The sequence below is a fragment of the Hephaestia caeni genome (assembly GCF_003550065.1).
Classification (GTDB): Bacteria; Pseudomonadota; Alphaproteobacteria; order Sphingomonadales; family Sphingomonadaceae; genus Sphingomonas; species Sphingomonas caeni_A.
The window spans coordinates 226,024-282,992 of record NZ_QXDC01000002.1 but is presented as its reverse complement, the minus strand read 5'-3'; the positions used below and the strand labels follow the sequence as shown (position 1 = coordinate 282,992).

Annotated in this window: 50 protein-coding genes, 1 tRNA gene and 1 riboswitch (1 of these 52 running past the window's edge); of the genes, 26 read left to right on the top strand and 25 right to left on the bottom strand. The window is 66.0% G+C overall.

Features of this window, described 5'->3' with window-relative positions:
• The 3 genes from sufB to DFR49_RS01280 all read right to left on the bottom strand — a co-directional run.
• Window positions 1–897 carry the 5' portion of a Fe-S cluster assembly protein SufB gene (gene sufB, locus DFR49_RS01290; RefSeq protein ID WP_119034243.1) on the bottom strand. Its footprint begins 567 nt before the window's first position, so 897 of the gene's 1,464 nt are visible here — the first part of the coding sequence; it begins with the start codon at window positions 895–897; the stop codon falls past the left edge of the window.
• A gap of 3 nt (window positions 898–900) precedes the next feature.
• On the bottom strand, window positions 901–1,425 hold the full coding sequence (locus tag DFR49_RS01285) for an SUF system Fe-S cluster assembly regulator (RefSeq protein ID WP_119034242.1): 525 nt from the start codon (window positions 1,423–1,425) through the stop codon (window positions 901–903).
• A gap of 102 nt (window positions 1,426–1,527) precedes the next feature.
• Window positions 1,528–2,385 (bottom strand): helix-turn-helix transcriptional regulator, encoded by an 858-nt coding sequence (locus DFR49_RS01280; RefSeq protein ID WP_119034241.1) that lies wholly within the window; start codon window positions 2,383–2,385, stop codon window positions 1,528–1,530.
• A gap of 222 nt (window positions 2,386–2,607) precedes the next feature.
• Between DFR49_RS01280 and DFR49_RS01275 the strand changes: the two genes are divergently transcribed.
• Window positions 2,608–3,645, top strand: a complete 1,038-nt coding sequence (locus DFR49_RS01275; protein ID WP_119034240.1) for a quinone-dependent dihydroorotate dehydrogenase — start codon at window positions 2,608–2,610, stop codon at window positions 3,643–3,645.
• 83 nt (window positions 3,646–3,728) lie between these two features.
• On the top strand, window positions 3,729–5,519 hold the full coding sequence (locus DFR49_RS01270; protein WP_119034239.1) for an AMP-dependent synthetase/ligase: 1,791 nt from the start codon (window positions 3,729–3,731) through the stop codon (window positions 5,517–5,519).
• 39 nt (window positions 5,520–5,558) lie between these two features.
• On the opposite strand, the gene metE is transcribed toward DFR49_RS01270, so the two are convergent.
• Window positions 5,559–7,847 (bottom strand): 5-methyltetrahydropteroyltriglutamate--homocysteine S-methyltransferase, encoded by a 2,289-nt coding sequence (gene metE, locus DFR49_RS01265; protein ID WP_119034238.1) that lies wholly within the window; start codon window positions 7,845–7,847, stop codon window positions 5,559–5,561.
• A gap of 114 nt (window positions 7,848–7,961) precedes the next feature.
• Window positions 7,962–8,164, bottom strand: a riboswitch (cobalamin riboswitch).
• Window positions 8,165–8,222: 58 nt separating this feature from the next.
• On the bottom strand, window positions 8,223–11,138 hold the full coding sequence (locus DFR49_RS01260) for a M16 family metallopeptidase (protein WP_119035210.1): 2,916 nt from the start codon (window positions 11,136–11,138) through the stop codon (window positions 8,223–8,225).
• A gap of 160 nt (window positions 11,139–11,298) precedes the next feature.
• Here DFR49_RS01260 and DFR49_RS01255 point away from each other — a divergent pair, with 160 nt between their 5' ends.
• The gene (locus DFR49_RS01255; RefSeq protein ID WP_245968186.1) at window positions 11,299–12,168 is read left to right on the top strand and encodes an aspartyl/asparaginyl beta-hydroxylase domain-containing protein; all 870 of its coding nucleotides are present in this window, start codon (window positions 11,299–11,301) and stop codon (window positions 12,166–12,168) included.
• A 233-nt stretch (window positions 12,169–12,401) separates the two neighbouring features.
• Here the strand turns inward: DFR49_RS01255 and DFR49_RS01250 are convergent, their stop codons facing one another.
• The gene (locus DFR49_RS01250) at window positions 12,402–14,159 is read right to left on the bottom strand and encodes a DUF885 domain-containing protein (RefSeq protein WP_119034237.1); all 1,758 of its coding nucleotides are present in this window, start codon (window positions 14,157–14,159) and stop codon (window positions 12,402–12,404) included.
• A 142-nt stretch (window positions 14,160–14,301) separates the two neighbouring features.
• On the opposite strand from DFR49_RS01250, the gene DFR49_RS01245 reads away from it, so the two are divergent.
• The 3 genes from DFR49_RS01245 (at window position 14,302) to DFR49_RS01235 (ending at window position 17,955) form a co-directional block, all read left to right on the top strand.
• A complete protein-coding gene (locus DFR49_RS01245) occupies window positions 14,302–15,582 on the top strand; it encodes an MFS transporter (protein WP_119034236.1) in 1,281 nt (426 codons plus the stop codon).
• Window positions 15,579–16,499 (top strand): cysteine synthase A, encoded by a 921-nt coding sequence (cysK, locus tag DFR49_RS01240; protein WP_119034235.1) that lies wholly within the window; start codon window positions 15,579–15,581, stop codon window positions 16,497–16,499. The genes DFR49_RS01245 and cysK overlap by 4 nt, the downstream gene beginning before the upstream one ends.
• Window positions 16,500–16,590: 91 nt before the next feature.
• Complete coding sequence (locus DFR49_RS01235) at window positions 16,591–17,955, top strand: cell wall hydrolase (RefSeq protein ID WP_211325786.1); 1,365 nt, start codon at window positions 16,591–16,593, stop codon at window positions 17,953–17,955.
• Window positions 17,956–18,071: 116 nt separating this feature from the next.
• Here DFR49_RS01235 and DFR49_RS01230 read toward each other — a convergent pair whose 3' ends face one another.
• The 6 genes from DFR49_RS01230 to DFR49_RS01205 all read right to left on the bottom strand — a co-directional run bounded on the left by DFR49_RS01230 (window position 18,072) and on the right by DFR49_RS01205 (window position 21,925).
• Window positions 18,072–19,874: an acyl-CoA dehydrogenase C-terminal domain-containing protein gene (locus tag DFR49_RS01230; protein WP_119034234.1), complete on the bottom strand. Its 1,803-nt coding sequence runs from the start codon at window positions 19,872–19,874 to the stop codon at window positions 18,072–18,074.
• A 10-nt stretch (window positions 19,875–19,884) separates the two neighbouring features.
• A complete protein-coding gene (locus DFR49_RS01225) occupies window positions 19,885–20,307 on the bottom strand; it encodes a MerR family transcriptional regulator (protein ID WP_119034233.1) in 423 nt (140 codons plus the stop codon).
• Window positions 20,308–20,372: 65 nt separating this feature from the next.
• Complete coding sequence (locus DFR49_RS01220; protein WP_119034232.1) at window positions 20,373–20,558, bottom strand: hypothetical protein; 186 nt, start codon at window positions 20,556–20,558, stop codon at window positions 20,373–20,375.
• Between the two features lie 16 nt (window positions 20,559–20,574).
• On the bottom strand, window positions 20,575–21,132 hold the full coding sequence (locus DFR49_RS01215; protein WP_245968185.1) for a hypothetical protein: 558 nt from the start codon (window positions 21,130–21,132) through the stop codon (window positions 20,575–20,577).
• Between the two features lie 101 nt (window positions 21,133–21,233).
• Window positions 21,234–21,596: a phosphoribosyl-AMP cyclohydrolase gene (gene hisI / locus DFR49_RS01210; protein ID WP_119034231.1), complete on the bottom strand. Its 363-nt coding sequence runs from the start codon at window positions 21,594–21,596 to the stop codon at window positions 21,234–21,236.
• 80 nt (window positions 21,597–21,676) lie between these two features.
• On the bottom strand, window positions 21,677–21,925 hold the full coding sequence (locus DFR49_RS01205) for a DUF7218 family protein (protein WP_119034230.1): 249 nt from the start codon (window positions 21,923–21,925) through the stop codon (window positions 21,677–21,679).
• 140 nt (window positions 21,926–22,065) lie between these two features.
• On the opposite strand from DFR49_RS01205, the gene purF reads away from it, so the two are divergent.
• Both purF and DFR49_RS01195 read left to right on the top strand, forming a co-directional pair.
• Window positions 22,066–23,526: an amidophosphoribosyltransferase gene (gene purF / locus DFR49_RS01200; RefSeq protein ID WP_119034229.1), complete on the top strand. Its 1,461-nt coding sequence runs from the start codon at window positions 22,066–22,068 to the stop codon at window positions 23,524–23,526.
• A gap of 13 nt (window positions 23,527–23,539) precedes the next feature.
• Window positions 23,540–24,253, top strand: a complete 714-nt coding sequence (locus DFR49_RS01195) for an SDR family NAD(P)-dependent oxidoreductase (RefSeq protein ID WP_119034228.1) — start codon at window positions 23,540–23,542, stop codon at window positions 24,251–24,253.
• 316 nt (window positions 24,254–24,569) lie between these two features.
• Here the strand turns inward: DFR49_RS01195 and DFR49_RS01190 are convergent, their stop codons facing one another.
• Complete coding sequence (locus tag DFR49_RS01190; protein WP_119034227.1) at window positions 24,570–25,601, bottom strand: 2-oxoacid:ferredoxin oxidoreductase subunit beta; 1,032 nt, start codon at window positions 25,599–25,601, stop codon at window positions 24,570–24,572.
• Between the two features lie 74 nt (window positions 25,602–25,675).
• Window positions 25,676–27,547, bottom strand: coding sequence for a 2-oxoacid:acceptor oxidoreductase subunit alpha (locus tag DFR49_RS01185; RefSeq protein ID WP_119034226.1), 1,872 nt, complete (start codon window positions 27,545–27,547; stop codon window positions 25,676–25,678).
• Between the two features lie 186 nt (window positions 27,548–27,733).
• Here DFR49_RS01185 and DFR49_RS01180 point away from each other — a divergent pair, with 186 nt between their 5' ends.
• Window positions 27,734–28,717 (top strand): sugar phosphate isomerase/epimerase family protein, encoded by a 984-nt coding sequence (locus tag DFR49_RS01180; RefSeq protein WP_119034225.1) that lies wholly within the window; start codon window positions 27,734–27,736, stop codon window positions 28,715–28,717.
• 20 nt (window positions 28,718–28,737) lie between these two features.
• On the opposite strand, the gene DFR49_RS01175 is transcribed toward DFR49_RS01180, so the two are convergent.
• The 3 genes from DFR49_RS01175 to DFR49_RS01165 form a co-directional block, all read right to left on the bottom strand.
• Entirely contained in the window at window positions 28,738–30,444 is a 1,707-nt protein-coding gene (locus tag DFR49_RS01175) for a GMC oxidoreductase (RefSeq protein ID WP_119034224.1), read from the bottom strand.
• On the bottom strand, window positions 30,441–30,986 hold the full coding sequence (locus DFR49_RS01170) for a gluconate 2-dehydrogenase subunit 3 family protein (protein ID WP_170150889.1): 546 nt from the start codon (window positions 30,984–30,986) through the stop codon (window positions 30,441–30,443). The genes DFR49_RS01175 and DFR49_RS01170 overlap by 4 nt, the downstream gene beginning before the upstream one ends.
• Window positions 30,987–31,107: 121 nt before the next feature.
• The gene (locus DFR49_RS01165) at window positions 31,108–33,939 is read right to left on the bottom strand and encodes a TonB-dependent receptor (RefSeq protein WP_119034222.1); all 2,832 of its coding nucleotides are present in this window, start codon (window positions 33,937–33,939) and stop codon (window positions 31,108–31,110) included.
• Between the two features lie 342 nt (window positions 33,940–34,281).
• Between DFR49_RS01165 and DFR49_RS01160 the strand changes: the two genes are divergently transcribed.
• A complete protein-coding gene (locus tag DFR49_RS01160; protein WP_245968184.1) occupies window positions 34,282–35,940 on the top strand; it encodes an alpha-amylase family glycosyl hydrolase in 1,659 nt (552 codons plus the stop codon).
• Window positions 35,941–35,950: 10 nt separating this feature from the next.
• On the opposite strand, the gene DFR49_RS01155 is transcribed toward DFR49_RS01160, so the two are convergent.
• Window positions 35,951–36,967 (bottom strand): LacI family DNA-binding transcriptional regulator, encoded by a 1,017-nt coding sequence (locus DFR49_RS01155; protein WP_119035205.1) that lies wholly within the window; start codon window positions 36,965–36,967, stop codon window positions 35,951–35,953.
• A 64-nt stretch (window positions 36,968–37,031) separates the two neighbouring features.
• Between DFR49_RS01155 and DFR49_RS01150 the strand changes: the two genes are divergently transcribed.
• Complete coding sequence (locus tag DFR49_RS01150) at window positions 37,032–37,964, top strand: alpha/beta hydrolase (RefSeq protein ID WP_119034221.1); 933 nt, start codon at window positions 37,032–37,034, stop codon at window positions 37,962–37,964.
• On the opposite strand, the gene DFR49_RS01145 is transcribed toward DFR49_RS01150, so the two are convergent.
• Both DFR49_RS01145 and DFR49_RS01140 read right to left on the bottom strand, forming a co-directional pair.
• Complete coding sequence (locus tag DFR49_RS01145; protein ID WP_119034220.1) at window positions 37,961–39,457, bottom strand: MFS transporter; 1,497 nt, start codon at window positions 39,455–39,457, stop codon at window positions 37,961–37,963. The genes DFR49_RS01150 and DFR49_RS01145 overlap by 4 nt on opposite strands.
• Before the next feature lie 16 nt (window positions 39,458–39,473).
• The gene (locus DFR49_RS01140) at window positions 39,474–40,328 is read right to left on the bottom strand and encodes a helix-turn-helix transcriptional regulator (RefSeq protein WP_119034219.1); all 855 of its coding nucleotides are present in this window, start codon (window positions 40,326–40,328) and stop codon (window positions 39,474–39,476) included.
• Between the two features lie 84 nt (window positions 40,329–40,412).
• Between DFR49_RS01140 and DFR49_RS01135 the strand changes: the two genes are divergently transcribed.
• From DFR49_RS01135 to DFR49_RS01115, 5 genes are all read left to right on the top strand, one after another.
• Window positions 40,413–41,816 (top strand): MFS transporter, encoded by a 1,404-nt coding sequence (locus DFR49_RS01135; protein WP_119034218.1) that lies wholly within the window; start codon window positions 40,413–40,415, stop codon window positions 41,814–41,816.
• Window positions 41,817–41,987: 171 nt separating this feature from the next.
• Window positions 41,988–42,890, top strand: a complete 903-nt coding sequence (locus tag DFR49_RS01130) for a phytanoyl-CoA dioxygenase family protein (protein WP_119034217.1) — start codon at window positions 41,988–41,990, stop codon at window positions 42,888–42,890.
• The gene (locus DFR49_RS01125; RefSeq protein ID WP_119034216.1) at window positions 42,887–44,455 is read left to right on the top strand and encodes an alpha-amylase family glycosyl hydrolase; all 1,569 of its coding nucleotides are present in this window, start codon (window positions 42,887–42,889) and stop codon (window positions 44,453–44,455) included. Before DFR49_RS01130 ends, DFR49_RS01125 begins: the two co-directional genes overlap by 4 nt.
• Window positions 44,455–45,567: an alcohol dehydrogenase catalytic domain-containing protein gene (locus DFR49_RS01120; RefSeq protein ID WP_211325785.1), complete on the top strand. Its 1,113-nt coding sequence runs from the start codon at window positions 44,455–44,457 to the stop codon at window positions 45,565–45,567. Before DFR49_RS01125 ends, DFR49_RS01120 begins: the two co-directional genes overlap by 1 nt.
• Window positions 45,564–46,379 carry an alpha/beta hydrolase gene (locus tag DFR49_RS01115; protein ID WP_119034214.1) on the top strand — a complete coding sequence of 272 codons (816 nt, stop codon included), beginning with the start codon at window positions 45,564–45,566 and terminating at the stop codon, window positions 46,377–46,379. The genes DFR49_RS01120 and DFR49_RS01115 overlap by 4 nt, the downstream gene beginning before the upstream one ends.
• A 6-nt stretch (window positions 46,380–46,385) precedes the next feature.
• Here the strand turns inward: DFR49_RS01115 and DFR49_RS01110 are convergent, their stop codons facing one another.
• A complete protein-coding gene (locus DFR49_RS01110; RefSeq protein ID WP_119034213.1) occupies window positions 46,386–46,970 on the bottom strand; it encodes an FKBP-type peptidyl-prolyl cis-trans isomerase in 585 nt (194 codons plus the stop codon).
• A gap of 74 nt (window positions 46,971–47,044) precedes the next feature.
• A complete protein-coding gene (rpsU, locus tag DFR49_RS01105) occupies window positions 47,045–47,251 on the bottom strand; it encodes a 30S ribosomal protein S21 (RefSeq protein WP_106640311.1) in 207 nt (68 codons plus the stop codon).
• A 157-nt stretch (window positions 47,252–47,408) separates the two neighbouring features.
• Between rpsU and cysS the strand changes: the two genes are divergently transcribed.
• The 3 genes from cysS to DFR49_RS01090 all read left to right on the top strand — a co-directional run bounded on the left by cysS (window position 47,409) and on the right by DFR49_RS01090 (window position 50,373).
• Window positions 47,409–48,872, top strand: a complete 1,464-nt coding sequence (cysS, locus tag DFR49_RS01100; RefSeq protein WP_245968183.1) for a cysteine--tRNA ligase — start codon at window positions 47,409–47,411, stop codon at window positions 48,870–48,872.
• A 122-nt stretch (window positions 48,873–48,994) separates the two neighbouring features.
• A complete protein-coding gene (locus DFR49_RS01095; protein ID WP_119034211.1) occupies window positions 48,995–49,441 on the top strand; it encodes a TM2 domain-containing protein in 447 nt (148 codons plus the stop codon).
• Window positions 49,438–50,373, top strand: a complete 936-nt coding sequence (locus DFR49_RS01090; RefSeq protein ID WP_119034210.1) for an NAD(P)-dependent oxidoreductase — start codon at window positions 49,438–49,440, stop codon at window positions 50,371–50,373. The genes DFR49_RS01095 and DFR49_RS01090 overlap by 4 nt, the downstream gene beginning before the upstream one ends.
• 4 nt (window positions 50,374–50,377) lie before the next feature.
• On the opposite strand, the gene DFR49_RS01085 is transcribed toward DFR49_RS01090, so the two are convergent.
• Window positions 50,378–50,749 carry a hypothetical protein gene (locus tag DFR49_RS01085; RefSeq protein ID WP_119034209.1) on the bottom strand — a complete coding sequence of 124 codons (372 nt, stop codon included), beginning with the start codon at window positions 50,747–50,749 and terminating at the stop codon, window positions 50,378–50,380.
• Between the two features lie 173 nt (window positions 50,750–50,922).
• On the opposite strand from DFR49_RS01085, the gene DFR49_RS01080 reads away from it, so the two are divergent.
• The 3 genes from DFR49_RS01080 to DFR49_RS01070 all read left to right on the top strand — a co-directional run bounded on the left by DFR49_RS01080 (window position 50,923) and on the right by DFR49_RS01070 (window position 53,868).
• Entirely contained in the window at window positions 50,923–52,296 is a 1,374-nt protein-coding gene (locus tag DFR49_RS01080; RefSeq protein WP_119035204.1) for a class II 3-deoxy-7-phosphoheptulonate synthase, read from the top strand.
• Window positions 52,297–52,396: 100 nt separating this feature from the next.
• A tRNA-Glu gene (locus tag DFR49_RS01075) sits at window positions 52,397–52,472 on the top strand.
• Between the two features lie 163 nt (window positions 52,473–52,635).
• Window positions 52,636–53,868 carry a tyrosine-type recombinase/integrase gene (locus DFR49_RS01070; protein WP_119034208.1) on the top strand — a complete coding sequence of 411 codons (1,233 nt, stop codon included), beginning with the start codon at window positions 52,636–52,638 and terminating at the stop codon, window positions 53,866–53,868.
• Between the two features lie 12 nt (window positions 53,869–53,880).
• On the opposite strand, the gene DFR49_RS01065 is transcribed toward DFR49_RS01070, so the two are convergent.
• Window positions 53,881–54,084 (bottom strand): helix-turn-helix transcriptional regulator, encoded by a 204-nt coding sequence (locus DFR49_RS01065; RefSeq protein WP_119034207.1) that lies wholly within the window; start codon window positions 54,082–54,084, stop codon window positions 53,881–53,883.
• A 495-nt stretch (window positions 54,085–54,579) separates the two neighbouring features.
• Here DFR49_RS01065 and DFR49_RS01060 point away from each other — a divergent pair, with 495 nt between their 5' ends.
• A complete protein-coding gene (locus DFR49_RS01060; protein ID WP_342768463.1) occupies window positions 54,580–55,008 on the top strand; it encodes a type II toxin-antitoxin system RelE/ParE family toxin in 429 nt (142 codons plus the stop codon).
• Window positions 54,992–55,324 (top strand): helix-turn-helix domain-containing protein, encoded by a 333-nt coding sequence (locus tag DFR49_RS01055; RefSeq protein WP_119034205.1) that lies wholly within the window; start codon window positions 54,992–54,994, stop codon window positions 55,322–55,324. The genes DFR49_RS01060 and DFR49_RS01055 overlap by 17 nt, the downstream gene beginning before the upstream one ends.
• A gap of 7 nt (window positions 55,325–55,331) precedes the next feature.
• Here DFR49_RS01055 and DFR49_RS01050 read toward each other — a convergent pair whose 3' ends face one another.
• Complete coding sequence (locus tag DFR49_RS01050; RefSeq protein ID WP_245968182.1) at window positions 55,332–55,520, bottom strand: hypothetical protein; 189 nt, start codon at window positions 55,518–55,520, stop codon at window positions 55,332–55,334.
• Between the two features lie 215 nt (window positions 55,521–55,735).
• Here DFR49_RS01050 and DFR49_RS01045 point away from each other — a divergent pair, with 215 nt between their 5' ends.
• Together DFR49_RS01045 and DFR49_RS01040 are read left to right on the top strand one after the other, a co-directional pair.
• Window positions 55,736–56,326, top strand: a complete 591-nt coding sequence (locus DFR49_RS01045) for a hypothetical protein (protein ID WP_119034203.1) — start codon at window positions 55,736–55,738, stop codon at window positions 56,324–56,326.
• A 10-nt stretch (window positions 56,327–56,336) separates the two neighbouring features.
• Entirely contained in the window at window positions 56,337–56,924 is a 588-nt protein-coding gene (locus DFR49_RS01040) for a hypothetical protein (protein WP_119034202.1), read from the top strand.
• The last annotated feature ends 45 nt before the right edge of the window (window positions 56,925–56,969 follow it).

Sequence of the window (56,969 nt, the reverse complement as noted above, 5' to 3'; positions counted from 1 at the left end):
GCACAGCGCGCGCTTGGTGACGAAATTGTAGATACCGCCCTTGCCGTTCTCGTCACCGGGATACCAGTTCTGGACGGTCGAATATTTGATCTCGGCATCGTCGAGCGCGACCAGTTCGACCACCGCGGCGTGAAGCTGGTTCTCGTCGCGCATCGGCGCGGTGCAGCCTTCGAGATAGCTGACATAGGCGCCCTTGTCGGCGATGATCAGCGTGCGCTCGAACTGGCCGGTATTCTCGGCGTTGATGCGGAAATAGGTGGAAAGCTCCATCGGGCAGCGCACGCCCTCGGGCACGTAGACGAAGGTGCCGTCGGAAAAGACCGCGCTGTTGAGCGTCGCGAAATAATTGTCGCGCTGCGGCACGACCTTGCCGAGCCACTTCCTCACCAACTCGGGATATTCGCGCACCGCCTCGCTGATCGACAGGAAGATCACCCCCGCCGCGGCGAGTTCCTTGCGGAAAGTGGTCGCCACCGAGACGCTGTCGAACACCGCGTCGACCGCGACCTTGCGCGCGCCCTCGACACCGGCGAGCACCTTCTGCTCCTCGATCGGAATGCCGAGCTTCTCATAGGTGCGCTTGATCTCGGGATCGAGATCGTCGAGCGACTTGAGCGTCGGCTTTACCTTGGGCTCGGCGTAATAATAAGCGTCCTGGTAATCGATCTGCGGGATCGAGAGCCTGGCCCAATCGGGCGCCTCCATCTCCAGCCACATCCGGTACGCTTTGAGCCGCCAGTCGAGCATCCATTCGGGCTCGCCCTTCTTCGCGGAGATGAAGCGGACGGTATCCTCGCTCAGCCCCTTGGGCGCGAATTCCTGTTCGAGGTCGGACGAAAAGCCCCACTCGTACTTCTTGCTGACGGCGGCGAGCGCCTCTGCGTTGCGGGTGGCCATGATCTAGGCGACTCCTACAGTGCCGCCCCGGCGCAGACCGGGGTTCAGTCGGGAAAGCGTCGAAGGGGGCGCGGCGCGATCCGCCAATGGCGGCTTCGCAGCCAAATGCCGCCCGGCGCCGGGAAAGGAAGACAGCGAAGCCAGCGACACTTCCGCGAGCGCGCCCCGCACCGCCTCGTTGACGATGCCCCAATGCGGCTTCACGCGGCAATTCTCCTCGATGCAGCAATCGGCGCGACCCTGTTCGAGGCACGTCGTCATCGCGATCGGGCCTTCGACGGCTTCGATGATGTCGGCGAGGTTGATCGTCGCCGGCGGCCGCGCGAGCCGGAGGCCGCCGCCGGTGCCGCGCAGCGTCTCGATCAATCCCGCGGCCGAGAGTTTGCTGACCAGCTTCTGCACCGTCGGCAGCGGCACGCCCGTCTCCTCGGCGAGTAGCGTCGCGTTCAGCCGCCCGCGCGCACCGCACCGGCGCGCGGCGGCGCTGAGGATAACGATCGCATAATCGGCGAGGCTCGAAAGGCGCATAGTGTCTCTGCTGACCAAATCAGACTGATTCGTTCCGATTGGACAGATGGGGACGGCCACGCGTTACGTCAACCGCGGATTTCCTTGAGAATCACTCGCAATTCAGGTGTCGCTGATCAGCGGATCGACGAGCCCGCCCAGCGCGCGCCGCTGCGCGAAGGTCAGCCGTGCGAGCACCGACGGCTCGGCCTTGATCTGGCGCGGCGTCAGCCCGGTGAACTGCTTGATCTCACGGATCAGGTGCGATTGATCGTAAAAGCCGCGTTCGAGCACGTCGTCGAGCGACGCATCGTCGGAGATCAGCGCCACCGCCGCGCGCAATGCCCGATATTTGCGCGCAAGCAGCTTGGGCGGGGCGCCATAGAGCGCGTTGCACTTGCGCTCGACCTGGCGGCGCGACAGCCGCGTCACCGCCACCAGATCCTCGATCCGGGGCGAGACGCTGCCCGCCAGCCAGGCATCGACATGACGAACGAAGGCGCGGGCGCCGCCATCGCGCCGATCGACCAGGGTGCCGATCAGGCCCTCCCCGATTGTCGCCATCGCGGCCATGTCCGGCGCGGCGATGAGCGCGCGCGTGGCGCGGCGCAGCACGTCGCGGCCGAACACGTCGTGCGCATCGACGACGCGGTTGATCATGCCGGAAGCGTCCACCCCCAGCAGCGCCGCCCATCCTGTCGGCGTGATGCCGCATCCAAACGCATGAACCGGCCCGTCCACCGAAACCTTCATCGCCCCGGTCGTCGGCCCGATGATGTGGATCGGCGCCGCATCCTGAACGCTGCCGTCGGGCATCCGATAAGTCGCGACCCCGCCCGACAGCCGAAAGCGAAGCTGCGCATGGTCGGCGCGCTCGGTATCCTCGAAGCATCGGATATCGGCGCGAAAGCGGTAGAACAGGGTTACGAAGTCGCTGACCTCGGCCGAGGGGATGGCATATTCCAATTCGATGTCAGGCATGACCCGTTTTCACTCGACGACGCAGCGCCGAGTTTAGGCCGATACGGCCACAAAGAAAAGCGGCCCGGTCGGCTGAAACCGCCGGGCCGGCTAGGTGAGGATTCCCAAATCGGGAAACCTTCGGGTCGCACGTCGTCTCTGATCGCTATCACGCGCGTTGTATTGGAAGAATCCGACACGCCGCGCTTTGACGTGCGGCCGCGCCGGTGTCATGGGCGGGCGATGACCGGTGGGCTTTCCCGTGCCTTGTTCGCTCTCGACGCCGAACGCGCGCACGGCCTTGCGATCGATGCGCTCGCGGGCTGGGGCGCGCTGGGGGCGCCGTTCGCCGCGCGCGCCTCCGCACCGTCGCTCGCAACCGAACTGGCGGGCTTGCGCTTCGCCAATCCGATCGGCCTCGCCGCCGGGCTCGACAAGGACGGCCGCGCGATCGACGGCCTGTTCGGGCTCGGCTTCGGCGCGGTCGAGATCGGCACGCTCACCCCGTTGGCGCAGCCGGGCAATCCCCGCCCCCGCCTGTTCCGCCTCACCGCGGACCGCGCCGTCATCAACCGGATGGGGTTCAACAATGGCGGGATCGACGCCGCGCTGGCCCGCGTCGCCAAGGCCAGACGGCGCGGCATCCTCGGCATCAACGTCGGCGCCAACAAGGAATCGACCGATCGCATCGGCGATTATCGCATCGGCGTCGCGCGCGCCGCCCCGCTCGCCGATTATGTGACGATCAACATCAGCTCGCCCAACACGCCGGGCCTGCGCGATCTGCAACACGGTGACGCGCTCGACGAATTGCTCGCAGCCGCGCAGGAGGCACGCGGGGCCACGCCCCTGTTCCTCAAGGTCGCCCCCGATCTCGATCCACAAGCGATCGACGCCGTCGCCCGCGCCGCGATCGCGCACGAAATCGACGCGCTGATCGTCGCCAATACGACCATCTCGCGTCCCGATCTGGCGTCGCGACATCGGGCGGAGACCGGCGGTCTCTCGGGCGCGCCGCTGGCGTCGCTGGCACGCACACGGCTCGCGGACTTCCGCCGCGCGACCGGCGGCGCGCTGCCGCTGATCTCGGCGGGCGGAATCGGCGACGCGGATGATGCTTATGCCCGGATTCGCGCGGGTGCGAGCCTCATCCAGCTTTACTCGGCGCTCGTCTACGAAGGGCCGGGGCTGCCGCGCCGGATCGCGCGCGGGCTCACCGAGTTGCTGCAACGCGACGGCTTCGCGCGCGTTTCGGAGGCGGTGGGAACCGGCACGATATAGGGACAGGACCTAACGTCTTGCCAGTGCGGCGAAGCGCGCTAGGCTCCTGATCGAAAGGCGGCGACGGCCGGCCAGGAGAGACGATGCGGACGCTCGAGCATTTCCCCAATCTCGTCACGATGTTCTTCACCCGCGCCCGCGAGGGCGGCGACAAACCGTTCCTGTGGCGCAAGCAGGACGGCCGCTGGGTTGCGACGAGCTGGGCCGAGGCGGCGCGTCAGGCGGCGGGCCTCGCCGCCGCGCTCAAGGCGCTGGGGCTGCAACGCGGCGACCGCGTGATGCTCGTCTCCGAAAATCGCCCCGAATGGTGCATCAGCGATATCGCGATCATGGCCGCGGGCTGCGTGACGGTGCCGACCTACACCACCAATACCGAGCGCGATCACACCCATATCATCGAGAATTCGGGCGCCGCGGCGGTAATCGTCTCGAACGCGAAGCTGGCCAAAACCGTGCTCCCGGCCGTTATCCGATCGTCGCACGCCCGGATCGTAATCGGGATGGAGGATCTGCGCGCCGCGCAGTCGGGCGCCTATGCCGCCTATTCATGGCACGATCTGATCGCGACGCGCCCCGTCGATCCTGAAACCGCCACCGCCGAGGCCGATTTCGCGCGCGAGGATCTCGCCTGCATCATCTACACCAGCGGCACCGGCGGCGCGCCGCGCGGGGTGATGCAGCATCACGGCGCGATCCTGCACAACGTCAACGGCTGCGCGCGTGTCATCGCCGAGGATTTCGGGTGGGACGATGAGGTGTTCCTCTCCTTCCTCCCGCTCTCCCACGCCTATGAACACACCGGCGGCCAGCATTTCCCGATCGGGCTCGGCGCGCAGATCTATTATGCCGAGGGGCTGGAAAAGCTCGCCTCGAACATCGAGGAAGTCCGCCCGACGATCATGGTCGTCGTGCCGCGGCTGTTCGAGGTGCTGCGCACGCGGATCGCCAAGGCGATCGAGAAGCAGGGCAAGCTGCCCGCCTGGCTGCTCGACCGCGCGCAGGCGGTGGGCGCGCGCGATTACGAGCGCAAGGCCCGGCTCACCGACATGCCGATGAAACTGCTCCTCGGCCGCACGCTCAAGCCCAAGATCGCCAGGCGCTTCGGCGGCCGGATGAAAGCGATGGTCTCGGGCGGCGCACCGCTCAACCCCGAGATCGGCATCTTCTTCCAGTCGCTCGGCCTCACCTTCCTCCAGGGCTACGGCCAGACCGAGGCGGCGCCCGTCATCTCCTGCAACCGCCCCTCGGCGGGCTTGCGGATGGATACCGTCGGCCCCCCGCTCGCCGATACCGAGGTGCGGATCGCCGACGACGGTGAAATCCTCGTGCGCGGTGAACTGGTGATGCACGGTTATTGGCGCAACGAGGCCGAAACCGCACGCGTGCTCAAGGACGGCTGGCTTCACACCGGCGACATCGGCGAGATCGACGCCAAGGGCCGGATCAAGATCACCGATCGCAAGAAGGACCTGATCATCAACGACAAGGGCGACAACATCGCCCCGCAAAAGGTGGAGGGAATGCTCACTCTCCAGCCCGAGATCATGCAGGCGATGATCGCGGGCGACCGCAAACCCTATATGGTCGCCGCACTGGTGCCCGATCCCGAATGGACCGCTGAATGGTGCGCGCGAAGCGGCGATCCCTGCAATTTCGCCAATCTCGCGCACGATCACGATTATCGCGCCGCGCTCGGCGCCGCGGTCGAGCGGGTCAACAAGGACTTGTCACAGATCGAGCGCATCCGCCGCTTCATCATCGCCGACGAACCGTTTACGATCGAGAACGAACAACTTACGCCCTCGATGAAGATCCGGCGCCATATCCTGAAGCAAGTGTACGGCGATCGGCTCGACGCGCTGTATCGGGGGTGAGCGGCGTCGCCTCGACGACGCCGTCGCCGCGCTCCCCGTTCAAACCACCGCGCGCAGCGTCCGCGCGGCCGACACCATCGCCTCGATCGACGGGCGCACTTCCTCCCATCGGCGCGTCTTGAGCCCGCAATCGGGATTCACCCAGAGCTGATCGGGCCGCAGGTGCTGCTGCGCGAGTCGCATCAGCGTGACCATCTCCGCCTCGTCGGGCACGCGCGGCGCGTGGATATCGTACACCCCCGGTCCGATCGCGGCCGGATAGCGATAGCGCGCGAAACCTTCGAGCAATTCCATCTGCGAGCGTGCGGTCTCGATCGAAATCACGTCGGCATCCATCGCCCCGATCGAGGGCAGGATGTGGTTGAACTCCGAATAGCACATATGCGTGTGGATCTGCGTCGCGTCGCCGACGCCGGCGGCGGTCAGCCGGAAGCAATCGACCGCCCAGTCGAGATACTGCTGCCAATCGCGCTGCCTCAGCGGCAAACCTTCGCGTAACGCCGCCTCGTCGATCTGGATCGCCTTGGCGCCGGCGGCTTCGAGATCGATCACCTCGTCGCGGATCGCGAGCGCGATCTGGCGGCACGATGCCGCGCGCGGCTGATCGTCGCGCACGAACGACCAGTTGAGGATCGTGACCGGGCCGGTCAGCATCCCCTTGACCGGCTTGTCCGTCAGCGATTGGGCATAGCGCCACCAATCGACCGTCATCGGCGCGGGCCGCGATACGTCGCCATAGAGGATCGGCGGCCGCACGCAGCGCGATCCGTAACTCTGCACCCAGCCGTTCACGGTGAAGACGAAGCCGGCAAGCTGCTCGCCGAAATACTGGACCATGTCGTTGCGCTCGAACTCGCCGTGGACGAGCATGTCGAGCCCTACCCGCTCCTGCCAGCGGATCGCGCGTTCGGTCTCCTCGCGCAGGAAAGCGTCGTACGCCGCCCCCTCCAGTTCACCGCGATTGAACGCGGCGCGCGCCTTGCGCACCTCGCTCGTCTGCGGGAACGAGCCGATCGTCGTCGTCGGAAAGGCGGGCAGCCCCAGCGCAGCGGCCTGCGCGCGGTCGCGCGCCGCCCGGCTGCCCCGCTCGCGCATCGCGGGCGTCACCGCGGCGATGCGTGCGGCCACCGCGGGGTCATGGATACGCGGCGAGGTCTTGCGCGCCGCAACCGCACGCGCCGCCGCCGCGAGATCGTCGGCGACGCTCGCGCGGCCTTCATTGAGCGCGCGCTTGAGCAGCGCCAGTTCCTCGATCTTCTGGACCGCGAACGCGAGCCACTGCGTCACCTCGCCGTCGAGCTTCGTTTCGAGCGCGAGATCGACGGGCACGTGGAGCAGCGAGCATGACGGCGCGAGCACGAGATCGCGGCGCGTGGCGATCGGCTCGATCCGGTCGAGCAACGCCTCCAGATCGCTGCGCCAGACATTGCGGCCGTCGATCACGCCGAGCGACAGCAACATCGCGTCGGGCACCGCGCGCAGCACCGCCTCAAGCTGCTCGGGCGCGCGGACCAGATCGACATGCAGCCCGGCGACCGGCAGCGACGCGGCAAGCGACAGATTGTCGTCGAGCGCTCCGAAATAGGTCGTCAGCATCAGCTTCGGCCCCGAGCGCGCGAGCTTGGCATAAGCGCGCGTGAGCGCCCGGCGCTGGCGGTCGTCGAGATCGGTGACGAGGATCGGTTCGTCGATCTGCACCCAATCGACCCCTGCCTCACCGAGATGGCCGAGGATCGCCGCGTAAAGCCCCAGCACCTCGTCGAGGAAGTCGAAGGGATCGGCCCCCTGCCCCTTGGCGAGGCTCAGCCAGGTGACGGGGCCGACGATCACCGGACGCGTCGCGAACCCCTGCGCCTTGGCCTCGCGCCAGGCGTCGAGCACGCTCAGCCGACCGAGCGCCAGCTTCTGCCCCGCCGCCAGTTCGGGCACGATATAATGATAATTAGTGTCGAACCATTTGGTCATTTCGCACGCCGTCAGGCTGGCGTGGCCGTGCCCGCAGCCGTCCTCGCCGCCGGTGGTGCCGCGCGCCATCGCGAAATAGGTCACCAGATCGGCCGCGCCGGGTGCGGCGCCGTACCGGGCCGGGACCGCACCCAGCATCATGCTCATGTCGAGCATGTGATCGTAGAGCGAGAAATCGCCCGCGGGCAGCCAATCGGCGCCGAGCGCGTTCTGTCGCGCCCAGGCAGCGGTACGCAGCCCGGCCGCGGCGGTGGCGAGCGCGGCCTCGTCGGTCTTGCCCGACCAGAATTTCTCGAGTGCGAATTTCAGCTCACGGCGCGGGCCGATACGTGGAAAGCCAAGCGTGGCGACGGTGACGGTCATGGTCTTCAACCCCGAAGATGGGGCGGAGCGCTTCAGACCGGACACGAGCACGCGACGACGCCGGAAACCCGGCCGTGGACCGCACAAGCGACCAGACCGGGCACCCCGCCGGTGGACGTTATCGCGTCGGAGGCAGGTCTCCTGGCTCGCGGGTCAATGCGGACGGCCCGTCTTCCCAAGGCACATCGGCCTCAGTGACATGGATGGGCCGCCGCTCGCCGCTCACAGTTGCGGGGGCAGCGCCGGTATCGCACCGGCTTCCCTTCTTAGCTCCGATGGGGACAGCCCCACCGGAGAACCTCGACACCCCTTCATCGCGCGCTGCTGCGCCGGCGTCAAGCGTGATATAAAGATTTCTTTATATGACCCCCAGCGCTATCCGGCGTCGGCCGTCCGAGCCCCCTTCATCGCCGCCGCCACCTTCTCGGGCACGACCTCCATCGTCCAGTCCTTGTCAGGGCGCAGATATCTGGCCGCGGTGGCCTGGAGCGTCGCGGGGGTCACCGCTTTCAGATCGCCCACGATCGCACGCGCGGCGGCGATGCGGCGCGGATCATTGGTCGCGCCGCCCAGTTGCTGCATCCAGAACTGGTTGCCGGTCGAGGCGCGCAGCACATATTGCGCGAGCGGGCCGACGGTGCGCTGCAATTCGTCCTCGCTGATCGGCGTCGCGGCGAGATCGGCGGCGATCTTGCGCGCAAGCTCGAAGAAAAAGGCGGTCTTGTCGGGCGGCACCTGCCCCACCGCCATCAGCCGCCCGCCCGATGCGAGCCCAACCGGCCAGTTGCTCACCACCTGCGGGCTGTAGCTGACCCCCGCCTGCGAGCGGAGTTGGTCGATCAGCCGATCGCTGAACACCGCCGCGAGCACATCGAGCCGGCGCGACTCGGCGATCTGTTCCACCCCGCCGCCGGTCGGCCAGGCGATCACCGCCGCCGCCTGATTCTCGGGGCCGCTGTGCGTGCGCACGACAGGAGACATATCGTGCTTTGGGAAGGCGATCGGCGCGGCCGGCGCCTTGCTCGCGGTGCGCGGCTTGAGCGCGCCGATCGTCGCCGCCACTTCGGCGATCGCCTGGTCGGCGGGAATATCGCCGAACACCTGCACCTCGATCGGCCCCTGCCGCAGCAGCGGTTCCCACAAGGCGCGGAAACTTGCCGGGGTGAGCGCCGAGATCGTCTTGGGATCGGGCGTGGTCCAGCGCGGATCGCCGTTGTGGAGCAGCCCTTCGAGGTCTCGCGCGAGCACGCCGGCGGGTGAACCGCCGAGGCTCGGATAACCCGCGAGCATCACCGCGCGCGCACGCGTCACCGGGTTCGGGTCCCATCCCGGTGCGGCGAGCTTGCCCGCGATCAGCTTGAGCTGATCGGCGAGATCGTCGGGCGAGGTCATCGCCGCAAGCGAGAAGGCGTCGTCATCGATCCCGAAGTCCATGCCGATGCGGCGTCCGGCGGTCAGCGCGTCGAGATCGTCCTGCCCCAGCTTGCCGATCCCGCTCGATACCAGCGCGAGGTCGGCGGCCCAGGCGGGCGTCTGCCTGTCGGCGGGCAACGCGTTGTACCCACCCCCGAAACGCACGTTGACGTAGACGCGGTTGGCCTCCGCATCGTTGGGGAACAGCAGCAGCCGGGTGCCGTTCGCAAACGTCACCTGCTCCATGTCGAGCCCGGCAATCGCCGTCCGGCTGACGACCTTGCCCGGCGCACCGAGCGCGGGGAGCTGCGAAAAAGCGGTCGCGGCGAGCGCCTTGCGCTTGCCCGCGAGGCCCGACACATCCTCCTTCATCACCGCGGCGAGCTTGGCGGCGGCATTGGCGTCGGGCGCGCGCGTCGAGACCACCGCCCGCTGGATGCCGTCGAAAATCTTCGCCGTCGACGCCAGCACCGAGGCGGGCGTGAACATCTTCTTGTCCTCGGCCCCGGTCAGGATCGCGTAGCTTGTCGCCGCCGAGGTCGTGGTCTCACGGATATCGAGCGCGCCGACCATCATGTCGGCAAGGTCGGTGCCCTGCTCGGCAGCGGCGGTCTGTACGCCCTGCTTCATGATCGAATCGAACTCGGCCACCGCGCGATCGATCTCGGCCTGGTCGGGCGGGTTCGCCATCGCGTCGGCGATCACCGCGCGCACGTCGCGCACCGCGGCTTCCCAATCGTCGCCGATCGGCATGATGTTGACGAAGGTGCCGTTCACCGATCGCGACACGTCGTCGAGATCGACCTGCGCCTGGATATAGCTGCCGCCCGCACGCGCCCGCGTCTCCAGCCGCCGGTTGATTATCCGCGCCGCCAGCATGTCGATCATGCGCTTCTGGTTGAAGATCACCGTATCCTGGTTGAAATGCCACGGCCTGACGGTCGCCAGCGCCACCAGCGTCGGCAAGCCGGGCTCGGCGAGCGCCGCGCCTGCGGGCTGCGTCTTGTCGGGTGTGCCGAAATCGGGGTCGGCGGGATCGGGGCCGGCGCCTTTCCAGCCGCCGAAATGCTGCATGATCAGCTTGCCGCCAAGCGCCGGATCGATATCGCCGACGAGCACGACGACGGTCCGGCTCGGACGATACCAGCGATCGTGGAACGCCTGAACGGCGGCCGGGGTCGCGGCTTCGAGCGTCTTGATATTGCCGATCGGCGAGCGATCGGCGAGCGGCTGCCCGGCGAAGAAGGTGGTGCGAATCAGGTCGCTGAACTTGACCTGCGGGCCGGGCTGCTCACGCTGCTCGGCGAGCACCACGGGCCGTTCGGCATCGAGCGCCGCCTTGTCGAGATTGGGCGCCGCCATCATGCCTGCGAGCAGGCGCAGGCTCTCCCCCACCGACGCTTCGGTCGCGGCGGGCAGATCGAGCTGATAGACGGTCTGGGTCGGCGTCGTCTGAGCGTTGGTGTCCGAACCGAAGGTCGCGCCCAACCGCTGCCAGATGCGCCGTGCCTCGCCGTCGGGCACCCCCTTCGAGCCCCGGAACGACAGATGCTCGATCAGATGCGCGAAGCCGCGCTCGGTTTCGCTTTCGGCAAGCGACCCGGCGTCGATCCGCACCCGGATCGAGACCTGCCCCGGCGGCACCGAATTGTGGCGCACCGCATAACGCAGGCCGTTGGGCAGCGTCCCGAAATACCAATCGGGATCGGGGGTGATGTCGCTGCCCTCGTACAGCCAGCCCGGTTGCTGGAACACCGACGAGGCCGTCGCACCGTCGCGTGGGGCGGGCGCTGTCGATTGCGCATCGAGCGTGCTCGGCGCGGCGAACAAGAGAGAGAGGAGAAGCGACAGGCGCAGCGCGCGGGGGAAAACGACCATCGGCGTCATCTACCCCGAACGCTTGCCATCCGCCAAGCCGTCGCGGACGAACCTGCGCCCGGTATCGGCCATGATTTGGACCAACAGCGCGCGTAGACGCCCTTCAAGAAGCCGCCCGATGCGGCCGGGCCGAGGCGCACCCCGGCGAGTTGACGAGAGAGTGAGCGTGCACGCCGAGGCCAAGTCCACGAACCCCACACTGTGGCACGATTTGGGCGCGCCGATCACCGAACCGCGCCGCACGCTGCCCGATTTCGGCGTCCTGTCCTCACCCCCGCGCGCGCCCGACGGCCGCATGCCGACGCCGCACCGGCCGCTGGTCATCCGGGTCGGCAAGCGTCTGCGCCGGCTGGTCGATCGCCTCATCGCCGCGGCGTCGCTGGTGCCCAACCATGCCGTGCTCGACGTGCGTGCCTTCCCCTGGACGGCGGAATTGCGCGCCAACTGGCGTGCCGTTCGCAACGAGGCGATCGCGATCGCGCTCGTCGGTGAGGCCTCGCCCCCGCTCGCCACGATCTCGCCCGATCACCGCGGTATCGCCGAGCCGGGCAAGTGGCGCTCGTTCTTCCTCCACGGCTACGGCTACGCAATCGAGGAGAACCTCGCGCGCTGCCCCCGAACGGCAGCGCTCGTCGCGGGCATCCCCAATCTCAACAGCGCCTTCTTCTCGATTCTCGCGCCGGGCACGCACATCCCGAACCATCGCGGCGTCACCAAGGGGCTGATCACCTGCCATCTCGGGCTGATCGTGCCGCGCGACGGCGACGTCCGCATGAAGATCGGCGATCGCATCGTCCGCTGGGCGGAAGGCGAGACCCTGGTGTTCGACGACACCCATCCCCACGAGGTCTGGAACGACACCGGCGGCACGCGCGTCGTGCTCTCGCTCCAGTTCCGCCGTCCGCTGCGCCAGCCGGGTCGTCTGATCGCGGATCTGTTCCTCGGCGCCGTCCGCCGCTCGCCCTTCGTACAGGAGACGCGCGCCAACCTGCTGCGCTGGAACGACGCCATCCGCCGGCGCGACGGTTAGGGTCAGGACCCATTGGAGCTTGATGCCTTTAAGTCGAACCGCTCCCCAAACCCGCTCGTCCCCGGACTTGATCCGGGGTTGTCGAAGCACCGTACTCCGCACCGCAAGCGATCAGCGGGCCTATCGCAGAACGGCCCTTCGACAAGCTCAGGGCGAACGGATCAACGTAAAGTCATCCGACTCTAATTGGATCGTGATGCCGCCATGCGCCGGAAGGCGCCTCAAACGGCCTTCTATTGCCCCGGAAACAGCGCCCGCGCGGTGGGTTCGTCCATCATCGCCTGGCGCACCAGCGGGATCGGCGGGCCGCCATAGCTCAGGAACTGGTCGTGGAACGCCTTCCACGCCTTGCGCCCGCCGCGGCTCGCGGTCCAATCGTCGCGCAGCCGCAGGATCATCAGCTTGCCGAGCGTATAGTTGAGATAGGCGGGATCATAGGTGCCGCGCGCCGCCTGCTGGCGGGCGGTGCCTTCGTCCTGATAGCACTCATCGACGAACATCTGCCGCGACTGGTCCTGCGTCATCCCCTTGGTGTGTAGACCGATCGCCGACAGGAAGCGGCAATCGCGCAGCAGTGCGTTGGATAGCTGGCCGATATGAACCTCGGGGTCGCCGTCCGAATAGCCGGCATCCCACATCATCTGCTCGGCATAATGCGCCCAGCCTTCGGCATAGGCATAGCCGACGAAGAGCTGGCCGAAGATCGACGGCGAGCGATTGGCGTGCAGGAATTGCACGAAATGCCCCGGCATCACTTCGTGGATCGTCGTGAACAGCAGATCGTCCTTCGCCGGAATGAAATCGAGCTGGACCTGCTTTGGCCACGCAGGATCGGGCGGCGAGATGTAATAGACCGACGGAATGCCCTTATCGAACGGCCCCGGCGGATCGATATAGGCCGAATTCTGCCGATTGTAGGGTGGACTTTCCTCGACCTTGGCTTCCTCGGTGCCGGGGATGCTGACGATGTCGTGGCTGACGACGAAGTCGCGCAATTCGGGGATCTGCTTGCGCGCCGCGGCGACCGGGCCTTCGGGGGGCTTGTTCGCCTTCATCTTGGCGGTGCATGCGACGATCGTGGCGCCGGGCGCGAATTGCGCGCACGCCTGCTTCAGCGCGGCCTGGTTCTTGGCGAGATCGGCCTTGCCGATCGCCTCGAGCTGATCGAGCGGAATGTCGACGCCTTCGGTCGCGCTCAGCATTTTCGAGAAGCGTTCGGAGCCGAGCGCGAAATCGGTGTTGGCCGACGCCTTCTGGCTTGCCAGCCACGCGCCGAGATCGTGCATCGCCTTGGCCGCCTTGGCGGAGGCATCGGCGAATTGCTGTTGCAGCCCCTTGTCGTCGACATCGGCGAAGGCCTGGCGCGCGTCGCCCGCGTAGAAATCGCCGAGTCCGTTGAACCCCGCGACGCCGTAATCGATGAAGCTCCGGGGCATCGGGGTCTTGAGATTGGCCCTGATCGCCGCGGCGGCCGTCGGCACCTGCCCGAAAAAGGCGATCATCGCCTTCATCCGCGTCGGCTTGTCGGCATAGTTGCGCGCGATATAGACGTTGGGGTCCAGCCCGCCGCCGACATAATAAGCGGGGTTGGTATGGGGGCTGTCGGCATCCTCGAGCCAGAACAATTTGCCCTTGGCGACCTGAACCAGATAATCGCGCTCGAAGCGCTGTTGCGGGCTCAGCGTTTCGGGCGTGAAATGCTGCGCGCTCTGGATCGCCTGGTGCAGGAACGCCTTCTGCTTCGCGAGCCCGGCGTCGGTCCAGTCGGGGAGCTGGCCGTCGAATTCGTGCTTGCCCTGATAGACCGCGAAACCGGGATCGAGCCGGAACCAGCCGGCGATGAAATCGTCGACGAAGGGCGTCCATTTCGGGTCGCCGGCCTGCTTGTCGACGATGGTGAGATCGGTGTTGCCATTGCCGTCGCTCGGCGAACACGCCCCCATCGTCGCCAGCGCGGCCAGTGCAATTCCCGTCAACAACGCCTTGCGCATTCACCAGCTCCCCGATTCGTCTCGGCGACGTTTCTGGCACCTTGCGCCGCCATGCGCCACCCGCGCTGAAACCTGAGCCACATCGCGCCCAAGCGATCGCTCACTTGCGGCGATCGCACGGGCACCTCTAAAGGGCTCGCGCATGTCCGCGCCCGTCCATCCCCTGCGTATCGCCAACTTCCGCGCTTACTGGCTGTCGCGCTTTTCCGGCACGATCGCGATCAGCGCGCAGGCGATCATCATCGGCTGGCAGGTCTATGAGATCGCCCGCCAAACCCACAGCATCAGGGAATCGGCGTTTCTGCTCGGCATGATCGGCCTGGTGCAGTTCGTGCCGCTATTCCTGCTGACGCCGGTGGTCGGCCTGATCGCGGACACGTTCGACCGGCGCTGGATCGTGCGCGGCACCACCGCCCTGCTCACGCTCAACGCCGCGATGCTGGGGCTGCTCACCGCCGCGGGCGACCTGTCGCTGCCTTTCCTGTTCCTCGCTGCCGGCTTCGTCGGCGTCGCGCGCGCCTTTTCGGGGCCGGCCTATTCGGCGCTCGCCCCCAATCTCGTCCCGCGCGAGAGCCTGCCGACCGCGATCGCCGTCAGCTCGATCGCCTGGCAGACCGGCACGATCGCCGGCCCCAGCGTCGGCGGCGTGCTCTACGCGATCCATCCCGATATCGCCTACGGCACGATTTCCGTCATGTTCGCCTTCGCGCTCGGCATGATCTTCCTGATCGGCGAGGTGCCGCAGCCGGCAGTGCAGAAGCACCGTCATCCGCTTCAGCGCATCGCCGACGGCTTCAATTATGTCCGCAACAACCGGCTGGTGCTCGCCGCGATCACGCTCGATCTGTTCGTCGTCCTGCTCGCCGGCGCGACCGCGCTGCTGCCGGTCTATGCCCGCGACATCCTCCACGTCGGCGCGACGGGCCTGGGCGTGCTCGCCGCCGGCATGGGGATCGGCGCCGCGATCGGCTCGGTCTGGTTCTCGATCTGGCCGATGAAATCCAACGTCGGGGTCAAGATGCTCGCCGCGGTGCTGATCTTCGCCGCCGCGATCCTCACTTTCGGCCTGTCGACCTGGTTCCCGCTCAGCCTTGCCGCGCTGATCGTCGCGGGCGGCGCCGATATCGTTTCGGTTTACGTGCGCCAGTCGCTCATCCAGCTTCACACCCCCGATGAGATGCGCGGCCGCGTCGGTGCCGTTTCCCAGCTCACCGTCTCGGCCTCGAACGAACTGGGCGAGGCGGAGACGGGGCTGATGGCGTCGCTGCTCGGCCCCGTCGCCGCGGTTGCGGTCGGCGGCGTCGCGGCAATCGCGATCACGCTGGTCTGGTCGCGACTCTTTCCCGAGTTGAAACTTGCAAAGACCTTCGATCCGCCCGACATCGTCGATCTCGGACCGGAAAAGGGAGTGACCCAGCCATGAAAGCCGACACGATCCTGGAGACGATCGGCAACACGCCGCACATCCGCATGCAGAAACTGTTCCCCGGCGCGGAAGTGTGGATCAAGTCCGAGCGCGCGAACCCGGGCGGATCGATCAAGGACCGGATCGCCCTGGCGATGGTCGAGGCCGCCGAACAGGACGGCAGCCTCCGGCCCGGCGGCACGATCATCGAACCGACCAGCGGCAACACCGGGGTCGGCCTCGCGATGGTCGCAGCGGTCAAGGGCTACAAGCTCATCCTCGTCATGCCCGAGAGCATGTCGCTCGAACGCCGCCGGCTGATGCTCGCCTATGGCGCGACCTTCGATCTGACGCCCAGGGAAAAGGGCATGAAAGGCGCGATCGAGCGCGCGATCGAACTGGTCGAGGCGACCGAGGGCGGCTGGATGCCGCAGCAATTCGAGAACCCGGCCAATGTCGAGATCCACGCCCGCGCCACCGCGGGCGAGATCCTCGAGGATTTCCGCGACACGCCGATCGACGTCATCATCACCGGCGTCGGCACCGGCGGCCACATCACCGGGGTCGCCGAAACGCTCAAGCGGCATTGGCCCGGCCTGAAAGTCTATGCAGTCGAGCCGACCCAATCGGCGGTCATCTCCGGCGGCAAGCCCGGTCCGCACCCGATCCAGGGGCTCGCGGCGGGCTTCATCCCGGCGAACCTGCATACGCAGGCGCTCGACGGCACGATCCAGGTCGAGGGCGATGACGCCAAGGCGATGGCGCTCAAGGCCGCGCGCGAGGAAGGCATGCTTGTCGGCATCTCCTCGGGCGCGACGCTCGCCGCGATCGCGCAGAAACTCCCCGATCTGCCCAAGGGCAGCCGCATCCTCGGCTTCAATTACGATACCGGCGAACGCTATCTATCGGTGCCGGACTTCCTGCCGGAGCGCTGAGCGCGCTGTTTGGGAGTGGGCCGGTGCCGCCTCGGAAATCGCTCTTCCGCGATTTCCCAAACATGCTCTTAGCGGGTAAAGCCCCGCGCCGATGACGATCGATCTGCCATCCGGGGCCGCCGCGCCCGGCTTTGCGCGCGCGCACCCCGTGCTGGCGGCGGTGCTCGCGCTCGTTGCCGTGCTCGCGGTCGCGCTGCCCACCGCGATCGTGCTGACCGCGCCGACGCCGACCCGGATCGCCAAGAAGCTCCACAAGCACCAGCGCGTCGTGCCGCCGGCCGAACTGCCACCGGTCGAGCCCGTCGCCTACATCAACCTCGCGCCCGGCGATGCGCGGCTGATCAACGCCGCGGTGCCGTTCTCGACCGATCCCAACCCGGCCGCGAAACCCTTTCGCCTGCCCGCCGCCGATACCGACGCCGATCGCGCCCGCGCGCTCGATTGTCTCGCCGCGGCGGTGCTCTACGAGGCGGGCGACGATGCCGAGGGCGAACAGGCGGTCGCGCAGGTGGTGCTCAACCGCGTCCGCCACCCCGCCTTCCCCAAGACGGTGTGCGGCGTCGTCTTCCAGGGATCGGAGCGCTCGACCGGCTGCCAGTTCACCTTCACCTGCGACGGCGCGCTCACGCGGCGCTTCTCCAACGCGGCCTGGGATCGCGCGCGCGACGTCGCGAAGGCGGCGCTCACCGGCCATGTCGACAAGGCGGTCGGCTATGCGACGCATTACCACACCGATTGGGTGGTCCCCTATTGGAGTTCGAGCCTGGATAAGGTGACCGCGGTGGGCACCCATCTGTTCTTCCGATGGACCGGCTGGTGGGGAACGCCGCCCGCCTTCAACCGGGATGTCCTGTCGAGCGAGCCCGCAATCGCGATACTCGCGCCGCTTTCCGACGCGCACCGCGCCGCGATCGGCCTCGCGATGGGTGCGCCGGGCAGCGTCGATGCCGCCACGCTCGACAATGCCGCACTGCCGGTCTCGACCGCCGCCGATCCCGACAGTTTCCTCGTCACGCTCGACAAGAGCATCGCCCCCGCCACCTATCCCGCGCTCGCGGCGCGGACGTGCGGGTCGCGACCTTATTGCAAGTTCATGGCGTGGACCGATGCCAGCGCGACCCCCGCCAAGCTGCCGCTCAGCCAGCAGCAGGTGGCGATGATGTCGTTCAGCTATCTGCGCGACACCGCCAACGGTTACGACAAGGCGCTATGGAATTGCGGCGAGTTCGATCGGCCGCAGCTCAACCAGTGTATGAAGCTGCAAGTGCTGATGCCCGCGACACCGAAGAAGGTGGAGGATATCTTCCTGCGCGATCTCGGCCCCGATACCGCGCCGATCCCGATGGTAGCGGCGCAACCGGCCAAACCCGCCCCGACGCCACTCGCGGGCGTGCGCCGCAAGGACGAACCGCCCGCCATCACCGTCCCGCAAATCGCGTTGCCGCAGGAGCGGTAACGCGCCGCCCCCGTCATCCCCGCGAAAGCGGGGACCCATCTCCCCCGATCAACCCACCCACTACGGTTGAGATTCCGCGGGGATGACGAGCGGAGGTGCCGGATGACGGCGACCGATCACCCCGCCGCGAACATCTCCGGCGGCAAGGCCATCATCGCCTCGCTGCCGCCTTCGATCTTGCGGCGCAGCGCGTCCGCCTCGGGCATGATACGATCGGCGAAATAGCGTGCGGTGACGCGTTTGGCCTCCAGGAATGCGGTGTCCTCCGCGCCGTCCGCCAGCGCCGCGCCCGCCGCTTTGGCCATCCGCAGCCACATCAGCCCCAGCGCGACGATCCCCATCAGATGCATGTACGGATGCGCGCCCGCGCCGACCTGGTTGGGGTTCTGCATCCCCTGCCCCATGAACCACATCGTCGCCGCTTGCAGTTCGCCGAGCGCCTTTTCCAGCTTGCCCGCAATGCCCGCGAGTGCCTCGTCATCCTTGGCCGCCGCGGCTTCCTCGGCGACGAGCTTGAAGAACGCCTGCACCGCGCGGCCGCCGTTCTGCGCCAGCTTGCGACCAACCAGATCCATCGCCTGCACCCCGTTGGTGCCTTCGTAGATCATCGCGATCCGCGCATCGCGCACATATTGCTCCATCCCCGATTCGACGATGTAGCCGTGCCCGCCAAACACCTGCTGCGCGTTGGTGGCGATGTCATAGCCCTTGTCGGTGCCATAGCCCTTGATGACGGGGGTGAGCAGCCCGACCAGATCGGCGGCGGCCTGCCGCTCCTCCTCGCTCGCCGCGCCCTGTTCGAGATCGACCTGCAACGCCCCCCACAGGCACAGCGCGCGCAGCCCCTCGATCGTCGCCTTGGCATCCATCAGCATCCGCCGAATGTCGGGATGGACGAACAGCGGATCGGCCTTTTCGGTCGGCTCGGCCGGCCCGGTGAGCGCGCGCCCCTGCCGCCGGTCCTGCGCGTACTGGACCGCGTTCTGATACGCGACCTCGGCGACGCCCAGCCCTTGCAAGCCCACGCCCAGCCGCGCGGCGTTCATCATGATGAACATCGCGGCGAGCCCCTTCATCTCCTCGCCGACCAGCCAGCCGGTCGCGCCGTCGTAATTCATCACGCAGGTCGAGTTGGCGTGGATGCCCATCTTGTGCTCGATCGATCCGCACGACACCCCGTTGCGCGCGCCCAACGAGCCATCGTCGTTGACGAGGAACTTGGGCACCACGAACAGCGAAATTCCCTTCGAGCTGTCAGGCGCGCCCGGCGTCTTGGCGAGGACGAGGTGGATGATATTCTCGGTCAGGTCGTGCTCGCCCGACGAGATGAATATCTTGGTCCCGGTGATCGCGAACGATCCGTCGGCCTGCGGCTCGGCCTTGGTGCGGATCAGCCCCAGATCGGTCCCGCATTGCGGCTCGGTCAGGTTCATCGTCCCGCCCCACTTCCCCGAGACCATGTTGGGCACATAGGTCGCCTGCTGTTCGGGCGTGCCCTTGACGAGCAGCGCCGCGATCGCGCCGTGGGTCAGCCCCGGATACATCGCGAACGCCATGTTCGAGGAGATCATATATTCCTGGAACGCGGTCGAGACGACGTGCGGCATCGCCTGTCCGCCGAATTGCTCGGGTGCCGAAAGCGTGCCCCAGCCCGATTCGACGAACTGGTCGTACGCCGCCTTGAACCCCGCGGGCGTCGTCACGCTGCCGTCGTCGTGGCGCGTGCATCCTTCGGCATCGCCCGGCTGGTTGAGCGGAAACAGCACCTCGGCGACGAACTTGCCGCCCTCGTCGAGCACCGCATCGACCACATCGGGGGTGGCGTTGGCGAATCCCGGCAGATTGGCGTGGCCGGCCAGCCCGACGACATGATCGAGGATGAAGCGCGTGTCGCGCACCGGCGGGGTATATTGGGGCATCGTTCGATCCTTATCGTGTCTTTTGCGCCTGCGTCTGTTCGAGCAAGGCGACGAAATCGTTCAGTTCCTCGATCGCGGCGTCGATATCGTGCTTTTGCGCGGTCAGCGTCGCGATCCGCTCCCGGCAGCGCGCGATCGTCACGTCGCGCTGGACGCGGCGGCCGTCGCCGAGGTCGTAGAGATCGATCATCTCGCGGATCTCGCCCAGCGAAAAGCCGACGCGCTTGCCGCGCAGGATCCACGCGAGCCGCGCGCGATCGCGGTGCGAATAGATGCGCTGCGTGCCGCGCCGCTCGGGCGCGATCAGCCCTTCGTCCTCATAGAAACGCAGCGCGCGCGGCGTGACCTCGAATTCCGCCGAAAGGTCCGAAATCGAGAAATGCTCGCGATCCAGGCGCGGCGCGATCGGCGCATAGGCAGCGATGCTCGGCATGGTGAAAAGCTAACGCCGGTTTACGTGAACGTCAACTAACCACTCCGACGCACCGCACATAACGATCAGTGCGGGTTGGCGATCGGAAGGTCTATCTTCACCGCGTGAGTTTGCACCGGCGTAAGCAGCAACACTGCGCCGCTCGCCAGCCCCACGACGCCCCAAGAATAATGCTTCCGCCGCAGATCGACGATCCCGCGCACGACACAATAAATCGCAGCGATTGCGCACGCGGCCGACCACCACATCATTCCAACATCCATCGTCTCACCCCCCACAGAGCAGCCGCCCCTTCGCATCGCGCATCGCGCGCGCCTCGGCGGCGGAATCGCTCAGCCGATCGGCCTCCATGCCCGCCAGCGACGCGCGGCCGGTGCAATAATGCGCGCACCCTTTGGGCAGCGTTCCCGGCAGTACGATGCGATCGCCCTCGAAGCGCGCATCGAACCCGCACCCCTCGTTCCCTGCCAGCGTGACACGCAGCAATTCCCCTTCTCGGCGCGCAGTCCCGGAGGCGGTGCAATGCTGGCCGTCGCCGTAATCCATATCGATGCCGATGATGAAATCCTGCGGCGCGGGCAGCACGCAGATGCGATCGGTCGCCCGTGCGTAGAGTCCGGTCGGGTCGGTGCTTGCCGGATCGGGGATCACCCCCACCGCGATCGCCGCCGCCTCCAGATCCCCCCCGGCCCCGGCGTTTGCCACGCTCGCTTCGTCCGCGCGATCCGAACACCCCGCCAGCAGCGCCAGCGCCAAAAGCGCCGCGGCCTGTTTGAGAAATCGCGAAAGAGCGATTTCCGAAGCGGCGCCGGCCCACTCCCCCACCCGGCCACCCATAGAATACTGGTGTTGGGTGCCCGGGTGGGGGAGCGGGCCGGCGCTGCCATGCACCGAAAGACGCCTTCTCAAACGATCGACCAGCGCCCTCACGTCGCGGGCACCAGCCGATCGCCATCCACCCGCCGATAAAAGCAGCTCCGTCGCCCAGTGTGGCAGGCCGGCCCCGCGGGCTCGCAGATCAGCCACACCGCATCCTGATCGCAATCGATGCGGATGTCGTGGACGCGCAGCACATTCCCCGAGCTTTCGCCCTTTTTCCACAGCGCCTTACGGCTGCGCGACCAGAAATGCGCCTCGCCCGTCGCCACCGTCGCCGCGAATGCCTCGGCGTCCATATGCGCGACCATCAGCACCTCGCCTGACGCGCGATCGGTGCAGACCGCGGTAAGCAAGCCATTGTCGTCGAATTTGGGATCGAGCGTCAGCCCGGTGTCGCGGTGATCGGCCATGACGCGGGATTAGCGCGGTTTGGGGCGCAGGGGTAGCGGGGCAAAGCGCCCGCACGCAGCCCGTTACCCCTCGCGAAAACTCAATGATCCCGAATCGCTTCGATCAGCTCCTTCTTGCTCATCTCCGATCGGCCCTCGATCCCGATGTGCTTCGCCTCGTCGTAAAGCTGCTCCTTGGTCCGATCCTCGAGATCGGTGCCGCGGTGATCGAGCGAGCCCGCGGCCCTGGCGTTGGCGATTCGCGCCGCCTTCTCCTTCGACGCGCCCTCGTCGCGCAGCGCCTCGTACGTTTCGTCGTCTTTTATCTGCGATTCATGTTCCTTCGCCACCGTCCTTCTCCTGCGATTATCCGCGATTCCAACGGGTGACGGCGGGGTTGGTTCGGGCGGCCATGACAATTACGAGACAAAGGGCGACAAACGCGCGGCCAGCTCCTATATGGCGGTCACCAGCAACCCCCAGGGCCGCAATGCTGACCACCAATCCGTTCGATGACGACAAGCTGCGCGAAGAGTGCGGCGTTTTCGGGGTTTCGGGCGCTGCCGATTCGGCGGCCGCGCTCGTGGCGCTCGGTCTCCATGCTCTCCAGCATCGCGGGCAGGAGGCCGCCGGCATCACCAGCTTCGACGGCGCGCATTTCCACACCCACCGCGCGATGGGCCATGTCGCGGGCAATTTCGACAAGGACGAGGTGATCCGCGCGCTGCCCGGCAATGTCGCGATGGGGCACGTCCGCTATTCGACGACGGGGGAGACCGCGCTCCGCAACGTCCAGCCGCTTTACGCCGATCTCGCCACCGGCGGCTTCGCGATCGCGCACAACGGCAATCTTTCCAACGCGATGCGGCTGCGGCGCGACCTCGTCCGCTCGGGCTCGATCTTCCAGTCGACCTCGGATACCGAGACGATCATCCATCTCGTCGCGACCTCGAGCTACCGGACGCTGCTTGACAAGTTCATCGATGCGCTGCGCCGCGTCGAGGGCGCCTATTCGCTGATCGCGATGACGCCCGAAGGGCTGATCGCCTGCCGCGATCCGCTCGGCATCCGGCCGCTCGTCATGGGGCGCCTCGGCGATGCGGTGATCTTCGCGTCCGAAACGGTGGCGCTCGACGTCGTCGGCGCGACCTTCGACCGCGCGGTCGAGCCGGGCGAGCTGATCGTCGTCCAGGGCGAGAGCATGCGATCGATCCGCCCCTTCGGCACCCAGCCGGCGCGGCCGTGCATCTTCGAATATGTTTATTTCTCGCGCCCCGATTCGATCGCCGACGATCGCTCAGTCTATTCGGTCAGGAAGGCGATCGGCGCGCAGCTCGCGATCGAGAGCCCGGTCGAGGCCGATCTGGTGATCCCCGTCCCCGATTCGGGCGTTCCGGCGGCGATCGGCTACGCGCAGGAATCGAACATTCCCTTCGAACTGGGGATCATCCGCTCGCATTATGTCGGGCGCACCTTCATCCAGCCGGGCGACAAGGTCCGCCACCTCGGCGTCAAGCTGAAGCACAACGCCAATCGCGCGCTGATCGCGGGCCAGCGCGTGGTGTTGATCGACGATTCGATCGTGCGCGGCACCACCAGCCTCAAGATCGTCCAGATGATGCGTGAGGCGGGCGCTGCCGAGGTCCATATGCGCATCGCCAGCCCGCCGACGCGGCATTCGTGCTTTTACGGCGTCGACACGCCCGAACGCGCCAAGCTGCTCGCCGCCAAGATGAATCTCGACGAGATGACTAGATACATCCAGGCCGACAGCCTCGCCTTCGTCTCGATCGACGGGCTCTACAAGGCGCTAGGCGAAACGCACCGCGCCGATATCCGGCCCTCGCATTGCGACGCCTGCTTCACCGGCGACTATCCGACCACGCTCACCGATCAGGACGACGCGGTCGAGGTCGATCAGTTTGCGTTGCTCGCAGAACGCGTGAATTAACCCGAGTAACGCAATGAACGACCAGCCTCTTTCCGGGCGCGTTGCGCTCGTCACCGGCGCCAGCCGCGGGATCGGCGCGGCCACCGCCAGGGCGCTCGCGGCAAGGGGTGCGCATGTCGTCATCACCGCGCGCACCGCGAGCGATCTCGAACAGGTCGAGGAAGCGATCTTCGCCGCCGGGGGCAGCGCGACGATCGCGCCGCTCGATCTCACCCAGAACGACAGTATCGCGCGCCTCGCGATCGCGCTCGGCGAGCGCTGGCAGGCGCTCGACCTGCTCGTGCTCAACGCCGCGACGCTCGGCACGCTGGCCGCCGTCCCCGCGTTCGACGCGCGCGAACTGGCGCAGGTGCTGACGCTCAACGTCAGCGCACAGGCGGCACTACTCGGCGCGTTCGATCCGATGCTGCGCGCATCGGACAGCGCCGGCGTGATCGCGCTCACCTCGTCGGTCGCTCGCACCCCGCGCGCCTTCTGGGGCATGTACGGCGCCTCGAAGGCCGCGTTCGAGAACCTCGTCATGGCCTATGGCGACGAGGTCGAGAACACCAGCAAGGTCCGCGTCGCGATCGTCGATCCGGGCGCCACCCGCACCAAGATGCGCGAACGTGCCTTCCCCGGCGAGGACCCGCAGACGCTCAAATCCCCCGACGTGGTGGGCGAGCGCATCGCCGACCTGGCGGTAGCCGGCTTCGACACCGGCCATATCGAGCGGATCGCCGGCTGATTGCCGCACCCAAGCTCTCCCGCGAAAGCGGGAGTCCAGGGCCGAGCCCGACAGGCGCGCAGAAGATTGATTCACGCGGAGACGCGGAGGTGTATCGTTCGCGGCGCCGTCGCCCGCACCAGCGGCCGATCACTTCCCGGCAGCCTCGATCTTCACGGTCTCGCTGACGCGAGACGGACGCAAAAGCACGCCGTCTCTCCGCGTCTCCGCGCCTCCGCGTGAACCAATTCTTCTTCGAACATGGCTCTTGTGACTCTCGACTCCCGCTTTCGCGGGAGAACAGCGAGTTTGGCACTCGTCGTCCCGAAGCAAGCGCTCAGATGACGTGCGGTTCCTTCTCGACCTGCCAGGTCTGGCCCTTGGCGAGCAGTTTCTGGAGGTCGCCGACCTTGCCTTCGCTCGCCGCGCGGTTCTGTTCGACGACAGCGCTTTCGTAGGTCGGCGCGGGATCGTCGTAGAGCACGCCGAGCGCCACCGGGAAGCCCACCTGCGGCATCTCGACGAGCATATGCGCAAGCCCGCGATTGGTCTGGTCGTGGACGATGACGCCCGCGGCCTTCCAGTCGCCGTCGACGACGTCGACCACCTTGAGCGTCAAGTGCGCGACGTCCATCGTCAGCCCCTTGGTGCCGCCGTCGAACAACAGCGGCTCGCCGTGTTCGACCCACAATTGGTTCGCCGCCGCGTTGGGCTTGGCGGTGAAGGGCGCGAACACGTCGTCATTATAGACGATGCAGTTCTGGAAAATCTCGATGAAGCCCGTGCCCTTGTGCGCGTGCGCGGCCTTCAGCACCTTGGGCAGGTTCTTGTGGACGTCGATCCCGCGCGCCACGAACCGCGCGCCCGAACCGAGCGCGAACGCGCACGGCCGCGCCGGCCGATCGAGCGAGCCGAACGGCGTCGAGGGGCTACGCGTGCCGACGCGGCTCGTCGGCGAATACTGCCCCTTGGTAAGCCCGTAGATCTCATTGTTGAACAACAGCACCTGGCAATCGAGGTTGCGCCGCAGCAGGTGCATCGTGTGGTTGCCGCCGATGCTCAACGCGTCGCCGTCGCCGGTGATGATCCACACGTCGAGATCGGGATTGGCGAGCTTGACCCCCGTCGCCACCGCCGGCGCGCGGCCGTGGATCGTGTGGAAGCCGTACGTCTCCATATAATAGGGAAACCGCGACGAACAGCCGATGCCCGAGACGAACACCGTCTTGGCCGGATCGGCGCCGATCTCCGGCAGCGTCCGCTGGACAGCCTTGAGGATCGCATAATCGCCGCACCCCGGGCACCAGCGGACCTCCTGATCCGTTTCCCAGTCCTTGATCGTGGTCTTGATGGGGGTCATTTCGTTCATTCGTCTTCTCCACGTCATGCCAGCGAAGGCTGGCTCTCCCGGCCAAGAGCCCCCGCTTGCGCGGGGGTGACGCATCAGGTGGCCAGCGCCGCGTCGATCGCGGCTTCGATTTCGGCGATCCGGAACGGCTGGCCCGAGACCTTGTTGAGCGGCTTCGCGTCGACGAGGAACTGGTCGCGCAGCACCGTCTTCAACTGGCCGGTGTTCATCTCCGGCACAAGAACGCGCTCGAAGCCTTTGAGCAAGCCTTCCAAATTCTTCGGCATCGGCCAGATATGACGCAGATGGATATGGCTGACGTCGAGCCCGCGCTTGCGCGCGCGCCGCACCGCCTGATGGATCGGCCCGAAGGTCGAGCCCCAGCCAACCACCACCAGCTTGCCCGATTCCTCGCCAAGATCGACCTGCTGATCGGGGATCGCGATCCCCGCCACCTTGTCGCGGCGCAGGTCGGTCATTTCCTGGTGGTTCGCCGGCGAATATTCGATGTTGCCGGTGCCGGCCTTCTTCTCGATGCCGCCGATACGGTGAAGCAGCCCCGGCGTCCCCGGCTTGACCCACGGCCGCGCCAGCTTGTCGTCGCGGCCGTACGGCAGGAAGCCGCCCTCGGGCACTTCCTCCAGAAAACTGACAGGAAATGCCTCGTAGCCGCTGATATCAGGCACTTTCCATGGCTCGGCGGCGTTGGCGATATAGCCGTCGGTCAACAGCATCACCGGGGTCATATATTGCGTCGCGATCCGGCACGCCTCGATCGCGCAGTCGAACGCGTCGGCGGGCGAGCGCGCGGCGATCACGGGCATCGGCGCGTCGCCGTTCCTGCCGTAGACGGCCTGATAGAGATCGGATTGCTCGGTCTTGGTCGGGAGCCCGGTCGAGGGACCGCCGCGCTGCGAATTGACGATCACCAGCGGCAATTCGGTCATGATCGCCAGCCCGATCGCCTCGGTCTTGAGCGCGATGCCCGGGCCGGACGACGAGGTGACGCCAAGCTGGCCGCCATAAGAGGCGCCGATCGAAGCTGCGACCGCGGCGATCTCGTCTTCCGCCTGGAAGGTCGTGATGCCGAATTCCTTCAGCCGCGACAGATGGTGGAGGATCGCCGAGGCCGGCGTGATCGGATAGCCGCCGAAGAACATCTTGACGTTGGCGAGCTGTGCGCCCGCGACCAGCCCGTAAGCGATCGATTCCGCGCCGGTGACGGTCCGATAGAGCCCCGGCTCGACGTGCGCGGCGGGGACGTTGATCTGCCCCACCTGCCCGCCCAGCTCCGCCGTCTCGCCATAGGCATGGCCGGCGTTGAGCGCGGCGATATTGGCTTCGGCGAGTTCGGGCACCTTGGCGAACTTGGCCTTGAGCCAGTCGACGATGGGCTGCCGCTCGCGATCGAACATCCACAGCGCCAGCCCCAGCGTCCACATGTTCTTGCAGCGCAGCGCTTCCTTGTTGCCGAGCCCGAACGGCTTCACCGCATCGAGCGTGAGCTGCGAAATGTTGAGCTTCATCAGCGTCCATTTCGCGAGGCTGTCGTCCTCCAGCGGGTTGGAATCGTATTTGGCCTTGGCGAGATTGCGATCGGAGAACTCGCCCTCGTCGGCGATGATCAGCCCGCCGGGCTTCAACGCCTCGACATTGGTCTTGAGCGCGGCCGGGTTCATCGCGACGAGCACGTCGGGCGCGTCGCCCGCGGTTTCGATCGAGGCCGAGCCGAAGTTGATCTGGAATGCCGAAACGCCGAACAGCGTGCCTTGCGGCGCGCGAATCTCGGCGGGGAAATCGGGGAAAGTCGCCAGGTCGTTGCCCGCCAGCGCGGTCGACAAGGTGAACTGGCCGCCGGTCAATTGCATCCCGTCGCCGCTGTCGCCCGCGAAGCGCACGACGACCGATTCGGATGGGGGATGGGCGTTTGCCTCTTCGGGCGTCACCTGATGGACGGCGGTGGCCATGTAACCTTCCTGCTAGCGAACGATATCCGGCCTCTACGCCTGCGGCCGCTCTCACCCAAAGTAGAATTTGCGGACGCGCCTGCAACTGGTTCTTTTCTCACCGCCCCGGTGGCGTCGCAGCCGACATTATCATTGGCCGGCCCGCGCCCGCGAACTACCGTATAGCCGAACGACAGGGAGAGGATCATGAACGACTCGTCGCCGGCCCTGCCCCGTCTCGGACGGCGACAGGTGCTGGGATCGATGATAGCTGCGACCACCGCGGGCCTCGCGCGCCCCGCGCGCCCCGCGCTGGCGCGGTCGCGGCGCTTCTTCGGGCCGGACGGCGAAGCGATCGGGCTTCAGATCTATACGCTCGGCAGCGACGCGCTGAAGGATCTCGACGCCGCGCTGGGGGCGATCGCCGCGATCGGCTATCGCACCGTCGAACTGATGCCGATGGCCGATCACGCGCCGGCCGAGATCCGCGATGCACTCCGCCGCGCCGGGCTCGTCGCGCACGGCACGCAGACGTCGTTCGTCACACCCTCCGGCCCCAATCTGACGACCGGGCTTGCCGAGCAGATCGAGGCCGCGCGCACGATCGGGATCGAATGGCTGGTGCCGAGCCTGTTCGATCTGCCCGGCCGCCTCGGTCCCCCGCGCGAGGGCGAGGATCTCGGGGCATGGTACGTGCGGCTCGCCGGCGAGATGACCGCCGACGACTGGAAACGCTATGCCGACCGGCTCAACAAGACGGCCGCCGCGCTCAAGCCGCACGGGCTGCGCATCGCGCACCACAACCACAATCTCGAATTCAATCCGGTCGGCGACACGACCGGGTTCGACCTGATCGTCCGGCATACCGATCCGGCGCTGGTGGCGTTCGAGATCGATACCGGCTGGGTCGCAGCGGCAGGGCACGATCCGATCGCGATCCTCAAACGCTATCCGGGGCGCTTCCGCCTCATCCACATGAAGGACATCGCGCCGGAGACGGCGCCCAATTACGCCTTCAAGCAGGTGCCCGCCATCCCCGGACAGGGCGTGCTCGACTGGGCGGCGCTGCTCCCGGCCGCGAAGGCGGCGGGTGTCACCGGCTGGTATGTCGAGCAGGAAGGCCCCTTCGCCGGGTCACGGCTGGACGCGGTGCGCGCCAACTACGCCTATCTCGCGACGCTCGACGCCTGACCGGCGCGAATGGTCCGCTGTCAGATCCTGCCGTCGCGCAGGAACTCGACCGCATGGTGTGCGGCGCGCGCGGTGATCGCCATATAGGTCAGCGACGGATTCTGGCAGCCCGACGACGTCATGCACGCCCCGTCGGTAACGAAGAGGTTGGGCACGTCGTGCGCCTGGTTGCAGCCGTTGAGCACCGACGTCGCGGGATCGCGCCCCATCCGCGCGGTGCCCATTTCGTGCACGCCGAGCCCGATGTTGCGATCGCCGGGGAAGGTGACGATGTTGGTGCATCCCGCCATTTCCAGCATCTCCTTCGCGTCGGCGTTGATCTGCTTCATCATCCGGTGATCGTTGTCGCCGAGCGTGCAATCGATATCCACGATCGGGATGCCCCATCGGTCCCGCTCCTTGCCCAGCGTGACGCGGTTGTCGGGGCGCGGCAGCATCTCGCCGAAGCCGCTCAGCCACATCGTCCACGGGCCCGGCGCGCGCAGCGTCTCCTTCAGCGCGGTGCCGACGCCCGCCTCGCCGACGCCGCGCCGCCATGTCTCGCGGTACGATCCGCCCTGATAGGCATAGCCGCGGATATAGCCGTCCGCGGGCTCGGTCACGTTGCGATAGCGCGCGATGTAGAAGCCGTTGGGGCGGCGGCCCCGGTAATATCTGTCGTCGAAACCGGGATAGGTGCCCATCGCGCCCAGCCCCGTCATGTGATCGAGCAGATAGCGCCCGACCGCATCCGACCGGTTGGCAAGCCCGCGGGGAAACGCTTCGGACGTGGAGTTGAGCAGGATCTGCGCGGTCCCGATCGTCGAGGCGTTGAGGAAGATGATCCGCGCTTCGTGGACGCTACGCTGCCTGGTGTTCTGATCGATCACGCGCACCCCGGTCGCGCGGCCGGTCTCGGCATCGTACACCACGCTTTCCACGATCGCGTCAGTGAGCACGGTGACGTTGCCCGTCGCCATCGCGGCGGGAAGCGTCGCGCTGAGGCTGGAGAAATAGGCGCCGAACGAACAGCCGCGCTCGCACATCGCGCGATACTGGCATTGCACGCGGCCCAGCGCCTGCTGCTCCTCGGTCGGCTGCGTCAGGTGTGCGCAGCGGCCGTTGGTCATCCGCCGCGTCGGGTATCTCGCCTTGAGCCTGGCCTGGAAATCCTTCTCGATCGCGGTCAGCGGCATCGGCGGCAGGAAATCGCCGTCGGGGAGCTGGGGCAATCCCTCGGCCTTGCCTGAGATACCCGCGAAGCGCTCGACATGATCGTACCAGGGCGCAAGATCGGCGTAGCGAATCGGCCAATCGACCCCATGCCCGTCGGCGGCGTTCGCGGCGAGATCGATCTCGCTTAACCGATAGGTCTGGCGCCCCCACATCAGCGAGCGACCGCCCAGGTGATAGCCGCGGATCCACGAAAACGGGCGGCCTTCGGGCGTGGTATAGGGATTCTCGCGATCGTTGACCCACCAATGCTGGGTCGCGGTGTTGAACGCGTAGCAGCGGCTCTGGACGGAATAATCGCGCGCGATCTCGTCCTCGTTGACGCGGCCCCTGTTCTTGTCCTCCCACGGGTTCTGCATGTCGGTATAATCGGCGCCGTGCTCGACATGGCGGCCGCGCTCGATCACCAGCACCTTGAGCCCGCGTTCGGCGAGTTCCTTGGCGGCCCAGCCGCCGCTCATCCCCGAACCGACGACGATCGCATCGAAGGTGGGGTTGCTCGCAGGCGCCCTCATACCGCCCACGCCCGGCGATCGTCGCCCAGCGCGATATCCGCTTCCCACACGCCGGGGATCAGTTCGTAGCGCAATTCCTGCGTCGCGCCGGGCTCGGAGAGATAATAAGCGATCAGCGTCAATTCCCTCAGTCTGATATAGGCGCTGTCGAGCGCCGCGATCCGGTCGGCGTCGAAGGCGGCGACCACGGGCGCGCGCCGGTCGGCCGAAAGCACAGCAAGCTTCTTGCCTGTGGCGCTGCGTGCGGCGTCGTCGAGCGCGTCGAGCGTCGCGGCGAAATCCGCGCGGGTCTTGTCCGACGCCCAGTCCCGCAGCATCGCGTCGATCGTACGCGGCACGCCCGCGTCGATCGCACCGGCGGTATCGGTCGCGGGGATCAGGCTATCGGCATAAGCCGCGAGAGTATCGAGCCTCTCGGGCGCCAGATAGGGCGCGCCCTCCCCGGCCAGCACAGCGCGCGGCAGCGATAGCGCCGCGCCGCCGACCAGCAGCAGCGCGCGCCGGATCAACGCGCGGCGATCGAGCCCTTCCAACCGGTTCACGCGATCCACGCCTGCTCTCCCCTTGCCTTGCGCGAATCCGGTTCGCGCATCGTATTGCCGAGCCTACCCGAACAAAGTGGCCGCCGCTTTCGGAGATCAAGCGGCGGCCAGGGGGAAGGCATCAGAACTTGATCGTCGCGCCGGCATAGAACACCCGCCCGAATTGCTGGAGCAGGTTGGTCTGCGCTTCCTGCCCCCAATAAGCGCGCGTCGACGCGTCGGTCAGGTTGTTGCCCTGGAGATAGAGCGTCAGGCCATCGAGCGCGCTGCTCTTGGGGAAAGCGTAGGAAAGCTGCGCGTCCACAACGGTTTCGGGGGCATTGCCCGTCACCTTCTCGCCGAAGCCGAAGTGCGACGCGACATAGCCCGAACGATACCGCACGCCGACGCGGCCCGCGAAACCGCCCTTCTCGTAGAAGACGGTCGGATTGAAGACGTGCTTCGACAGCCCGATCAACGGCAGCTTGAAGATCCGCCCCGAATCCGGGCTCTCCACCTGAAGGCTGCTCTCGGTATAGGCGTAGTTGACGATGACGCCGAGACCGTCGAACGGCACCGGAAGCGACGGGAAGGTCTTGGTGAACTGTACCTCGAGACCATAGACGTCGCCGCCCTTGCCGTTGATCGGCGCGTTGAGCCAACCGGTGTCGAGTGCGGTGGAACCGGGAGGCGCGTCGGTCGGCAGCGTCGGATAGGTGAGCCCCGAACCGCGGTAATCGAAATCGTAGATCGTGCCGTTGGCGACGAAACTTTCGAGCCATTTGTAGAACACACCGGCCTGGAACAGCCCGGTCGTGCCGAAATAATGCTCGTAGCCGAAATCCCATTGCTTCGCGATATAGGGGCGCAGCATCGGATTACCGCCGCCGCCGCGCGGCTGATACTGCCCCGCGCCGATATTGGTGAGCCCGAAGCTGATCGAGTTGCGCAGATCGAAGAACCGTGCGCGCGACATCTGGCGCGAGAAGCTCATCCGCAAGCGATCATGCGCTGACAGATCGAGGATGAAGTTCGCCGACGGCAGGAACGTCCAGTATTTGTCGCCGATCGTCGAGATGTAGCGATCGGTTCCCGATCCCGGCACCGCCAGCGACGACGTTGAATTCTGATCGGTGTGGACAGCGCGCAGGCCCAGATTGCCGGAGAAATTGAGCCCGCCGGCAACCGTATCGAAATTGAGCTGGCCGTAACCCGCCCACACTTTCTCGCGGATCGTGAAGCTCTGGTCATAGGTCCAGCCGAAGCCGGGCCAATCCTGCCGCACCGGGCGATCCGGCCCGACGAACTGGTCGAGAATCCCGTCGATGTCCACCGACAGGAAATCGGGCCAGCCGTGCGCCGCATAGTCACCCTTGAAGCCGGCCCGTTCGTACAACCCGTCGGGCAACGCGACGGGCGCGGCGATACCGAACTGGTTGAACGCGGTGACGGTACGATCGGCACGCCGCGTCGAATAGCGCGCGCCGACCTCGATCGACTTGATGAAGCTGCCGTCGACACGCCACGTCAGGTCGCCGGCATAAGCCCACATCTGGTCGTTGTCTTCCTGGGGCACGATGAAATAGCCCTGGAAGCGATTCAACTCGGGATCGGTGAAATCCCAGTCGAAGTTCAGATCGGGCACGTTGAGCCCGTTCAACTGATAATCGAACTGGAGCGCGCCAGGCACCGATGTCGCCTGCACGTAACCGCCCGCGCCGTCCGACACGTAGGGGAAGACGTTGATGCCAGAATTCTGGAAATAGCTGTTCGCGGTCGAATAGCTGGCATCGAGGTTGAGCGTCACGGCGTCGCCGAAATCCTGCTGGAAATTGCCGCCAATCGTATACAACCGGTCGCGATCGCTCTCGTCCTGATTGATCGATTCGAAATTGACGCCGTTGCCGCTTTGCCAGTGGCCGCCGACGATCGCGTCGTTGACCACAACGGGATCGGTGAGCGTGCCGATATCGGTGTCGCCGTTTTGCGCGCCTGAGAACCGCACGCCGCGGCGGCGCACGTCCGAATTGAAGCGCGACCAATAGCCGTCGAGCATGAACCGCGTGCCGGGGTTCGGCTCGAACTGGATGACGCCAAGCACACCGTCGCGGGTCTCGGTGCCGCCGAACTGGTTGAGTTCGAGCCCGTAACTGATCGCATCCCGAACACCGTTGCCGTCGATGTCCGTCGCGTTGCCGCCGCTGGCACCGGTCAGCACGTAATCATAGGCGCTGAGCCGCGTCGCGACGTTGGGCTGGACGAGCCGCGCATAGCCGAGCGCGACCCCGAGCTTGTCTTCGATCAATTTGGCCTGGATCGACGCCGAGACGCGATAACCGAATTCATGCGCATCGGGCTGCTGGCTCGCGCGATCGTTGTAGCTGCCGCGGATATTGAGCGAGCCCTGGAAATTCTCGGTCATGTCGAGCGGACGCGCGGTCTTGAGTTCGACCTTGCCCGCGATGCCGCCCTCGATCAGCGAGGCCATCGGCGATTTGTACACCGCCGCCTGCGTGAGCAGTTCGGACGGATATTGATCGAACTCGATCGTGCGCAGCCCGCTGGTCGCGACCTGTTCGCGACCGTTCAACGACGCCGAGACGAGATCCTGGTTGAGCCCGCGAATGTTGATCGCGCTCGCCTGCCCGCCGCCGCGCTGCGAGGTGACGCCCGGAAGGCGCGCAATCGCTTCCGCGATCGACACGTCGGGGAGCCCCGCGATGTCCTCGGCCGAGACGACATCGACGATGATCGGCGACTCGCGCTTGGCCGCGATCGATTCGAAGACGCTGGCGCGAAAGCCCCTGACGACGATGTCGTTGCCCGTGTCGTCGGCGGCGGTGTCGCTCGCCTGCGTGCTCGCGGCATCGCCGCTTGCCTGGGCATGCGCGGTCGACGCGAATCCCAACATCAGCGCAGCGCTTGCCGAACCGATCATCAACGTCACCCTGGACGGACGAATCGAAACCTTCATCACATTCCCTCCCCTTTTGCCTCGCCACGCGATCCGTGCGGCGCTCTCGTCGGGCGCTGAGGCCCCCAGTCGACGCCCGCCCTAGCCTTGCTCTTTCAGGGCGCGATTGCAAAAGACTGCAAAATGTTGTTGATCTTTGCAAGAGAGAATATCGCCGACGCCGCAGCAGAGCCCCGTTCTCGAATAGAATCATCGCAACGATATGTTCATAATTCATTGATTTTATATCATTAAATTTCCTATGCCTTGCCGCCGCTCAAAGAGTAGTTGACGAGCGTCGAGTTATGTAAATATTTGCAATAAAACCGGGTCGGTTGATTCCGACGCGCAAAGGGAGCGGATGTGACGACGATCGATGATCTCGACGGCAGGCAGGCCGTACAAGGCAGCGCGGCCCCGTGGTGGCGCGGTGCGGTGATCTACCAGATCTATCCTCGCAGCTTCGCCGATTCGAACGGCGACGGCATCGGCGATCTGCCCGGCATCACCGCGCATCTCGATCATGTCGCGCGCCTGGGGGTGGACGCGATCTGGCTATCGCCCTTCTTTCCGTCGCCGATGAAGGATTTCGGCTACGACGTGGCGGATTATTGCGGCGTCGATCCGATCTTCGGAACGCTCGCGGATTTCGATGCGCTGGTGGCGCGCGCCCACGCGCTCGGGCTCAAGGTGGTGATCGACCAGGTCTATTCGCACACCTCGGACCAGCACGCCTGGTTCGCCGAGAGCCGCGCCGATCGCACCAACCCCAAGGCGGACTGGTATTGCTGGGCCGACCCCCGGCCCGACGGCACCCCGCCCAACAACTGGCAATCGGTATTCGGCGGCGCCGCGTGGAGCTTCGACACCCGCCGCGGGCAATATTATCTGCACAACTTTCTCGGCAGCCAGCCCGATCTCAATGTCCACAATCCGGCGGTGCAGGACGCGCTGCTCGACGCCGCGCGCTTCTGGCTCGACCGCGGCGTCGACGGCTTCCGGCTCGACGCGATCAACTTCGCGATGCACGACCCTGCCCTGCGCGACAATCCTCCGGCCGTCGACGATGGCCCGCGGACGCGGTCGTTCGATTACCAGCAGCATCTCTACAACCAGTCGCATGCCAATATCCCCGGGTTTCTGGGGCGCTTGCGCACGTTGCTCGACGGCTATGACGCCCGCTTCACCGTCGCCGAGGTGGGGGGCGATGACGCCGATCGCGAAATGAAGGCGTTCACCCACGGCAACGCGTTGCTGCACACCGCTTACGGCTTCGCGTTCCTCTATGCCGATGCGCTCGACCCCGCGACGGTGCGCAAGGCGCTGTCGGCCTGGTCGAGCGACGAGGGCGAAGGCTGGCCGAGCTGGGCGTTTTCCAACCATGACGCGCCGCGCCATATCTCGCGCTGGGCGCAGGGGCGCGATCCGCAACGGCTGGCGCGGCTGACGCTGATGCTGCTGCTCGCGCTGCGCGGCAACGCCTTCCTCTATCAGGGCGAGGAGCTGGGCCTGCCGACCGCGGCGGTGCCCTTCGACCGGCTTCAGGATCCCGATGCCATTCTCAACTGGCCGGTGACGCTGGGCAGGGACGGCGCACGCACGCCGATGCCCTGGATCGGCGGTGCCCCCGATGCTGGCTTTTCGACCGTTGCGTCACCGCGCGAACCGTGGCTGCCGCTAGATCCCGAACACGATGCGCTTGCCGTCGATCGCCAAGATCGCGATCCCGAATCGACGCTCGCCTTCGCCCGGCAGATGATCGCCCTGCGACGCGAGCACGCAGCGTTGCGCACCGGCACGCTCACCTTTCTCGACGCGCCCGAACCGTTGCTGGCGTTCGAACGCGCCGACGACGACGGCCAGCGATTGCTGTGCGTGCTCAACCTCGGCCATGCGCCGGTCGATTGGGCGCCGCCGGAGCCCGGCTGGCGCCTCGTCGCCGCAACCGAACGCGGCTGGCACGACGGCGCCCCTGCGCCGGCCACCCTGCCCGCGCTTGGCGGTTATATCGCGCGCCGATGACCGCGCCGGCTCAGCCGCCGCACGATTCCCGCACGATCAGATCGGTCGGCACGCGTTCCGAGCGCATTTCCTCATCGGGCACCGAATTGAGGAGCTTCGAGACGAGCAGCCGCCCCGCTTTGCCGGTGTTCTGCGCGATCGTGGTCAGCGCCGGATGATTGTAGCGCGCGAACTGGACGTCGTCATAGCCGACGACCGAGACGTCGCCCGGCACGCTGCGCCCGGCATGGAGCAGCGACCGGATCGCGCCGAGCGCGATCATGTCCGACGCGGCGAAGATCGCATCGAAATCGACCTGCCGCGCGATCAGCGTATCGACCGCGGCCTCGGCGAACTCGATCTCGAAATGGGCGGGGACGACCAGCGCCGGATCGACCGGCAGCCCCGCCTCCTCGAGCGCGCGCAGATAGCCCTGATACCGCTGGATCACCTCGGGCGCCTCGATATCGCCCAGAAACGCGATCCGCCGCCGCCCGAGCCGCGCGAGATGCGCCGTCGCACGCCTGCCGCCGCGCAGATTGTCGCTGCCGACCGAGCAATAGCGCTGTTCGGGCAGTTGCGCGCCCCACACCACGAAGCGGCTTTCTTCCTGCGCGAGCTGGTTGAACTCGGCGAACAGCGAACTCTGGCCGAGGAAGATGACGCCGTCGGCGCGGTTGGTCGCCATCAGCGCCGAGAGATCGTCATAGGTCGACGGCGCGACATGGCTGACGAGGAAATCGCATCCGCGCTCGCGCGCCGCGTCGCCGATCCCGCCGACCAGTTCGAGAAGGAATGGATCGGACAACCGATCGACGCGCCCTTGCGGCCGGGTGATGACCACCGCGATCGTCGCCTGCGCACCGATCGGGCCGGAGGGCATATAGCGCCGAAAGGGATAATTGTGCTCGCGCGCGAGCTTCCAGATCTCCCGCTTGGTCGCGACATTGACCGCCGCACTGTCGTTGAGCGCCCGGCTGACGGTCGCGGTCGAGACGCCGGCGAGCCGCGCGAGATCCTCGAGTCTGGTGATCGGACGCCCCGTCATCGATGCGCGCTTGCAAGAAATTTCATATCCCGCTTTTACCGCATCCTCATTCGGAGTCACGGCCATGCTGCGTTCGATCGTGCTGTTTTTCGCCGTTGCCGCGGCAATGCTTTGCAGCCCCGCAACCGCGCAAACGCCGCCCGATCCGGGCACGCTGGTGCAGATCGCCGCCTTCCCGTCGCACGAGGTCGAGACGCGCCCGGTGACGATCTGGCTGCCCGCCGATTACGATCCGCACGGCGCACCCTATGACGTTCTCTACATGCACGACGGCCAGAACCTGTTCCGCGATCGCGGCGCCTATGGTGGCAACGAATGGGGCGTCGACGAAGCGGTGACGCGATTGGTGGATGAAGGCCGCATCCGGCGCACGATCGTCGTCGGCATCTGGAACACGCCCCAGCGGCTGCGCGAATACATGCCTGCGAAGGTGTTCGCACGGCTTCCCGACGACCAGCGGCAGCGCGTCGAGATACTCTATCAGGGCGCGCCGCTTTCCGACGCCTATCTCAAGTTCATCGTCACCGAACTCAAACCCTATATCGACGCGCGCTACGCCACCGCGCGCGGGCCCGACCATACGACGATCATGGGATCGAGCATGGGCGGGCTGATCTCGCTCTACGCGCTCGCCGAATATCCGCAGGTGTTCGGCGCCGCCGGCTGCCTTTCGTCGCATTGGGCACTGTTCCTGCCACCCGACGGCGAGTTGCTGCCCCAGGCCGATGTCGACGCGATCGGCGCGGCGTTTACGGGCTATATCCACGATACGCTGCCGCCCGCGGGAACGCATCGGCTCTGGTTCGATCACGGCGACCAGACGCTCGATCGACTCTACGCGCCGCTTCAGGAACAGGTCGATCGCGCCGTCGTCGAACGCGGCTGGATGCCGGGGCGCGACTGGCAGAGCAAGGTGTTTCCGGGTGCGGCGCACAACGAACAATCGTGGCGCGCCCGGCTCGATCAACCGCTCACCTTCCTGCTTGCCCGGCGTTAGGCGGCAGCCCTCGCAACGGGATCGCGTTCGAGCCGGAGCGACGCCACCGCTGCCGCGGCCATGAAAGCGCCCGCGATCAGGAACGCGGTGCCCTGCGCGTGCGGATAGAGATGCCGCGCAAGGCTGCCCATCACGGTCGAGACGACGAGTTGCGGCAGGACGATGAAGATGTTGAACAACCCCATATAAACGCCGAGTTTCGTCGACGGCAGGCTGCCGCACAGGATCGAATAGGGCACCGTCAGGATCGACGACCACGCCATCCCGACCCCGACCATCGACAGCAGCAGCAGATGGGGATCGCGGATCAGCGCCACCGAGGCGAAGCCCAGCCCGCCCGCGACGAGGTTGATCGCGTGCAGGCGCAGCGCCCCGATCCGCGCGGCGATCGCGGGGATGGCGAATGCCCAGAGCGCCGCAACCCCGTTATAGACGCCGAACAGCAGCCCCACCCAATCGGCGCCGTCGTTATAGGCTTGGGTGGCGGGGTCGGTCGCGCCGAACTGATACGCCGCGACCACCGGGGTCGCGTAGATGAACAGGATGAACATCGCGAACCACGACAGGAACTGGATCACCGCCAGCCGCCGCATCGTCGGCGGCATCGCGTTGAGATCGGACAGGATGTGGTTGAGCAGCCGATCGGCGTTCGCGGCAAGCCGCCAGCGATTGACGATCTGCGCCGATCCGAACGCGAGCAGCCCGAAGCCGAGGATGTAGAGCGGTTTGTCGAGCCCCAAAAGCGCCACCCCGGCGACGATCACCGCGCCCGTCACCGCCCAGATCGCCCCTTGTCGAACGCTCGGTGCGGCGCTTGCGTGCGGCACGGTCTGCCGCGGCGTATTGTCGAATGCCGCCATTTCGTCGGGCGAATATTCGCGGCTCGTCAGCACCGTCCAAAGCACGGTGAACAGCAGCATCGCGGCGCCGAGATAGAAGGCGTAGCGCACGGTGATCGGAATCTCGCCCGGCGCCGCCACGTTGGAGAGCCCGACGACGCGCGTCAGGAACCACGGCGCCGTCGACGCCAGCACCGCGCCCGCGCCGATGAAGATCGTCTGGAAAGCATAGCCCCGCGTCCGCTGCCGTTCGTCGAGCATATCGCCCACAAAGGCTCGGAACGGCTCCATCGATACGTTGATCGATGCGTCGAGCACCCACAACAACCCGGCGGCGATCCACAAGACGCCCGCATTGGGCATCGCCACCAGCGCGAGCGTCGAGAGGATCGCGCCCGCCAGGAAATAGGGCCGCCGCCGTCCCAATCGCCCCCAGGTGCGGTCGCTGTAATGACCGATCAGCGGCTGAACGAGCAGCCCGGTGACCGGCCCCGCGATCCACAGAATCGCGAGGTCGTCGACCGGCGCGCCCAGCGTCTGGAAGATGCGGCTGACATTGGCGCCCTGGAGCGCGAACCCGACCTGGATGCCGAAAAAGCCGAACGAGATGTTCCACAGCCCCCAGAAGCCGAGCAGCGGCTTGGTCTTGGTCATTCCCCCTCCCTCACGCTCAATTATCCTGCCGCCGCCGCACGCTCTGGCGATAGGCGCGCGGCGTCATCCCGAAGCGTTCGTGGAACCGCGCGGTGAAATGCGACGGGCTCGCGAAACCGAGGCCGTAGGCGATGTCGGAGACCGGCGCGCCCGTCGTCAATATCCGCCGCGCCGCGAGGTGCAGCCGATAGGTGCGGACATAATCGGTGAAATTCATACCGAAGACGCGCTTGAAGCGGCGCGAGAAATAGGCCGGCGACAGGTTGCACATCGCCGCGGCCTCCTCGAGCGCGACCGCCGCGCCCGGATCGCGCCGCAGATATTCGACCGCCGGCAACAGCCGCTCGACATAGGCCGTGTCCTCGCCCGCATCCGCCGCCTCCACCTCGGGCGACGCGACGACCGCGAGCAGCAAAAGCTCGACAATTCGAATCACCAGTGGGTCGCGAGCATTAGCGGTCGTCACCTCGCGAAGCCAGTGTGCGAGCGTCTCGATTCGTTGCCATTGTGCGGAATCGGGGCGCGCTGCGAACGGCCGCGCGAGCCGCGCGTAATCCGGCTGGAGCGCGAGATGCTCGACGATATACGGATCGATCTGGATGAGCGTCCATGATTTGGCGCCCGGCGCCAGTTCATAATCGTGATGCCGCATCGACGGCGCAAAAACGACGGTGCCGTCGGCCACCGCGTGCCGTCGCCCGTCGGCAAGAAAGCTGCCCCGCACCGCATCGAAGATCACCAGCTCGCTGACGTCATGGAAATGCAGCAGCCGCCCCAGCTCAGGCGAATCGTCCCGATGTTCGACCCGCTCCGCCAACACCGAGGTGCCGAGCGGGAGATCGACCGGTTCGCAGATCGGTCGCAATGCCATAGGTCAAGAGCATGATAGTTTTTCCCGTTGCGCGCAAGCCCGTCCACAGGCTTCGTCGCACAGGAGCGAACAAAGGGGAGAGGCATGCTCGACATCCAGCGCCGGCGGACGCGCGGCTTCTTCGCGCTGATCACCTTGCCCGCGACCGCGATGGGGTTCGCGCTCTCGGTGCAGATTTCGGTGCTGAGCTGGATCCTGGCGACGCGCTATCACCTCGACATCGAGGAGATCGGGCTCGTCTGGGCGGCGGGGCCGCTCGCCGGGATCGTGGGGCAGGTCGCAGTAGGGATCGTCAGCGACCGGGTGTGGGTGTGGAACGGGCGGCGGCGGGTCTTCATCCTCGTCGGCGGAATCGTCGCCGCGCTGATGATCCTCGCGCTCCCCGCGATCGGCGCGATCTCGCACGCGCTGCGGTTCGAAAGCGTGATCGGCGTCGCGGTGACGGTATCGCTCGCGCTCGACCTCGCGATCAACCTGAGCTTCAACCCCACCCGCGCGCTGATCGCGGACGTGACGCCGGAAGGCCCGGAACGTTCGCGCGGCTATAGCTGGATGCAGACGGTCTCGGGCAGCTTCGGCGTCCTCGCCTACGTCATCGGCGCGCTGCTCGGCAACGACATGCTGATCTACGCGTCGGTCGGAGTCGTGCTGCTGTTGTCGATCGTGCCGATTCTGCTGATCGAGGAGCCGCGCACGCTGCCGCCACCGCGCGAGACCGGATCGGGCGCGAGCCTGCGCGTGATCGGCCTGCTGTCGCCGCTGGCCGCGGTGCTCGTCTACGACGTTTACGCAATGGCGGCGCGGCTGATGGGTGCTGCGCCCATGAGCGGGCTGCCCGAACTGCTCTGCGCGGGCGCCACCGCCGTTCTGATCGGCCACGCACTCGTCACCCAACAGCCGTTCCGGCGCATTATCGCCGCGCACGCGATGAGCTGGATCGGGGTGCAATCGCTGTTCATCTATCTCGTCTCGTTCATCCAGCACCGGATGCCGTGGCTCGACGACGCCGCGCTGGGCCGCGTCACCGCGCTCGCCTATCTGGCGCTCAACGGTGTCGCGGCGCTTGCCCCCGCCCTGCTCCTCGCGCCTCTCGCCGCGCGGTTCCGGCGGGTTCACATCCATGCCGCGTCGCTCGGCCTCATGGCGATCGCCTTCGCAGCGATCTGGAGCCTCGCGCACAGCCCGGCGATGCTGTTCGTGCTGATGGCGATCGCGGGGATCGGCTGGGGCGCGATCGTCAGCTTGCCCTTCGCGATCATGAGCGAGCGCGTCGAACCGGCGCGGATCGGGCTGTTCATGGGCCTGTTCAACCTCGCGGTGGTGCTGCCGCAACTCGTCGCGAGCTTTGCGCTGGGGCCGTGGGCGAACGAGATGCACGACAAGGGAGCGATATTTCTTGTCGGTGCCTGCTGCCTCGCTTTGTCGGCTATGCTTTGGCTCTTCGTCGCGCCGATCGGTCGGAAAGAACAAATATACGATAGTTTATGATGCCCGACGGGACAGCAAGAACGGCTGCGTCCAGCACTCTAGTGACGTAGAATCATGTTCGATCTGGTGAAGCCGTATTCCTGCGAAAGCAGGGATCCAGAGCTACGCACGGCTCACCCGGCCCCGTGCTCCTGCTTTCGCAGGAGCACGGACACATCTTAGGAGTGGGTTATGACGACGACCACTATCGCCCGCACGACCGAGACCGCGCTGTCGCCCGCCGACACGCTGAATCGCAACGGCTTCGTCCGCATTCCAGGCCTGCTCGATCCACAATTCATGGACACATTGCTGTTGCGCGCCCACGCTCGGCTGTTCCGCGAAAGCGCGGAGGCGCGCGAGAAGGTCAAATCGAACGGCTCGCTATGCCATCTGAGCGACAGCCCCGAGTTCGCCGACATCATCGGCCACAAGGGGCTGATCGATACGCTGCGTGGCCTCGGCGCGAGCGACCCGCGCTGGACCGGCGGGTTCCTGATCTCCAAGCCAGCGGGCGGACCGCCGCTGTTCTGGCATCAGGATTGGTGGGGCTGGACCGAACCCGAAAGCTACAAGGCGCGGCCGCAGCAATGGTTCGCGATGATCTACCTGACCGATACCACGCCCGAAAACGGCTGCCTGCGCGTGATCCCCGGTTCGCATCGCCACGATCATCCGCTCCACCATCTCGAGGCTGCGCATTCGGCCGAGCTTCAGGGTTTCCTCAACCCCGACAACCCTGCCTTCGCGGCGCATCCCGACGAGGTGGCGGTGCCGGTGACCGCGGGCGACGTGCTCGTCGGCGACGCGCGGCTGATCCACAGCGCATACGGCAACGCGACCGCGCACGAGCGCCCGCTGCTGACGCTCTGGTACATGCCGCACTGGGACACGATGTCGCCCGGCATGCAGGCGCGCGCGATGATGGGCTATATGCGCAACGACGATATCGTCACTCCCGAGCGGCCGCTGACCCCGCTCGACTGGACGCCCGAACTGCGCGCCCGTGTCGAAGACGTGCTGCCGACGATGGAGGGAAGTCCTTCGCCGATTGCGTGGGTGCGAACTCCCGATGTCACCCGGTTCGCGGCGTGAGGCGCTCGTTTGGCGCGCTGGGCGCGGCGCTCGCGATCATGCTTGGCGGCTGCGCGACCACCACGGCGCCGCGTGTGGGCACGCCCGTCGCGGTGGCCCCCACCAATCCCGGCCAGGAGGTCTTCTACCAGATTTTCACGCGATCGATGCGCGACAGCAACGGCGACGGTGAAGGCGATCTTCAGGGCATCACCGACAGCCTCGATTATCTGAAACGGCTGGGCGTCACCTCGATCCTGCTGACGCCGCTCTACCCGTCGGAATTCTATCACAATTATTTCGCCGACGATTTCGAGGGCATCGACCCCGAATTCGGGACGATGGCCGATTATCATCGGATGGTGGCGGAGATTCACAAGCGCGGCATGAAGATCTATCTCGATCAGGAGATCCAGTACGTCGCCTACGGCCACCCGTGGTATAGTTCGACCCTCGGCAAGCCCGGCGCGCCGTACAGCGATTTCCTGATCTGGCACGGCCCCGGCAACACCAGGCCCGAGGAAGGACCGTTCGGGATCACGATCGCACCCCGCTTTCCCGACGGCGAAACCGGGATCACCACCGTCAACATGAAGTCGCCGGCGCTCAAGGCGTATTTCGAGAAGTTCTTCCTGAGCTGGGTCGACCCCAATGGCGACGGCGATTTCAGCGACGGTGTCGACGGGTTCCGGCTCGATCACATGATGGACGATCTCGACGACAAGCACATTCTGACCAATTTGTTCGACGATTTCTGGAAGCCGATCTTCTCCAGCGTGCGCGCCGCCAACCCGAAGGCGACCTTCATCGCCGAGCAATCGGACTGGGGGTACGGCACCGATTATCTGACCAAAGGCGATGTCGATTACGTGTTCGCGTTCCCGCTGATGGGCGCGATCCGCGCGTTCGATCGCGACAAGATCGCCGAGGCGATCGCGGGCACAGAGAAAGCGACGCCGGCGGGCAAGCACCAGCTCATCTTCGCGGCCAACCACGACACCAACCGGCTTGCGTCCGAACCCGGCATCACGCCAGAGAAGCTGCGTACCGCCGCGGTGCTGACGATGCTGCTCAAGGGCACACCGCTGATTTATTACGGCGAAGAACTGGGGATGCGCGGGCACCAGCGCGACGAATATCACACCGACGAGAAAGACATCGGCACGCGCGAAGCCTTCGAGTGGAAGGCCGATCCCGACGCGGCGATCCACGCCAATTGGTATCGCAGCGACAAGAGCTATTGGACCCAGCGGTTCAACCAGAAGGATGACGGGATTTCGGTCGAGGAAGAGGATCGCGATCCCCACTCGCTGCTGTCGCTTTATCGCGGGTTGCTGGACCTGCGGCATCGCACGCCCGCGTTCGAGCAAGGCGGCCAGCAGGTGCTGGAAAGCGCACCGGGGATGCTCGTCGTCGAGCGGAGCGAGGGGGATCAACGCTATCTGATCGTCAGCAACCTGACCGATCACGAGGCGCGCTATCGCCCCGAAGGGACCGCCCCGCACGATCTGCTGGATACGTCACCAAGCGCAGACGGGGAGATCGTACTCGCGCCCTATCGTTCCGCCGTGCTCGGCCCGCGTTGATGGCACCACTCACCGGCCCGGCGCTGATCGCCGACGGCAAGGGTGGGTTCGCGCTCGACGAGATCGCGGTCGAGCCACCCGGCCCCGGCGAAGTGCGCGTGCGCGTGACCGCAGCCGGCTTGTGCCACACCGACCATGCCTCGCTGCACTGGCCCGGCCCGCTGGTGATGGGGCACGAGGGCGCCGGTATCGTCGAATCGACCGGTGACGATGTGACGGGACTGGAAACCGGCCAGTCGGTCGTGCTCAACTGGGCGATTCCGTGCGGACGCTGCTTCCAATGCACTCGCGCCCAGCCCGCCTTGTGCGAACGTACCCACGAACACGATCCTGACGCGCTCGGCACCAGCCGCGCACATCGCGGCGGCACGCGGTGGCGGGGCACGCCGATCGAGCGCTCGTTTCATCTCGGCACCTTTGCGCGCTATGCGCTCGTCCGCGCCGAAGCGGTGACGCCCCGGCCGGCTGGTCTCGCGGCCGAGCGCGCCTGCATCCTCGGCTGCGCGGTGATGACGGGGATCGGGTCCGTGATCAATATCGCCGAGGTGCAGGCGGGCGACAGCATCACGGTGGTCGGGTGCGGTGGGGTCGGGCTCAACGTCATCCAGGGCGCGCGGCTGGCGGGCGCGGGGCGGATCATCGCGATCGACACGCGCACCGCGCCGCTCGAACGCGCACGGGCATTCGGCGCGACCGATGTGGTGCAGGCGGCAACCGACGATCCACGGCACGAAGCGCTCGTCGACCGGATCCGGGCGATGACCGGCGGACGCGGCGTCGATCATGCCTTCGAGGCGACCGGGATCGCCGCGCTTGCGTTCGCGCCATTGCTGCTCGCGCGCAACGGCGGCAACGCGATCCAGGTCAGCGGCGCGCATGGCGAGGTCGCGGTGCCGATGACCGACTTCTTCTGGAACAAACGCTACCTCACACCGCTGTACGGCGGCTGCGTGCCCGCGCGTGATTTTCCGCGGCTGTTCGGCTGGGTGGAAAGCGGGGCGATCGAGATCGACGCGCTGATCACGCACCATTATCGCCTCGACGATGCGGCAACGGCGTTCGACAACATGCTGAACGGCCGCAGCGGCAAGGGCGTGTTCACGATTCCATGACCGACTTTCGCACCGTCGAACTTTCGGATCCCGCCATCGACCCGACCGGCCTGCGCTTCATGACGGTGAAAAGCGCGGCGCTGGGCGCGCGCGCGGATATCACCCTGTTCGTGCCGGATTGCGTCAGCGGCCTCGCCGATGTGCCGATCGTGATATTGCTCCACGGCGTCTATGGTTCGCATTGGGCATGGGCGCTGAAGGGCGGCGCACACCTGACCGCGCAGCGCCTGATCGACGAAGGCACGATCCCGCCGCTGGTGCTCGCGATGCCCTCCGACGGGTTGTGGGGCGACGGTTCGGGCTATGTCCCGCACCGGACCCGCGATTTCGAGCGCTGGATCGTCGAGGAAGTACCCGCGGCGATGCGCGCCGCCTGCCCCGCCTGCAGCCCGGCATCGCCGCTTGCGGTCATCGGGCTGAGCATGGGCGGATTCGCCGCGTTGCGGCTCGCGGGCAAATATCCCGACCGCTTCGTGGGCGTCGCGGCACATTCGGCAGCAATCGACGCCGCCGATCTCGATCCGCTGATCGAGGAAAGCCGGCAGGATTGGAGCACTGCGCCAATCGATTGCTCGGCGATTGTCGCCTTGTGCGAGGCGCCGTCCGCGTTGCCGCCGATCCATATCGATTGCGGCGTCGACGATCCATATATCGAGCGCAACCGCGCCCTGCACGACGCCCTCGATGAGGCGGGAATCGCACACGATTATGCCGAACGCCCCGGCGGGCACGATTGGGGTTATTGGCGCACCAATCTCGACGCGTCGCTTGGCTTCGTCGGCGCGGCGATCAGCGCGCGCCGGCGCGGTTAGACGACCTTACTGGCCGCCCGGAGGGGGACCGCCTGCGCCGCCCATCATCTGCTGCTGCATCTGCATCTGGCGAATCACCGCCTTAGGCAGGAAATCGAGCATGTCGATATCGAACACGAGGATCGAATTGGCGGGGATCACGACCTTGCCGGTCTGATCCTTCTTCTCATCGGCGCCATAACCAAGGTCGGGCTTGATCCAGACGCGATATTTCGCGCCCTTGGGCATCAGCTTGAGCGCTTCCTCGAAGCCGGGAATTGCCGCCTGCTCGCCCAACGGGAACGGCACCGGCTGCTGCGACTGATCGAATTGGCTGCCGTCGACGAGCTTGCCGTCGTAATTGACGAGCGCCACATCCTCGTCGGTCGGCGCGGCGCCCTTGCCGGGTTCGAGCACCTTGTATTGCAGGCCCGATGCGGTCTGCACCACGCCATCCTCATGCGCGTTCGTCGCCAGGAAGCCGCTCACCGGATTGCTCGGGGCAGCAAACGCGAGCCCGACCGCGATCGCAATCGCCGCCAGGATCCCCACCCACAGCATCACCAGGATACGCCGGGGCGTAGGCTGCAAAGGAACGGCGGTCACGGACATAAGCAGGCCCTTGCGGCTGGCACGATCAGAAGGAAAGCGACGGGCTCAATTCGCCCGTCGGTGGCAACGGCAGTTCAACGGACGCCGTCGCGCTCCATCCGCTTGCGCTCGAGCTTGCGGGCGCGACGGACAGCGGCGGCACGCTCACGCGCGCGCTTCTCGCTCGGCTTCTCATAGTGCCGGCGCAGCTTCATCTCGCGATAGACGCCCTCGCGCTGCAGCTTCTTCTTGAGCGCGCGCAGCGCCTGGTCGACGTTATTGTCGCGAACGATGATCTGCATAAACCCGTCAGTCTCCGGTCAATAGGAATTGGTCGTCGCGAGCAGGCCCGCGCCGTGTGTCGCGCGCCCTACCAGCGGTGCGGCCGTTGATCAAGCGAATTGCCGCGACACATGGTTCCCGGTTGCGCGCGCGTACGGCTCGTTTATGTCGGCGGGCATGACCGGCGCACCGCTTGACCTCTATAACAGCCTCACCCGCCGCGTCGACCGGTTCGCACCGATCGACGCCGCCAGCGTGCGCGTCTATTCGTGCGGGCCGACCGTCTACAATTACGCGCATATCGGCAATCTGCGCGCCTATGTCTTCACCGACACGCTCAGCCGCGTGCTGACATGGAAGGCGGGAGACATGGGATGGGGGCCGCTCACCCATGTCATCAACATCACCGATGTCGGCCACCTGACGTCCGACGCCGACGCCGGCGACGACAAGATGGAAGCCGCCGCGCGCGCCTCGGCCAAAAGCATCTGGGATATCGCCGCGCATTATACGCAGGCGTTCAAACAGAACCTAGCCGATCTCAACATCCGCGCGCCGAGCCGCTGGTCGGTCGCAACCGACCATATCGCCGACATGATCGCGTTCGCCGGGCAGATCGCGCCCGGGCATTGCTACGAACTCGACAGCGGGCTCTATTTCGACGTCTCGACCGTGCCCGATTACGGCGCGCTCGCAGGCGGGCAGGATGATGCCGCCGAAGGCCGGATCGACGCGGTGGCCGGCAAGCGCAACCGCCAGGATTTCGCGATCTGGCGTACATCACCGCCGGGCGAGAACCGCCAGATGGAATGGGATTCGCCCTGGGGGCGCGGCGCGCCGGGCTGGCATCTCGAATGCTCGGTGATGAGCAAGAAATATCTGGGCGCGCAGTTCGACATCCATACCGGCGGCATCGACCATCGCGAGATCCACCATCCCAACGAAATCGCGCAGAACCAGGCGCATTGCGACTGCACCGAGACCGGTGCCAACTGGTGGATGCACAACAATTTCCTCGTCGAACGCGCAGGCAAGATGAGCAAGTCCGCAGGCGGGTTCACGACCCTCCAGAGCCTGATCGACAAGGGCGTTCACCCCCTCGCCTATCGGTTGATGTGCCTTTCGGCGCATTATCGCAGCGAACTCGAATTTTCGGGCGAGACGCTGATGGCATCGGTGACCCGGCTCAAGCGGCTCGCGATGACCGTATCGGCGCTGCGCGACCGTGCAGCGGCAGCCCCCGACGCGCCCAGCGCGGAGCGCGCGCTCGGCTATCGCGAACGGCTCGATCAAGCGGTGTCGGACGATCTCAACACCCCGCGGGCGCTGCCCGTGCTCGACGAGATGCTCGCCGACAAGAAGCTCTCCCCCGCCGCGCGTATCGCCGCGCTCGCCGATTTCGACGCGGTGCTCGGGCTCGATCTGGCAATGATCACCCGCGAAGCGCTGCGGGTACGCCCCACAGCCGCGACGATCACCACCGAGGAGATCGCCAGACGCCTCGCCGAGCGTCGCGAGGCCCGCGCGGACAAGGACTTCGCCCGATCCGACGCCATCCGCGACGCGTTGACGGCAGCGGGCGTGGAGGTGATGGACGGCGATCCGCTCGGCTGGGACTGGAGGCTCACGCTCGGCGGATAAGCGCGACCATGCCCGCGATCACCTCCGCGATTACGATCGTGCACGCCACTGCGAACGGCGCTAGGCTCTTGCGAATGCTCGGTGTGTTATCAATATAAGTCGCGCTACAGGGAGGGACATGGATGCGCGGACAGGTGCTCGGGGTCGATCGCGAAACGGGAGACGGCCAGATTTCGGGTGACGACGGCCGGCGGTACGTCTTTCGGCCGCGCGACTGGAGCGATTCGATCGGCCCCGCGGTCGGCGCGTTGATCGATTTCGAAGCCGACGGCACCGCCGCGCGCCGCATCTATCGCCTTCCCGGCACCGTCGCGATGCCGGTCGTCGCGCAACCCCAGCTCGGCGGGCGCAACAAATATGTCGCGGCCCTGCTCGCGTTCCTGTTCGGCGTGCTCGGCGTCCATCGCTTCTACCTCGGGCGCACCGGATCGGGGATCGTGATGCTCGTCCTGAGCCTGACGGTGATTGGACTGGTCGTCACCGGCCTGTGGGCGCTGATCGATACGATTCGATACCTCGTCATGCCCGAGGAGGAATTCGCCGACCGCTACGGTCGCCGGCCGCGATGAAGGCCGTCCTCCCCGCATTCGCGCGATCGATGGTCGAAGCGCGGCTTCCCGCCGATCTCGAGGTCGCGTGGTTCACGACCCCCGACGAGGCGAACGCTATGGTGGTCGACGCCGATATCGCCTGGGTCGACATGCAGCAACCGCGCTACGCTGGTGAGGCCGTCGCGCGCGGCACGCGGATCAAATGGCTGTCGACGATCTTTGCGGGGCTCGACACCTTCCCCCTGCCCTTGCTCAAAGAGCGCGGGGTGATCGTCACCAACGGCAACGGGCTCAACGCGCACACGGTCGCCGATTATGCGGTGATGGGAATCCTGGTCGCCGCCAAACGCTTCGACGAGGTCGTCCGCATCGCCGACCGCCGCGAATGGCCCTTTGCGGCCCCCGGGCAGGCCGAACTGGCGGGCAGCCGTGCTCTGGTGATCGGATACGGCACGATCGGGCGGCTGATCGGCCACCGGCTCGCGGCATTCGACGTCGCGGTCACCGGCGTCACCCGATCGGGGCGCGACGAGACGCTCACCGCCGATCGTTGGCGGGCGCGGCTTGCGGAATTCGATTGGGTCATCCTCGCCGCGCCGTCGACCGGCGAGACCAGGGCGATGATCGGGGCCGATGAACTCGCGGCAATGAAATCCAGCGCCTGGCTGGTGAACATCGCGCGCGGCGATATGGTCGACAAAGCCGCGCTGATCGACGCGCTGGCGACGCGCCGTATCGCGGGTGCGTTCCTCGATACCGTCGATCCCGAACCGCTCCCGCCCGACGATCCATTGTGGAGCGCGCCCAACGCGATCCATTCGATGCACCTCGCCGGCCGCAGCCAGATGTCGATGTTTCCCCGCGGCGCCGCGCTGTTCCTCGACAATCTCGCTGCCTTTCGCGAAGGACGGCCGATGACGAACGTGATCGATCTCGACACGGGCTATTAGGGTCTTAGAATGGCAGCGTGAGGCGCAGCATCAGCCGCTTGCTGATCAATCCTTGCTGAAGCGCCTCGCTTTCGACATCGGCCGAGGCCGTCGCCGTGCCGAACAACGTGGCTTCCGCCCGCAAGGGGGTAGCGGCTTCCTTCACCGGCAGCGGCCGCAGCCTGAAGCGCTCGTCATCGCGATCCGCGCAGACGACGATATCGCTGTCAGGCGCGGCGCGGCATTCCAACGCGCGCTCGGCAACATTGAGCAGCACGGGTTCCGAGGGCAGTGGCGCGGGGGCAAGCACCGGGCCCATCACGGGCGTTGCGGCGGGCTCGGGCCGCGGCACGTCCTGCGCCCCCGCCATCGCCGCCATGATTGCGAAGATCAGCATCGCGCCGCCCTTCCTCCCCGACGCGCCATCCTCTTGGCCAACGGGGTCCAACGCACGATATCCATCTTTCAGACGGACACAAACTCGCTCGATCACACACCCACAATTTTCCTTGATTGCAGCCCCTGCCATTTTCCCGCATGGACGCGGGTTGCATTCACATGAGGATCGACATGGCCGCCAAATGGGCCCCCGATAGCTGGACCGCGGCCGAAGCCCGCCAGCTCCCCGATTATCCCGATGCCGCGGCGCTCGACGCCGCGACCGACCAGCTCGGCAGCTATCCGCCGCTCGTCTTTGCCGGCGAGGCGCGCAACTTGACCGCCGATCTCGCACGCGTGGCCGGGGGCGAGGCGTTCCTGCTCCAGGGCGGCGACTGCGCCGAATCGTTCGCCGAATTCCACCCAAACAACATCCGCGACACCTTCCGCGTCATTCTCCAGATGGCGGTGGTGCTCACCTATGCCTCGAAGCTGCCGGTGGTGAAAGTCGGCCGGATGGCGGGCCAGTTCGCCAAGCCGCGTTCGGCCCCCACCGAGACGATCGACGGCGTCGAACTCCCCAGCTATCGCGGCGACAACGTCAACGATATCGCCTTCACGCCCGAGGCGCGCACGCCCGATCCGCAGCGGATGCTGCGCGCCTATGCCCAATCGGCGGCGACGCTCAACCTGCTGCGCGCGTTCGCGCAGGGGGGCTATGCCAATCTCCACCAGGTCCATAGCTGGACGCACGATTTCATGGGCCGCAGCCCGTGGGCGAAGAAATATGCCGAAACCGCGGATCGCATCGGCGATGCGCTGGAATTCATGGGCGCGTGTGGAATCAATGCCGAAAGCGTGCCCCAGCTTTCGCAGACCCAATTCTACACCAGCCACGAAGCGTTGCTGCTGCGCTACGAGCAGGCGCTGACCCGGCAGGACAGCCTGACCGGCGACTGGTACGACACCTCGGCGCATTTCCTGTGGATTGGCGATCGCACGCGCTTCGAGGGCTCGGCGCATGTCGAATTCCTGCGCGGGATCGGCAATCCGATCGGGATCAAGTGCGGGCCGAGCCTCGAACCCGATGCGCTGCTCAGGATGCTCGACACGCTCAACCCGGCGCGGGTTCCCGGCCGGATGACGCTGATCACACGTTATGGCCACGACAAGATCGAGGCGGGACTGCCACGGCTCGTCCGCGCGGTGCTGCGCGAGGGGCACCCGGTGGTGTGGAGCTGCGACCCGATGCACGGCAACGTCGTCAAGGCGGCCAACGGCTACAAGACGCGGCCGTTCGATCGGATTCTGGCCGAGGTGCGCGGATTTTTTGCGGTGCACCGCGCCGAGGGCTCGATCGCGGGCGGCATCCATGCCGAGATGACGGGGCAGAACGTCACCGAATGCACCGGCGGCGCGGTGGCGGTGACCGAGCAGAGCCTCGCCGATCGCTACCACACCCATTGCGACCCACGCCTCAACGCGAGCCAGAGCCTCGAGCTTGCCTTCCTGCTCGCCGAGATGCTCAATCGCGAGATGGCGGAGCGCAAGAAAGCGGCGGCCTGAAACCCCGATCGCGCGGCGAGCGATCGCTTGCGTGGAGTACCGGACGGCACTTGACGCTCGCCCGCAAGCCCCGTAATCGCCCGCTCTCGCCGATACACACGGCCCCTTCGTCTAGCGGTCTAGGACGTCGCCCTCTCACGGCGAAAACACGGGTTCGAGTCCCGTAGGGGTCACCAAAATCCTCTCCCAGAGGGTTCCAGAAGATGCCATAACTGGCTGATTTCTGCGGTTTTTTGTGGTATAGGTATCCCATACGGAGCGGCTTCGTGCCACCGGATACCAGCAGTTTGATGGTATATCTGATGGTAGCGCGGTCCTCCCCTTGCCGGAGATACCATCATGGCGCTTACTGCTGTTTCAATCAAAAACGCCAAGGGCCGCGCAAAGCCCTATAAACTCACCGATGGCGACGGGCTGTTCCTGTATGTCACCCCCAACGGTGGACGCTATTGGCGCATGAACTACCGCCACCTTGGCAAGCAAAAGACACTGGCGTTCGGCGTCTATCCCGGCACCGGCCTTGCGGACGCCCGCGAGCAGCGGGACGCGGCCCGGAAGGTTCTGGCGCGCGGCTGCGATCCGGCCGAGCAAATCAAACTTGAGCGCATCGCGGCGGCCGTGGCGGCTTCCAACAGCTTCAAGGCGGTTGCCGACGAATGGCTGGTCAAGGTCGAGTGCGAAGGCCGCTCTGCCGTCACCATGAAGAAGCTGCGCTGGTTGCTGGACTTCATCAACGAGTCCATTGGCAAGCGGCCTATCGCCTCCATCACTGCGCAGGAACTTTTGGTGATGCTTCGCAAGATGGAGAGCAAGGGCCGTTACGAGACGGCCAAGCGCCTTCGCAGCACCGCCAGCCAGATATTCCGCTACGCCATCGCCACGGCTCGCGCGGAACGTGACGTAGCAGCAGACCTTCGCGGCGCGCTGATTGCGCCCCAACCCGTCCACCGCGCCGCGATCACCAGCGCGAACGAGGCAGGCGGCTTGCTCCGCGCCATCGAGACGTTCGAGGGACATCCGAACACCAAAGCGGCATTGCGGCTCCTACCGCATGTCTTTGTCCGGCCCGGCGAGCTTCGCTTTGCCGAATGGGCCGACTTCGATTTCGACAAGGCCGTGTGGACGATCCCGCCGCACAAGACCAAGATGCGCCGCACCCACAGCATCCCCTTGTCCCGGCAGGCGCTGGCAATCCTCGACACCATCGAGCACGATGCGGAGTATAGCTCCTACCTGTTTCCGTCGCTGCGCTCGGTTGACCGGCCCATGTCGGAAAACACCATCAACGCCGCGTTGCGGCGCATGGGTTTCGGCCAGGACGAAATGACCGGCCACGGCTTCCGGGCGATGGCGGCTACGCTCTTGAACGAAATGGGCCTCTGGCATCCCGACGCGATCGAGCGCCAGCTTGCCCACCAGGACAACAACGCGGTGCGCCGCGCCTACACGCGCGGCGAATATTGGGACGAGCGCGTTCGCATGATGCAGCACTGGTCGGACCATCTCGATTTCCTCCGTGACGGCGCGAAGGTCATCAAGGGGACGTTCCGCAAAGCCAAGGCCGGGCAATAGCCCGGCCTTGCGTCACTCGGCGCGATCTTCGCGATAGGCGGCGGGGTTGGCGATCCAGCGATCCACGGCAGACTCATGCCAGCCAGTGCCGTGGACGCTGATTGTGATTTGCCGGGGGAAGCTGCCTTCCGCGATCTTGCGATATAGGGTGGAACGGGAAAGCCCCGTGCGGGCCAGCACGGTTTTGAGACGGATAATCTTTTCCTTGTTGTGCATTAAGGTGACTTTCAATTTTGACGTTGGCTTTGATCCCCCTACGAATAGAATTGGCGGCATGGATTTGCAGCGCAAGAGCGCCCCAAGCGAGACTGGACGAAGATGCGGTTCACGGCGGTCTAAGTGTAGGTAACGGTGGGAAACGGTGGCGAACTACGGCAAACGGTGGCGTATGGCGGTGGACGGCGACGATAGGCGGAAATCGGCGGCCTATACTTTGACGTTTCTTTATCGAATGTGGCAAATATGCCACGCCATCATGCGACTTACTGGCAGCAGATGCGACCCGATGAACTTGGCGTGATTCCGATTCGCACGACATGGCGGAGCCCTTCTTGAAGGTGGCCCGCCATCGCCACGCACTCATGCTGTATCGCTTTGTCCCGCCTTGCAAGAGGGGGAGGCACTACAGTGCCGACCGTAGCCAATTTAGTCGCAAAAGCTCAAACATAGTCGCTTTCGACAGGCGCAGCCGCGACCGTTCTGCATTGAACTATAACGCTATGTGTTATATATAAGCCGCGAAGCAGGAGAGCCGCCATCACGCGCATTTTCAAGAATGGCTGGTTCGAGCGCTTCGCGCGGAAGGAGCGAATCGATGATTCAGCCCTTCGCGCTGCCGTGCAGCGCGCGGAAAGCGGGCTGGTGGATGCCGACCTTGGCGGCGGCGTCATCAAGCAGCGCATCGCGCGGCCGGGAAAGGGAAAGTCGGGCGGGTATCGCACGCTGATCCTGTTCCGGCACGGTGACCGGGCGATATTTGCTTTCGGCTTCGCCAAGAGTGCTCAGGCGAACATATCGAAGGCGGATTTGGCGCTGTTGCGTGAAGCGGCGGCGGAGGCGCTGGAGTGGAGCGGCGAGGAATTGGACCGGCTGGTAGCGTCGGAGACGCTGGTGGAGATTGAAAATGGCAAGGACGGTTAAGGATAAGGGCTATCGCAGCGAGATCGCGGGCGCGATCCATGAGATGATGAGCGACGCGCACGACGCGGGCGTGGTGTCGCGCGCGACCTTGCGCACCTTTGACGAAGCGTGCCTTGCCCCGGTGCCGACGCTGGCGGGCGATGAAATCCGCGCGATCCGCGAGCGCGAACATGTGTCGCAGCCGGTGTTCGCCGCCTATCTCAACGTGTCGCGCAATCTAGTGTCGGATTGGGAGCGTGGCGTGAAGCGTCCAGGCGGCCCTGCCCTGCGGTTACTCTCCATCATTCAGCGCAAGGGATTGCAGGCCGTCGCATAAAGCGAGCTTATTTCTTCGGAGCTTCGGGATTCTCGCGACGCTGCAATTCGTTCTCGACCGCTTCGCGGATGAACAGCGCCAGCCGCCGGTTGCCGACCAGCGCCTCGATACGCCGGATCGTGTCGGTTGATAGCCTGATCGTCGTCGGCTTCATTCCAAGCGGCGGGCGTCCCATCGCCCCGTCGCTATCGGTCATGCCCGCAATCTCCAAGTCAAACACGTTGACGCCACCGTTTATTTGAATATACGACATCGTTTATGTGATAAACGGTGTCGTATATTGCTGCAATGGCCCTTGGTTCATCCAGCCCACCGGCAATCCGACAGCGCGAATCGCGCGGGAGTGTCGGGCTGTACCGCATCCGCCCATCGCTTTCGTCCCCCTGTCAAGGATGCGGAACGGAGGTGCATATGGGCGACATCGTTCCCGCCACATCACGTCGCACGCTGTTGCGCACATTGATTGCTGCGCCGGTCGTGGTTCCGGTTATCGCCTCTCCCTGGGGCGAGGCGCTGGCCTCGCTCCATGCGGAGTATGACGACGAGCCGGTAACGCTTGTCCGCACCAAGGATGGGCGGAGCCTGAGCCGTTGGCGATACCATCGAGCAGAGGGCTTCTCTCCCGACCGCGACCCGAGTTCGGAAAGTGGCTGGCATAGCTTCCTCTATTTTTCCGGGATCACCGCCCAACTCGGTTTGTCGTCGCATCTGCTCGATGTGGGATTCCCTGACGAATGGAATGCCCGTCATATCGGCCTGCGCGTCGCCAAGTCGCTGGCCTATGCCAACGCGACCGGATTGGGCCACGACTGCCCCGATATGGCGCGGCTGGCGGCGGTCCTCACGCCTTATTGGCGATGGAACCAAGTGCGGCTGTTCGGGGAGCAGGAACCCGATGACAATGGACTGACAGCCCCGCAGGTTCGGGAATTGCTCCGCGCCTTGCTGGATCGTGTGCGGGACGTGACCGGCCATCCCCGCCCGCGCGGACGGCGCAGGTGACGGCACAGCGATGACGGAGGAGCGGCGCGACAGGAAGGAGGTGGCTGGTTCCTTGCTGATTTCGGCGCTCGCGCACGTTGCGCTGTTGGTCCCGCTCTCGGTTCCCGGTTGCGCGATTTCGCGGCTATCGGAGGATCAACCCGAACGGCCGAAGGAGAGCGACGTTTTGACGGTCGATATATTGGACGAGGTTCCACCCCTGCCGCACAAGCCGCCCCGCCTCGGGGATGAGATATGCGATCCAAACGCGCCTCCCGAATATCATTACTTCGACGTCAAGCCCGGCCCGGCGAAGGACCGGATATATCACGCTGCGCGCCCTCACTTTGGTGAGATCATCATGGCGACAGATAGCTTGACGGGAAAGCGATCACGCGCCTTGCGCGGCTGGTTCAGGCCGATGGATGCCGTGCGCCTGCTGGCGGGCGACGCGGGTCTATGTGTGATCGATCTGAGGGAAGGGATCGGCGTGAATTATTGCCACGGATCAAACGTGCCTTTCGGCAGAACGCATGAGGTATGGGCGCGGCAGGAATGGGAGCCGCGCGATTGCACGACGCCAGAGCCCGCGCCGATGGCCGATGCAATCGCCGCCTAGCGCGATTGCTCGCGGGCTTCCTGTTCCGCCTCGAACGCGCGCTTG

Bases quoted from the DNA above. Each gene is read 5' to 3' on its own strand.
- DFR49_RS01285 (WP_119034242.1), bottom strand. From the start codon at position 1,425: ATGCGCCTTTCGAGCCTCGCCGATTATGCGATCGTTATCCTCAGCGCC.
- DFR49_RS01280 (WP_119034241.1), bottom strand. From the start codon at position 2,385: ATGCCTGACATCGAATTGGAATATGCCATCCCCTCGGCCGAGGTCAGC.
- DFR49_RS01275 (WP_119034240.1), top strand. From the start codon at position 2,608: ATGACCGGTGGGCTTTCCCGTGCCTTGTTCGCTCTCGACGCCGAACGC.
- DFR49_RS01270 (WP_119034239.1), top strand. From the start codon at position 3,729: ATGCGGACGCTCGAGCATTTCCCCAATCTCGTCACGATGTTCTTCACC.
- metE (WP_119034238.1), bottom strand. From the start codon at position 7,847: ATGACCGTCACCGTCGCCACGCTTGGCTTTCCACGTATCGGCCCGCGC.
- DFR49_RS01260 (WP_119035210.1), bottom strand. From the start codon at position 11,138: ATGGTCGTTTTCCCCCGCGCGCTGCGCCTGTCGCTTCTCCTCTCTCTC.
- DFR49_RS01250 (WP_119034237.1), bottom strand. From the start codon at position 14,159: ATGCGCAAGGCGTTGTTGACGGGAATTGCACTGGCCGCGCTGGCGACG.
- DFR49_RS01245 (WP_119034236.1), top strand. From the start codon at position 14,302: ATGTCCGCGCCCGTCCATCCCCTGCGTATCGCCAACTTCCGCGCTTAC.
- cysK (WP_119034235.1), top strand. From the start codon at position 15,579: ATGAAAGCCGACACGATCCTGGAGACGATCGGCAACACGCCGCACATC.
- DFR49_RS01235 (WP_211325786.1), top strand. From the start codon at position 16,591: ATGACGATCGATCTGCCATCCGGGGCCGCCGCGCCCGGCTTTGCGCGC.
- DFR49_RS01230 (WP_119034234.1), bottom strand. From the start codon at position 19,874: ATGCCCCAATATACCCCGCCGGTGCGCGACACGCGCTTCATCCTCGAT.
- DFR49_RS01225 (WP_119034233.1), bottom strand. From the start codon at position 20,307: ATGCCGAGCATCGCTGCCTATGCGCCGATCGCGCCGCGCCTGGATCGC.
- DFR49_RS01220 (WP_119034232.1), bottom strand. From the start codon at position 20,558: ATGATGTGGTGGTCGGCCGCGTGCGCAATCGCTGCGATTTATTGTGTC.
- hisI (WP_119034231.1), bottom strand. From the start codon at position 21,596: ATGGCCGATCACCGCGACACCGGGCTGACGCTCGATCCCAAATTCGAC.
- purF (WP_119034229.1), top strand. From the start codon at position 22,066: ATGCTGACCACCAATCCGTTCGATGACGACAAGCTGCGCGAAGAGTGC.
- DFR49_RS01195 (WP_119034228.1), top strand. From the start codon at position 23,540: ATGAACGACCAGCCTCTTTCCGGGCGCGTTGCGCTCGTCACCGGCGCC.
- DFR49_RS01190 (WP_119034227.1), bottom strand. From the start codon at position 25,601: ATGAACGAAATGACCCCCATCAAGACCACGATCAAGGACTGGGAAACG.
- DFR49_RS01185 (WP_119034226.1), bottom strand. From the start codon at position 27,547: ATGGCCACCGCCGTCCATCAGGTGACGCCCGAAGAGGCAAACGCCCAT.
- DFR49_RS01180 (WP_119034225.1), top strand. From the start codon at position 27,734: ATGAACGACTCGTCGCCGGCCCTGCCCCGTCTCGGACGGCGACAGGTG.
- DFR49_RS01175 (WP_119034224.1), bottom strand. From the start codon at position 30,444: ATGAGGGCGCCTGCGAGCAACCCCACCTTCGATGCGATCGTCGTCGGT.
- DFR49_RS01165 (WP_119034222.1), bottom strand. From the start codon at position 33,939: ATGAAGGTTTCGATTCGTCCGTCCAGGGTGACGTTGATGATCGGTTCG.
- DFR49_RS01155 (WP_119035205.1), bottom strand. From the start codon at position 36,967: ATGACGGGGCGTCCGATCACCAGACTCGAGGATCTCGCGCGGCTCGCC.
- DFR49_RS01150 (WP_119034221.1), top strand. From the start codon at position 37,032: ATGCTGCGTTCGATCGTGCTGTTTTTCGCCGTTGCCGCGGCAATGCTT.
- DFR49_RS01145 (WP_119034220.1), bottom strand. From the start codon at position 39,457: ATGACCAAGACCAAGCCGCTGCTCGGCTTCTGGGGGCTGTGGAACATC.
- DFR49_RS01140 (WP_119034219.1), bottom strand. From the start codon at position 40,328: ATGGCATTGCGACCGATCTGCGAACCGGTCGATCTCCCGCTCGGCACC.
- DFR49_RS01135 (WP_119034218.1), top strand. From the start codon at position 40,413: ATGCTCGACATCCAGCGCCGGCGGACGCGCGGCTTCTTCGCGCTGATC.
- DFR49_RS01130 (WP_119034217.1), top strand. From the start codon at position 41,988: ATGACGACGACCACTATCGCCCGCACGACCGAGACCGCGCTGTCGCCC.
- DFR49_RS01120 (WP_211325785.1), top strand. From the start codon at position 44,455: ATGGCACCACTCACCGGCCCGGCGCTGATCGCCGACGGCAAGGGTGGG.
- DFR49_RS01115 (WP_119034214.1), top strand. From the start codon at position 45,564: ATGACCGACTTTCGCACCGTCGAACTTTCGGATCCCGCCATCGACCCG.
- DFR49_RS01110 (WP_119034213.1), bottom strand. From the start codon at position 46,970: ATGTCCGTGACCGCCGTTCCTTTGCAGCCTACGCCCCGGCGTATCCTG.
- rpsU (WP_106640311.1), bottom strand. From the start codon at position 47,251: ATGCAGATCATCGTTCGCGACAATAACGTCGACCAGGCGCTGCGCGCG.
- cysS (WP_245968183.1), top strand. From the start codon at position 47,409: ATGACCGGCGCACCGCTTGACCTCTATAACAGCCTCACCCGCCGCGTC.
- DFR49_RS01095 (WP_119034211.1), top strand. From the start codon at position 48,995: ATGCGCGGACAGGTGCTCGGGGTCGATCGCGAAACGGGAGACGGCCAG.
- DFR49_RS01090 (WP_119034210.1), top strand. From the start codon at position 49,438: ATGAAGGCCGTCCTCCCCGCATTCGCGCGATCGATGGTCGAAGCGCGG.
- DFR49_RS01085 (WP_119034209.1), bottom strand. From the start codon at position 50,749: ATGCTGATCTTCGCAATCATGGCGGCGATGGCGGGGGCGCAGGACGTG.
- DFR49_RS01080 (WP_119035204.1), top strand. From the start codon at position 50,923: ATGGCCGCCAAATGGGCCCCCGATAGCTGGACCGCGGCCGAAGCCCGC.
- DFR49_RS01070 (WP_119034208.1), top strand. From the start codon at position 52,636: ATGGCGCTTACTGCTGTTTCAATCAAAAACGCCAAGGGCCGCGCAAAG.
- DFR49_RS01065 (WP_119034207.1), bottom strand. From the start codon at position 54,084: ATGCACAACAAGGAAAAGATTATCCGTCTCAAAACCGTGCTGGCCCGC.
- DFR49_RS01055 (WP_119034205.1), top strand. From the start codon at position 54,992: ATGGCAAGGACGGTTAAGGATAAGGGCTATCGCAGCGAGATCGCGGGC.
- DFR49_RS01050 (WP_245968182.1), bottom strand. From the start codon at position 55,520: ATGACCGATAGCGACGGGGCGATGGGACGCCCGCCGCTTGGAATGAAG.
- DFR49_RS01045 (WP_119034203.1), top strand. From the start codon at position 55,736: ATGGGCGACATCGTTCCCGCCACATCACGTCGCACGCTGTTGCGCACA.
- DFR49_RS01040 (WP_119034202.1), top strand. From the start codon at position 56,337: ATGACGGAGGAGCGGCGCGACAGGAAGGAGGTGGCTGGTTCCTTGCTG.